Raw genomic sequence first — 55,611 nt, 5'->3', positions numbered from 1 at the left:
GCACCCTGGTCGGTGCCATGTCGTGGTTGTAACGGGGACTGTCGAGGACGTCGCTGCCGGCGTCGAGTTCGAACAAGCCGTCGCGCTCGGTCACTTGCGATCTGTTCTGTTGCATGGCCGCTCCACTGTTTCTTCTGATTATTTTTTGCTCATCAGGCGGCTGCACACGCAGGTGCGAGCCGAACGATGGCCGGAGGAACTGACAACCTTCATGCACCGGCCATGGTGTCAGCGGCGGCATCAATAAACGTGCCGGGTGCCCCGCTTTCGCATCGGGCCGTGCTTTCAACTCTTTGTAACCGACTGATGTTTATCGGTTTTTATTATTCACCTTGTGAGGCCGCGAAAACTTGACTGAACACTCAGGCCAAATGCCAGGCAAGTTATCCGAACTGTCAGGACTCAATCTGGTGCACTGCACTTTTTTTCATCGTGGGCGCTCAGCCGCAGCTCAACTTCAAGCGGCTGATTTCACATAGGAAATTTTGCTCATATTTCCAACCTGTCAAGTGCGTCAAAATGGTGAAATGGCTCACCATTTTGGTGATTTGATATTTTTATCGTTATTTTTCAGATAGTTAAAACAATTATAAGCTTATAAAAAATAATCTTGATCAATTTCAAAACTGCGACTAGCGTCTATTCCTGACAGCGCTGACAAGATTACGCATTTGTCGCTGCAAACAATAAAACACTAGAACCGGCACAAGTCGGTCATGCCTGCGAGGAACTCGGAATGTCTCTGTTGATCCGTGGCGCCACCGTTGTTACCCATGATGAAAGTTACCGCGCCGATGTCTATTGCGCTGACGGCGTGATCAAAGCCATTGGTGAAAACCTGAATGTTCCCGCCGGCGCCGAAGTGCTCGACGGCAGCGGCCAATACCTGATGCCCGGCGGTATCGATCCGCACACCCACATGCAACTTCCGTTCATGGGTACCGTAGCCAGCGAAGACTTCTACAGCGGCACCGCCGCAGGCCTGGCCGGCGGCACCACCTCGATCATCGATTTCGTGATTCCCAACCCGCAGCAATCGTTGCTCGAAGCGTTTCACCAGTGGCGTGGCTGGGCGCAGAAGTCGGCGTCGGACTACGGCTTCCACGTCGCGATCACCTGGTGGAGCGAGCAGGTGCGTGAGGAAATGGCCGAATTGGTCAGCCACCACGGGATCAACAGCTTCAAGCATTTCATGGCCTACAAGAACGCGATCATGGCCGCCGACGACACGCTGGTGGCGAGCTTCGAGCGCTGCCTGGAACTCGGTGCGGTGCCGACCGTGCACGCGGAAAACGGCGAGCTGGTCTATCACCTGCAACGCAAGTTGATGGCCCAGGGCATCACCGGGCCGGAAGCGCATCCGCTGTCGCGGCCATCCCAGGTCGAAGGCGAAGCCGCGAGCCGGGCGATTCGTATCGCTGAAACCATCGGCACTCCGTTGTACCTGGTGCACGTCTCGACCAAGGAAGCCCTCGACGAAATCACCTACGCCCGCAGCAAGGGCCAACCGGTCTACGGCGAAGTGCTGGCCGGGCATCTGCTGCTGGACGACAGCGTCTACCAGAACCCGGACTGGCAGACCGCCGCCGGTTACGTGATGAGCCCGCCGTTCCGCCCGCGCGGACATCAGCAAGCGCTGTGGCATGGCTTGCAGAGCGGCAATCTGCACACCACCGCCACCGACCACTGCTGCTTCTGCGCCGAGCAGAAAGCCGCCGGCCGCGACGACTTCAGCAAGATCCCCAACGGCACCGCCGGGATCGAAGACCGCATGGCGGTGTTGTGGGATGAAGGGGTGAACAGCGGGCGCTTGTCGATGCAGGAATTCGTTGCCCTCACCTCCACCCACACCGCAAAGATCTTCAACCTCTACCCGCGCAAAGGTGCGATCCGCGTCGGCGCCGATGCCGATCTGGTGCTGTGGGACCCGCAAGGCACCCGCACCATCTCCTCCAAGACCCACCATCAGCAGGTGGACTTCAACATCTTCGAAGGCAAGACCGTAACAGGCGTGCCGAGCCATACCGTCAGCCAGGGGAAAGTGGTCTGGGCCGATGGCGACCTGCGCGCCGAGCGCGGCGCGGGCCGGTATATCGAACGGCCAGCGTATCCGGCGGTGTTCGATTTGCTGAGCAAGCGGGCTGAGATGCACAAGCCCGTTGCAGTCAAACGCTGACCTGTGGCGAGGGAGCTTGCTTCCGTTGGGTGGCGAAGCCGCCCCAAATCCGACCGGCGCGAGTACCTGAGTCAGCGACCCGACGTTTTGGGCCCGCCGTGCGGGAGCAAGCTCCCTCGCCACAAAAGCTTTGCAAAAACCACTGCCCGACAGAGGCAGCAACCTCAATTAACCGTGAGGCAAAAAACCGTGATCGAGTCCCTGAACCACCTCCCGCATCCGCACGAAAGTGCGGCCGCCCTCGCCGGCCATTTCACCGATCTGGCGCCACCGCTCAACGACCGTCAGGCGCATCTGGAAGCCTCGCGCTGCCTGTACTGCTACGACGCGCCGTGCGTGAATGCCTGTCCGAGCGAGATCGATATCCCGTCGTTCATCCGCAATATCCATCAGGACAACGTGCCGGGTGCGGCGCAGAAAATCCTTTCGGCGAACATCCTCGGCGGCAGTTGTGCGCGGGTCTGTCCGACCGAGATCCTTTGCCAGCAAGCCTGCGTGCGCAATAACGCCCACGAATGCGCGCCGGTGCTGATCGGTCTGCTGCAACGCTACGCCGTGGACAACGCGCACTTCAGCGAGCACCCGTTCCAGCGCGCCGCCGCCACAGGCAAGCGCATTGCCGTGGTCGGTGCGGGCCCGGCGGGATTGTCCTGCGCCCATCGCAGTGCGATGCACGGCCATGACGTGGTGATTTTCGAGGCCCGGGAGAAGGCTGGCGGGCTCAACGAATACGGGATCGCCAAATACAAACTGGTGGATGACTACGCGCAGAAGGAGCTGGATTTCCTCCTGCAAATCGGCGGCATCGAAATCCGCCACGGGCAGAAGCTCGGCGAGAACCTGACCCTGAGCGAACTGCACCAGCAGTTCGACGCGGTGTTCCTCGGCCTCGGCCTCAATGCCAGCAAGCAACTCGGCCTGGCCCACGAAGACGCCCCCGGCCTGCTCGCCGCCACCGACTACATCCGTGAACTGCGCCAGGCCGATGACCTTACGCAATTGCCACTGGCCGAACGTTGCATCGTCCTCGGTGCTGGCAACACCGCCATCGACATGGCCGTGCAAATGGCCCGCCTCGGCGCCCGCGACGTCAATCTGGTCTATCGCCGTGGCGCGGCGGACATGGGCGCCACCGGCCATGAGCAGGACATCGCCAAGGCCAATCAGGTGCGGCTGCTGACCTGGGCACAACCGGACGAAGTGCTGCTCGACGCTCAGGGCAAAGTGCGCGGCATGCGCTTCGCCCGCACGCATCTGGTGGAAGGTCGCCTGCAAACCACGGGCGAGACGTTCGAGCTGGCCGCCGATGCGATCTTCAAAGCCATTGGCCAGGCCTTAGACGGCGGCGCCCTCACCGACCCACTGGCCCGTGAACTCAAGCGTCAGGGCGAACGGATTCTGGTCGATGAACACCTGCGCACCAGCATCCCCGGCGTGTATGCCGGCGGCGACTGCACCAGCCTCGATCAAGACCTCACCGTGCAAGCAGTGCAACACGGCAAACGCGCCGCCGAGGCGATCAACGCTCAACTGATGCTCAACGTGGAGGCTGCGTAAATGGCCGATCTTTCGATTGTCTTCGCCGGCATCAAAGCCCCCAATCCGTTCTGGCTGGCCTCCGCGCCGCCGACCGACAAGGCCTACAACGTAGTGCGTGCCTTCGAGGCGGGCTGGGGCGGCGTGGTCTGGAAAACCCTGGGTGAAGACCCGGCGGCGGTCAACGTCTCCTCTCGCTACTCGGCGCATTACGGCAACAACCGTGAAGTGCTCGGTATCAACAACATCGAACTGATCACCGACCGCTCGCTGGAAATCAACCTGCGGGAAATCACCCAGGTGAAGAAAGACTGGCCGGATCGCGCGCTGATCGTGTCGCTGATGGTGCCGTGTGTCGAGGAATCGTGGAAACACATCCTGCCACTGGTGGAAGCCACCGGCGCCGACGGCATCGAGCTGAATTTCGGCTGCCCCCACGGCATGCCCGAACGCGGCATGGGCGCAGCGGTCGGCCAGGTGCCGGAGTACGTCGAGCAGGTCACACGCTGGTGCAAGACCTATTGCTCGCTGCCGGTGATCGTCAAACTCACACCGAACATCACCGACATCCGCGTCGCCGCCCGCGCCGCACATCGTGGCGGCGCCGATGCGGTGTCGCTGATCAACACCATCAACTCGATCACCAGCGTGGATCTGGAACACATGGTCGCCCTGCCCACCGTCGGCAGTAAAAGCACCCACGGCGGTTATTGCGGCTCGGCGGTCAAACCGATCGCTTTGAACATGGTCGCGGAAATTGCCCGTGATCCGCAGACTCAAGGCCTGCCGATCTGCGGCATTGGCGGCATCGGCAGTTGGCGCGATGCGGCGGAGTTCATCGCCCTGGGCAGCGGCGCAGTGCAGGTATGCACGGCGGCGATGCTGCATGGCTTCCGGATTGTCGAGGAAATGAAGGACGGCTTGTCGCGCTGGATGGACAGTCAGGGCTATGCCGGCATCGCCGATTTTTCCGGGCGGGCAGTGGGTAACACCACGGACTGGAAGTATCTCGACATCAACTATCAGGTGATCGCAAAGATCGACCAGGAGGCATGCATCGGCTGCGGACGTTGCCACATCGCCTGCGAGGACACGTCACATCAGGCGATCGCCAGCCTGAAGCAGGACGATGGCACGCACAAATATGAAGTGATCGACGATGAGTGCGTAGGCTGCAATCTGTGCCAGATCACCTGCCCGGTGGCGGATTGCATCGAGATGGTGCCGATGGACACGGGCAAGCCGTTTCTGGACTGGAATCATGATCCGAGGAATCCGTATCACGTCAGCCCTTGAGTTCCATCGTTTCTGACCCGACGCTTTCGCGAGCAGGCTCGCTCCCACATTTGGAATGCAATTCCCTGTGGGAGCGAGCCTGCTCGCGAAGAGGCCAGCCCGGCCATCACAAGGCTCAGGGTTCCAGGCCGATCCCCCGCAAAATCACACTGGTCACCGTCTGCACCGCGCGCTCGAACTGCATGTCCGACAGCGGCTGGTGCTCATTCAGAATGTTCACCTGATGATCAAAGTCGGCATAGTGCTGGGTCGAAGCCCAGATCATGTACAGCAAACTCGACGGCTCCACCGGCAAAATCCGCTTGTCCTCCACCCACTGCCGGATCTTCGCTTCCTTCATCTTCGCCCAGTCGTACAGGCTGACATCCAGCGCCTCGCCCAGGGTCGGCGCGCCATGGATGATTTCGTTGGCCCAGACTTTCGAGCCGTAGGGCCGGCTGCGCGAGTGGTTCATCTTGGCGCGGATGTAGCTGCTGAGCACTACCCGCGGATCATCGAACATCTCGAAGCACAGCGCGTCCTGCTTCCACACCTCCAGCAGGTCGAACAGCACCGCGCTGTACAGCTCGCTCTTGGTCGAAAAGTAGTAATGCAGGTTGGAACGCGGTAGCTGCACTTCGGCGGCGATGTCGGCCATGGCGGTACCGCCGAAGCCTTTTTCGGCGAATACCTTTTCCGCCGCCAGCAGGATCTTGTCGACATTGGTACGGCGGATTTCGATCTTGTGATTGCCCATGAGGGCTCCCTGAAGACAACGTTGTTGAAGACTAGCATCCGCTCCGGGCAAGGGGCGACAGGCGAGAACGATTCTTCACACACCTGGGCTTTTTTCTGGTTTAGGATCGCCCCCCTTCTCCCTGTCAGACACTGAAGGATTCTGTCGATGACCATTCGCAAACGCATCACCGAGGATGACCCGCAACTCGCTGACCTGTGGGAACGCTCGGTCCGCGCCACCCACGATTTTCTCCCGGAAGAGGACATCCACCGGCTGTTTCCACTGGTGCGTGACGCCTACCTGCCCGCGCTGGATGTCTGGGTTTTCGAGAACCCCGACCGTTCCCCCGCAGGCTTCATCGCCACTGACGACGACACCATGCAGATGCTGTTCATCGACCCGTCACAGCGCGGCCAGGGCATCGGCCGCCGCTTGCTCGACCACGTCCGCCGCCCGCTGCTCAAAGTGGACGTCAACGAACAGAATCCCCAGGCTCACGGTTTCTATCTGCACTACGGTTTCGAAGACATCGGCCGCTCGGAACTCGACGGTGAAGGCCGGCCCTTTCCGGTCGTACACATGCGTCTGAAAACCCTGTGATCCTCGCTCTATACTCAGCCCGCCATTCCACCGAAAGGAACCTGTCCATGTCGATGAAAAAGCTGTTCACCGCTGGCGCCCTGCTCGCTTCGCTGGTCGTCACTTCCCAGGCGTTCGCTCATGCTCACCTGAAAAGTGAAACCCCGGCCGCCGACAGCACCGTCGCCGCGCCTGCGGATCTGCGCCTGGTGTTTTCCGAAGGCGTCGAAGCCAGCTTCACCAAAGTCACCGTGACCCACGACAGCGCGCCGGTGAAGATCAAGCCATTGACCACCGAAGGCGACAAAAAAACCCTGATCGTCACCCCTGAAGCACCGTTGACCGCAGGCGAATACAAAGTCGAATGGCATGCAGTTTCGGTTGATACGCACAAGAGCGAAGGCGCCTATCAGTTCAAGGTTGGCCAGTAATTCATGAGTGACGCGCTGGTGCTGTGCCGGTTCCTGCATTTCATCGTGGTATTGATGCTGTTCGGGGCTTGGCTGTTCCGGCCGCTGCTGCTCAAGGGTGAAGCGCCGGCGCTGGATCGGCAGCTGGCGCGGCTGGCGCGTTGGTTGGCGGCCGTTGCGCTGGCCAGCGGCGTTGCCTGGGCGTTGTTGATCACCGCGAGCATGGCGGGTTCGCCCGATGCGGCATTCGATCCGGACACCATTGAGCGGGTGCTGGGCCATACGTTTTTCGGTCAGGTGTGGCGCTGGCATCTGTTGATCAATGCCCTGTTGCTGGCGTTGCTGTTTACGCCGTGGCGTTCCAGCCAGCCATTGCGACTGGGCCTCAGCGCGTTGCTGCTGATCACCCTCGCGCCGGTCGGCCACGGGGCGATGCTCGATGGTTTCAACGGCCAGATGCTGATCCTCAATCAAGTCATTCACCTGACCTGCGTCGGCGCGTGGCTGGGCGGGTTGTTGATGCTGGTGATGATCCTGCGCCAGTCAGGCGAAACGGTACGCCAGGTCTTGCAGCGGTTCAGCGGGGTCGGCTACGGGTTGGTTGCCGGGCTGTTGATCACCGGGCTGATCAACGTGCGCGTCCTCACCGGCCAGTGGTGGCCGACGCCGTTGTTCTCGGGATTCGCCCTGATCCTGCTGATCAAGGCGTTACTGGTGATCGGCATGCTCGCACTGGCGTTGTTCAACCGCTTGCGCATCCGCGATTGCGAACAGCGCGTCGACACCCTCAAGCGCAGCGTGATGCTCGAGTGGCTGCTGGGGATCGGTGCCGTGGCGGCGGTTTCGGTGCTCGGCACCCTGCCGCCGATGATTGCGGCCTGACGTCAATGTTTCTGGGTATCGCCCCTCGCCGTATCGATGCTGACCACCACCGACATGCCCGGCCGCAAGCGTTCGATTTCCTGTTGGTCCGGATCGATGGTCACTCGCACTGGCACCCGCTGGGCGATCTTCACGAAGTTGCCGGTGGCGTTGTCGGCCTGCAACAACGCGAACTCCGAACCGGTACCGGGCGAGATGTGCTGAACGTGGCCGGTGAACTTGCGGTGGTTCAGCGCATCGACGGTGAAGCTCACCGGTTGCCCGACCCGCACGTTGTTCATCTGGGTTTCTTTCATGTTGGCGATCACCCACTTCTGATCCGGTACCAGCGCCATCAACTGCGCCCCGGAGTTGACGTAGGCCCCGAGGCGCACGCCGATCTGCCCGAGCTGACCGTCACGCGGGGCGATGATCCGGGTGTTGGACAGATCAATCCGCGCCAGCTGCACGGCCGCCTCGGCACTGGCCACTGCAGCCTCCAGCGAACCGCGATTGACGATCACCGTTTGCAGATCCTGCCGGGCGATTTCCAGATTGGCCTTGGCCTGCGCCACCGATGCAATGCTTTGCGCATTGGCGGCCAGCGCCACGTCCATTTCACGCTTGGACACTGAGCCGTCATTGACCAGCGCCGTGTTGCGGCGCAGGTCCGCCTCGCTTTTGCGCAACTGCGCCTCGCTGTCGGCCACCACCGCCTGACGCAACTTGATGGTCGCTTCGGCGCTGTTGCGTTGCTGCACGACGTTGGCCAGCGAAGCTTTCTGCACCGCCAGTTGTGCCAGCGACTGATCGAGACGCTGCTGATAGATGCGGTCATCGAGACGCACCAGCAGATCGCCGGCCTTCACGAACTGAAAATCCTGCACCGGCACTTCATAGACATAGCCGCTGAGCTGCGGGCCGATGATCGTCACCTGCCCGCGTACCAACGCATTCTCGGTGGTCTCGACCGCACTGCTGAACGGAGGCAACTGCCAGGCATACAGCACGATCAGCACACCGACGATGGCAATCGCGGCGAAGCCCAGTGACGAGATGATCCGCACCCGCAGCGAGCGCGGTTCGGTATTTGGCGATGACGGCGGCGCCTCGCCCTCGGGTGTGGCGGCGATGGCATTGGTGGTCGTGGTGGTCGGTTCGGTCATGAAGAAGTGGCACCGCTGGAGGGAACGGAAGGTGTCGGGGCGACGGCTTTGGTGGTGCTGATCAGCCACAGCGCACGGATGGAAATCCAGATCATGGTGAGGATCGCGATCACCGCGATCAGCATGAACACATCGTTATAGGCCAGTACATTGGCCTCGCGGGTGGCGGCGTTGGCCAGGCTGCGAATACCTTGCAGGTTGCGCAGGCTCGGGTCGGCAATCAGAGAGCCGACCGCCGAACCGCCGCTTTGCACCCGGGCGGCCACCAACGGGTCGGACAACACCAGTTGCTCGACGATATGGCTGGAATGAAATTTCTCGCGCACGATCTGGAACGTCCCCAACAACGCTGCACCGATCAGGCCGCCGAGGTTGTTGCAGATCCCGAACAACACCGAAAAACTCACCAGATTGCGCGGATTGGTCAGCACGTTGCGCGTGCCGAGGACCATGGTCGGCCCCAGAAAAAACGTGCTGCCGAAGGCCAGGAGGAACTGGCTGAAGTAGAGGTTTTGGGGACGGGTCAGGTTGTTCGAGGAACTGTCGATGATCGAACCGGTGGCCATCAACGCCAGCGAGACGATCAGCGGCATCAGCAGGTGTTTCGGGTCGATGGTCAGCGCACTGGTCAGCAGCCCGGCGATGCTGCCGATCAGCATGACGACGTAGAGGCTGTGCAACTGCTGACTGCTCATGTTCAGGTTCTGCATGAAACCCACGGCGCCGGTCGACTGTTCCGAGGTGACCATGCGAATCAGGATCACCGCCAGCGCCAGGCGGATCATCACCCCGCTGCCGAGCCAGCGGGTCATCAGCATCGGATTGCTGCGATTGTGTTCGATGGCCAGGCCCGCGAGGATCAGGGCAATCGATGCCGCCAGGGCGATGCCGATCCAGTCGGCTTCCAGCCACCAGTCGATCCGGCCCAGAGACAACACCGCGCACAACAGGGCCACGCCGCTGGCGAGGATGGCAAAGGTCAGGAAGTCGAGGGGTTCGAAGGTCTTGAAGCGATCACCCGGCGGCAGCTTGAGCATCAGCACGCAACCCAGCGAGAGCAGCGCCATGCCCAGCTCGAACAGGTACAAGCCGCGCCATTCGGCGATCTGCAGCAGGTCTTCGGAAAACAATCGCGCCAGCGGTAACGCCAGTTGCGAAGTGCCAAGCCCCAGCACCAGTGCCTTCATCCGCCATTTGGCCGGGAACGCCTGCACCATGTAATACAGGCCCAGCGAACTCAGCGCCGCGCCGACCATGCCGTGGGCTGCCCGCACGGCGATTGCCGAACTCAGGTCGTTGACGAACAGATGGCCGAAGGTCACCAGCGCATACAGCACCAGAAATACCTCGGTGAACGCCCGCAAGCCGAACTGCTGCCGGAACTTCACCAGCAGCAGGTTCATCGACACGTTGGTCATCACATAGGCCGCCGGCAGCCAGGCCATCTCCGCCGTGGTCGCCCCGAGCGCGCCTTGCAGATAAGGCAGGTTGGCAACCACCAGCGAGTTGCCCAGTCCACCGGTCAATGCCACCAGCAACCCGACCAGCGCATAGGCCAGGCGCTTGGGGTTGGAATGCAACGGCGTCGAGGGAGATCCGGGCAGGCTGGGCTTCTCGTGAGGCTGCCAGTTGCGCGGGGCGTATCGGTCCATGGAAATGCCTTGTGCCAGGAATGGCTTCAGTGTGCCGGGGTCGTCGGGATTCGTAAATTTTGTTTAAAGGTCATCTCGCCCGCAGCGGATTTTTCTCAAGCGTAGCCAATGCCAACCTTGCAGCACTTCTCAACTTGAAAGGTGCCCGTTATGACCGCTCCTCGCTGGCAACGCTCCCCGCGTCTGCTGAAAAACCTGCTGGCAGCCGCCCTGTTGCTGCCCACCCTCGCCTTTGCCCAAGAACGCCCGTGGCCGGACGGCTCGCAACTGGTGATTTCGGTGTCGATGCAATTCGAAACCGGTGGCCAGCCCGAGGGCGCGGAAAGTCCGTTCTCCGGCACCCCGCTGCCCAAAGGCTACCCGGATCTGCCAGCGCAGACCTGGTTCGATTACGGCTACAAGGAAGGCCTGTGGCGCATGCTCGATCTGTGGGATCGCACCGGTATCAAGGTCACTTCTCACGTGGTCGGTGAAGCAGCGCTCAAACACCCGGAACTGGCCAGGGCGATTGCCGAGCGCGGCCATGAGCTGGCGGCCCACGGCATGCGCTGGGCCGATTCGTACAACATGAATTACGCCCAGGAAAAACAGTTCATCGGCGACGGCGTTGCGGCGGTGGAGAAAATCACCGGTCAGCGTTCCGTGGGCTACAACGCCAACTGGCTGCGGCGCAGCCCCAACACCTTGAAGGTGCTGCAGGACCTGAACTTTACCTACCACATCGACGATGTCAGCCGCGACGAACCCTTCGTGACGATGGTTCGCGGACGCAAATTCGCCGTGGTGCCCTACACCCTGCGCAACAACGACATCGTATTGATCGAGGGCCGGCATTTCTCCGCCGAGCAGTTCTACCAGCAACTGGTGCTGGAATTCGATCGCCTCTACGCCGAAGGTGCGAGCAAGCGGCGGATGATGTCGGTGAGCCTGCACGACCGCATCGGCGGCACGCCGGCGATGGTCGAGGCAATGGAGCGCTTTATCCGCTATGCGCAGTCACATCCGAAGGTGACCTTCATGCGCAAGGATCAGATCGCCCAGGTGGTGCTGACCGAAAAAAACCCGCTGATCGACAACACCGAGGCGGCTTACAACCAGTGATAAAAAAATCGCAGCCAAGGCTGCGATTTTTTTCTGCTTGAGGATTCACGCCCGCAGCAGCATATAAGCCGCAACCACCAGGCACACACTGGCGAATCCCACCTGCAATGTTCTCGCCGGCACTCGCGCGCAAAGTTTGCGGCCGACGATCATGCCGACAATGCTGGCCACGATGAACGCGGCCCCGAGATGATCGATCCGCACCCCGGCATGAAACGCACCGATCACGCCGATGGCGGAAATCAGGCTGATCACCATCAGCGACGTGGCGACGATGCCGCGCATCTGCACATCGGTCAGTTGCTTGAACGCCGGGACGATCAGGAACCCGCCGCCGACGCCGAGCAACCCGGATACCACACCAGTGACCGCCCCCAGCGCCGCCAGGGTCGCGGTGCATTTGGCGGTCCAGTCGAAGCGACCGGTCTGTTCATTGAGCATGCAGTTCTTCTGGCCCCAACTGGCGTGGCCATGATCGCTCGGCCCCTCTTGCTGGCATTCGCGACGCAGCATGCGCCAGGCCACCATCACCATCAGCAGGCTGAAGAGGATCATCAGGACCCTCTCCGGCAACTGGTGCGCGAAGTAGATGCCCAGCGGCGAAAACACCGCGCCGAGCGCGGCGATCAACAGCGCCGCGCGGTAGCGCACCAGCCCATGACGCAAACCATCGATGGCCCCGACCGCCGCCGCACTGCCCACGGCGAACAACGCCACCGGCGCCGCTTGCGTCATCGTCCAGCCGAGACCAAGTACCAGCGCCGGCACCGCGAGAATCCCGCCACCGGCCCCGGTCAGCCCGAGGATCAATCCCATCACCACGCCAAACAGACTTGCCAGCAACATAAGGGTTCTCAGTCGACGTTGGACACACCGGTCAGCCATTCGCGGCCCTTGAGCATGCCGTTCCAGTAGAACCAAGGCAGCAGGGACGCCTTCAGCCACCACGCAGAGCGCCGCGGCACGGTCGGGTCGAGGGGAAAGGTCGGCAGCAGTTTGCCGCCGTAGCCGAACTCGGCGAGGATCACCTTGCCCTTCTCCACCGTCAGCGGGCAGGAACCATAACCGTCGTACTTCAGCGGCAACGCCAGCGACTTGCGCTGTGCCAGCAGGTTCTCGGCGAGCACCACGACCTGCTTGCGCACGGCAGCAGCGGTTTTCGCGTTGGTGGTGTTGCAGATATCGCCGAGTGCGAACACCTCGGGATAACGCGGATGTTGCAGGCTGTGCGGGTTGACCTCGCACCAGCCGGCGGCGTCTGCCAGCGGACTTTTTGCGATGAAGTCCGGAGAAACCTGTGGCGGCACGACGTGCAGCAGATCGAAGGTCTTGGCCACCTGAGTGACGTTGCCGTCGGCATCCTTGACCTCGAACCAGGCGGTTTTCGCCGGGCCGTCGACTTTTACCAGATTGGAATTGAACGCCAGCCGCGCGTTGTATTTTTCGATGTACTTCATCAGCGGCGGCACAAAGGTCGGGACGCCGAACAGCGCGGCGCCGGCAAGATTGAACTCGACGTCGACCTTGCTCAGCACATTGCGCTTGAGCCAGTGATCGCAAGACAGATACAGCGCTTTTTGCGGCGCACCCGCGCATTTGATCGGCATCGCCGGCTGGGTGAACAGCGCCTTGCCACCACGCAGTTTCTGCACCTGATCCCAAGTGTATTGCGCGTGCTGATAGCTGTAATTCGAGGTCACGCCATGCTGACCGAGACTTTCCTGCAAGCCTTCGATCTTCTCCCAGGCCAGACGCAGGCCGGGGCAGACGATCAGGTTCTGATAGCTGACGGTGCGTTGATCGTTGAGGGTGAGCTGGCGCTGGTCGGGATCGATGGCCGTCACGCCCGCTTGAATCCAGGTGGCCTGACGCGGCATCACCTTGTTCATCGGTCTGGCAGTGTCCCTGGCGTCGTAGGCACCACCGCCGACCAGCGTCCAGGCCGGTTGATAGTAGTGCTGGGCGCTCGGCTCGATCACTGTAATGTTCAGGTGGGGGTCACGCTTGAGCAGACTGGCGACAAAACCGATGCCGGAAGTACCGCCGCCGATGACCACGATGTCTGCACTGATGGATGGGCCCCAGTGTTGATCGTTCATTGTTTGTTCCTTATTGCTGCACGCAAGGATAGCCGGGTCTATTGCGCCCAGCTTTTGAGTACGGCTCCGCAGTAGAGTCCGGACAGGGTTTTCATCACCTGGATCACTTCGTGACTGGCGAGGCCGTAAAAAATGTACTTGCCTTCACGACGGGTCGCGACCAGCCCTTCATCGCGCAGGATGCCCAATTGCTGGGACAGGGTCGGCTGGCGCACGCCGGTCATTTTCTCCAGCTCGCCGACATTGCGCTCACCCTGGGTCAACTGACACAGGATCAGCAGTCGGTCCTCGTTGGCCAGGGCCTTGAGCAGCGAACAGGCCTTCGACGCCGATGCCCTGAGCTGGGCGACTTCACACTCGGTCAGACTGGATTGCATTTGCAGGATGCCTTCAACGTCACTTAAGCTGCGGACATTATGTGTTTACATAAAGTGTTGCAACCCTGACTTTCCACCTATTTGCACAGGACCCTGTCCATGCCCGCGCTGATTGAAGCTTTCCTCGACCCCGCCTCCTCGACCTACAGCTACGTGGTCTACGAGGCCGACGGCGGACAGTGTGCAATCGTCGATCCAGTGCTTGATTACGACGGCGCCGCCGGCCGCACCTGCACGGCCCAGGCAGACAAAATCATCGCGTTCGTTCGCGCCCACCATCTGCGAGTGCAATGGTTGCTGGAAACCCACGCCCACGCCGATCACCTCTCCGCCGCGCCTTACCTGCGCCGGGAGCTGGGCGGCAAGATCGCGATTGGCGAGTCGATCAGCAAAGTGCAGAACGTGTTCAAGGCGCTGTTCAACCTTGAGCCGGAATTTCGCGTGGACGGCTCGCAGTTCGATCACCTGTTCGCGCCCAACGAGTCGTTCGGTATCGGCAATCTCAAGGCCACCGCCCTGCACGTTCCCGGCCACACGCCAGCGGACATGGCCTACCTGATCGACGGTGAGCAGATTCTGGTCGGCGACACATTGTTCATGCCCGACGTCGGCACCGCCCGCTGCGACTTCCCGGGCGGCAACGCGCATCAGCTGTTCAATTCGATCCAGAAGCTGCTGGCGTTCCCCGCCAGCGTGAAGCTCTACGTCTGCCACGACTACCCGCCGCAAGGTCGCGCCTCGCAGTGCCAGACCACCGTGGGCGAACAACGCAAAAGCAATATCCATGTGCATGACGGCATCGACGAAGGCGCATTTGTCGAAATGCGCACCAAACGTGATGCCGGGCTGGGCATGCCGACCCTGTTGCTGCCGGCGATTCAGGTGAATGTGCGGGCGGGTAATCTGCCGCCGGCAGAAGACAACGGCGTGACCTATCTGAAGATTCCGATCAACGCCCTATAAGAAAAAGCGTCATGGCTCGTGATGGTGAAAGCTTTTCCCACATGACGCGTCGACACCCATGAACTGGTTTAATTTCGGCGGGCAGGCAGACTCCATGGGGCACTCAACCCATGGAGGTTTTGCAATATGGATATTCGCCGCAACCACCGGGATCTGACCCGGGATGAAAAATCCGCGTTCATCGACGCGGTCCTCAGACTGAAAAACAACGTCGACAGCGTGCTGCACCCCGGTCAGCAGAGCCGTTACGATGACTTCGTCCAGATCCACAGGAACTCGATGGGCCTGGGCAACCCGCTGGTCCCCAACCCGCATGGCAGTCCCCTGTTCTTTCCCTGGCACCGGATTCTGATTCGCCAGTTCGAGCTGGCCCTGCAGACCGCTGCCAATAATCCGGGCATTACCTTGCCTTACTGGAACTGGCAGCTCGGGGGTGCGGACAACCCCTTCACCTCCGACTTCATGGGGGGAAATGGTGACAATACGCTGGGGCAGCGCGTCACCACCGGCCCGTTTTCCCGGGAGCATTCGCGTTTCGAGATTGCCGTATGGGACGAGGAGCCGGGAAACACGGGCCTGCTGCGAAACCTCGGCGCAGAGGGCGCCTTGCCGTCAGCGGAGGCTGTCATTTCGGCGCTTAACAGGACGCCCTACTGGCTGGAACCCGAGGGCTGGGAAAACATTGCGGAAAGAGACCTGCACAACCCGGTTCATGCCTGGGTCGGTGGCAACATGCTACATGCCGCATCCCCCAACGATCCGGTCTTCTTTCTGCATCACTGCTACATGGATCTGTTGTGGGAGCGCTGGAAGCATCAACATCCGCGCCTCCCGGCATTTACGTCCAGGCAGGGCGATCCCGATGAACTGAATGAAACCATTCTGGTTTTCCATCCGGAGAATGAATTTGCCCCATGGGAACAAACGTTCACGGTCGGGCAGGCAATCCATACGACGGAGCTGGGTTACCGGTATGACTACCTGTAACCCGGCCAGCGATCAGTTGCCGAGGGTCAGACCATTTGCCGGCAACGGCAACGCCGTTTTATAGCGCACCTGCTTGAGTGCGAAACTTGACCTTATGTTGGCAACCCCCGGCACCTTGGTCAGAAAGTCCATCATGAAGCGCTCGAGCGACTGAATGGTCGGCACCAGCACCCGGATCAGATAGTCCGGGTCGCCGGCCATCAGGTAGCACTCCATGACCTCCGGGCGGTCGGAAATCGCCTCCTCGAAATGCTGCAAGGCTTCTTCGACCTGCTTCTCCAGGCTGACATGAATGAACACGTTCACGTGCAGCCCGAGCAGGTCGGCATCGAGCAGGGTCACCTGCTCGCGGATCAGTCCCAACTCCTCCATCGACTTCACCCGGTTGAAGCAAGGCGTCGGTGACAAATTGACCGAACGGGCCAGATCGGCGTTGGTGATACGCGCATTCTCCTGAAGGCTGTTGAGAATGCCGATGTCGGTACGGTCCAGTTTGCGCATGAGACAAAACCACCTGTTTTTTATGTTTATGCAGATTTTCTATCTGCAAATGATCTCCAGCGCAACGAAACAGAGAGAAATATTCTTCTTGCCCGGGCCTATGATTGTTGTAGGACAAGATTTCTTTTATCGAAGAATGACTGCCAGCTCACTACAAGAAATTCACAAGATCGAGCGTAGAAGCCATGACCCAAGCGTATGAACCGCTGCGTCTGCACGTCCCTGAACCTTCGGGCCGTCCGGGCTGCAAAACCGATTTCTCCTACCTGCATCTGACCGATGCCGGCATGGTGCGCAAACCTTCCATCGATGTAGAACCCGCCGACACCGCCGACCTGGCCCGTGGTCTCATCCGCGTACTCGATGACCAGGGCAACGCCCTTGGCCCATGGGCCGAAAACGTGCCCGTCGAGATCCTGCGCAAAGGCATGCGCGCCATGCTCAAGACCCGGATCTACGACAACCGCATGGTGGTCGCCCAGCGTCAGAAAAAAATGTCGTTCTACATGCAGAGCCTTGGCGAAGAAGCCATCGGCAGCGCCCAGGCCCTGGCCTTGAACACCGACGACATGTGCTTCCCGACCTATCGTCAGCAAAGCATCCTGATGGCCCGTGACGTACCGCTGGTCGACCTGATCTGTCAGTTGCTGTCCAACGAGCGCGATCCGCTCAAGGGACGTCAATTGCCAATCATGTACTCGGTCAAGGACGCCGGTTTCTTCACCATTTCCGGCAACCTCGCCACTCAATTCGTTCAGGGTGTGGGCTGGGGCATGGCTTCGGCGATCAAGGGCGACACCAAAATCGCCTCGGCCTGGATCGGTGACGGCGCCACCGCCGAATCGGACTTCCACACAGCCCTCACCTTCGCTCACGTCTACCGTGCGCCGGTGATCCTCAACGTGGTCAACAACCAGTGGGCGATCTCGACCTTCCAGGCCATCGCCGGCGGTGAAGCCACCACCTTCGCCGGACGCGGCGTCGGTTGCGGCATTGCCTCCCTGCGGGTAGACGGCAACGATTTCTACGCGGTCTACGCCGCCTCCGCCTGGGCTGCCGAACGCGCCCGCCGCGGCCTCGGCCCGACCATGATCGAATGGGTCACCTACCGCGCCGGCCCACACTCGACCTCAGACGATCCGTCCAAATACCGTCCTGCCGACGACTGGAGCCACTTCCCGCTGGGTGATCCGATTGCCCGCCTGAAACAGCACCTGATCAAGGTCGGCCACTGGTCCGAGGAAGAGCACGCAGCCGTCAGCGCCGAGCTCGAAGCCGAAGTGATCGCTGCGCAGAAGCAGGCCGAACAATACGGCACCCTTGCCGGCGGCCAGATTCCAAGCGCCGCGACCATGTTCGAAGACGTCTACAAAGAGATGCCGGAGCATTTGAAGCGCCAGCGTCAGCAGTTGGGGATCTGACATGAACGACCACAACAACAATATTCAGTTGGAAACCGCCATGACCACGACCACCATGACCATGATCCAGGCCCTGCGCTCGGCCATGGATGTGATGCTTGAGCGTGACGACAATGTGGTGGTATTCGGCCAGGACGTCGGCTACTTCGGCGGCGTATTCCGCTGCACCGAAGGTCTGCAGGCCAAGTACGGCACCTCGCGGGTGTTCGACGCACCGATCTCCGAGAGTGGCATCGTCGGGACCGCCGTGGGCATGGGCGCCTACGGTCTGCGTCCGGTGGTGGAAATCCAGTTTGCCGACTACGTCTACCCGGCCTATGACCAGATCATTTCCGAGGCGGCACGCCTGCGTTATCGCTCCGCCGGCGAGTTCACCGCCCCGCTGACCCTGCGCATGCCTTGCGGTGGCGGCATCTACGGCGGTCAGACGCACAGTCAGAGTATCGAAGCCCTGTTCACCCAGGTCTGCGGCCTGCGCACCGTCATGCCGTCCAACCCGTATGACGCCAAGGGCCTGTTGATCGCCTCCATCGAAAACGATGATCCGGTGATCTTCCTGGAGCCGAAGCGTCTGTACAACGGCCCGTTCGACGGCCACCACGAACGTCCGGTTACCCCGTGGTCGAAACACCCGGCCGCACAGGTGCCTGACGGCTACTACACCGTGCCGCTGGACGTTGCCGCCATCGCCCGTCCGGGCAAGGACGTGACCGTGCTGACCTACGGCACCACCGTGTACGTGTCGCAAGTCGCTGCCGAAGAAAGCGGTGTGGACGCTGAAGTCATCGACCTGCGCAGCCTGTGGCCGCTGGACTTGGACACCATCGTCAAATCCGTGAAGAAAACCGGCCGCTGCGTCGTGGTTCACGAAGCCACCCGCACCTGCGGTTTCGGCGCCGAACTGGTGTCGCTGGTGCAAGAGCATTGCTTCCATCACCTGGAAGCGCCGATCGAGCGCGTCACCGGTTGGGACACCCCCTACCCGCATGCGCAGGAGTGGGCGTATTTCCCTGGGCCGTCCCGCGTGGGCGCGGCGCTGAAACGGGTCATGGAGGTCTGAATGGGCACGCACGTTATCAAGATGCCGGACATCGGCGAAGGCATCGCAGAAGTAGAACTGTCGCAGTGGCACGTCAAGGTCGGCGATCTGGTCGTTGAAGACCAAGTGCTGGCGGATGTGATGACCGACAAGGCAATGGTCGACATCCCGTCGCCGGTGCACGGTAAAGTCATCGCGCTCGGCGGTCAGCCAGGCGAAGTGATGGCCGTCGGCAGTGTGCTGATCAGCATCGAAGTCGAAGGCGCAGGCAATCTGAAGGAGTCCGATAAACCGGCGCCTGTTGCGGCGAAAGAAACACCCGTCGCGCCCAAGGTGGAAGCCGTCGTTGAAAGCAAACCCGCCGCGCCGCGTGCAGCTGCGGTTTGCCAGGGGCCGATGGTCGCCCGCGAAGCCAACGAGCGTCCGCTGGCCTCCCCGGCCGTGCGCAAGCATGCGCTGGATCTGGGCATTCAATTGCGTCTGGTGCGCGGCTCCGGGCCGGCCGGTCGCGTATTGCATGAAGACCTCGAGGCTTATCTGGCACAAGGTCAATCCAACGCTTCGGCGCCGGTCGCCGCGTACGCCCAGCGTCACGATGAAGAACAGATCCAGGTCATCGGCATGCGTCGCAAGATCGCCCAGCGCATGCAGGAAGCCACCCAGCGTGCCGCGCACTTCAGTTATGTCGAGGAAATCGACGTCACCGCAATTGAAGAACTGCGTGCCCATCTGAACGAAAAACACGGCGCCAGCCGCGGCAAGCTGACCTTGCTGCCGTTCCTCATGCGTGCGCTGGTCGTCGCCCTGCGCGACTTCCCGCAGATGAACGCCCGCTACGACGACGAGGCCCAGGTCATCACCCGCCTGGGTGCCGTACATGTCGGCGTCGCCACCCAAAGCGACGTCGGCCTGATGGTGCCGGTGGTGCGCCACGCCGAAGCGCGCAGCCTGTGGGACAGCGCGGCGGAAATCTCCCGCCTCGCCACTGCCGCCCGCAATGGCAAGGCCAGTCGTGATGAACTGTCCGGCTCGACCATCACCCTGACCAGCCTCGGTGCTCTTGGAGGCATTGTCAGCACCCCGGTGTTAAACCTGCCGGAAGTGGCCATTGTCGGCGTGAACAAAATCGTCGAACGGCCGATGGTCATCAAAGGCCAGGTGGTGATCCGCAAGATGATGAACCTCTCCAGCTCCTTCGATCACCGCGTGGTCGACGGCATGGACGCGGCGCTCTTCATCCAGGCCATTCGTGGCCTGCTCGAACAACCCGCGACCCTGTTTGTGGAGTAATGGCATGCAAACTCTGAACACCACGCTGCTGATCATCGGCGGTGGCCCCGGTGGTTACGTGACCGCCATTCGTGCCGGCCAACTGGGCATTTCGACCATTCTGGTCGAGGGCGATTCACTGGGCGGCACTTGCCTGAACATCGGCTGCATTCCGTCGAAAGCGCTGATCCATGTGGCCGAGCAGTTTCACCAGACTCAACATCACAATCAGCATTCGGCACTGGGCATCAGCGTTTCGGCGCCGACCCTCGACATCACCAAGAGCGTCGAGTGGAAGGACGGCATCGTCGATCGCCTGACCACTGGCGTCGCCGCACTGCTGAAGAAGAACAAGGTTCAGGTCATCAACGGCTGGGCCAGGGTCATCGACGGCAAGACCGTGGAAGTCGGCGACACGCGCATCCAGTGTGAACACCTGGTGCTGGCCACCGGTTCGAAAAGCGTCAACCTGCCGATCCTGCCGATCGGTGGGCCGATCATTTCGTCCACCGAAGCACTGGCACCGAAGTCGGTTCCGAAGCGCCTGATCGTGGTCGGCGGCGGCTACATCGGCTTGGAACTGGGCATTACCTATCGCAAGCTCGGCGCCGAGGTCAGCGTGGTCGAAGCACAGGACCGGATCCTGCCGGCCTACGACGCCGAACTGACCCAACCGGTGCACGACGCGCTGAAGCAACTGGGCGTGAAGCTCTACCTGAAGCACAGCGTGCTGGGTTTCGACGGCAAGTTGCAGGTGCGCGATCCAAACGGCGACACCCTGAACCTGGAGACCGATCAGGTGCTGGTGGCCGTCGGTCGCAAACCCAATACCCAAGGCTGGAACCTCGAAGCGCTGAACCTCGAGATGAACGGCTCGGCGATCAAGATCGACAGTCGCTGCCAGACCAGCATGCGCAACGTTTACGCCATCGGTGACCTGAGCGGCGAGCCGATGCTGGCCCACCGTGCCATGGCCCAGGGCGAGATGGTCGCCGAGCTGATCAGCGGCAAGCACCGCGAGTTCAACCCGACCGCCATCGCCGCCGTGTGCTTCACCGACCCGGAACTGGTAGTAGTCGGTCAGACCCCGGACGAAGCCAGGGCGGTGGGGCTCGATTGCATCGTGTCGAACTTCCCGTTCGCCGCCAATGGTCGGGCGATGACCCTGGAATCGAAAAGCGGCTTCGTGCGGGTGGTCGCCCGTCGGGACAATCATGTGATCGTTGGCTGGCAAGCGGTCGGTGTCGGGGTCTCGGAGCTGTCGACCGCGTTCGCACAAAGCCTGGAAATGGGCGCGCGACTGGAAGACATCGGCGGCACCATCCATGCGCATCCGACCCTGGGTGAAGCGGTGCAGGAAGCGGCGCTGCGTGCCCTCGGGCATGCGCTGCACCTGTGATTCAGAGTTATTGAGGGTGGCTGTGATGGCCACTTCGCGAGCAGGCTCGCTCCCACAGGGGAATGCATTCCAACTGTGAGAGCGAGCCTGCTCGCGAATTCTTGAGGGTCAACACGAACTATCTGTCTGTCATCCGATAGTCCGGGCTGCGAAACCGCTCAAGAATGAAGTATTGTTGTGCCCATCCAAAAAAACGTCAGAAGCCTTGAACCGCTTCGGCGGTTGTTAAGTGATAGAGGGTGTCATGGGTAACGAAAGCATCAATTGGGACAAGCTGGGTTTTGATTACATCAAGACCGACAAACGCTATCTGTCGTACTTTCGCAACGGCGAGTGGGACAAAGGCACCCTGACCGAAGACAACGTGCTGCACATCAGCGAAGGCTCCACGGCCCTTCACTATGGCCAGCAATGCTTCGAAGGCCTGAAGGCCTATCGTTGCAAGGACGGCTCGATCAACCTGTTCCGTCCGGACCAGAACGCCGCCCGCATGCAACGCAGCTGCGCCCGCCTGCTGATGCCGCATGTGTCCACCGAGCAGTTCATCGAAGCGTGCAAGCAAGTGGTTCGCGCCAACGAGCGCTTCATCCCGCCTTACGGCACCGGTGGCGCGCTGTACCTGCGTCCGTTCGTGATCGGCGTGGGTGACAACATCGGCGTGCGCACCGCGCCGGAGTTCATCTTCTCGGTGTTCGCGATCCCGGTCGGCGCCTACTTCAAGGGCGGCCTGACCCCGCACAACTTCCAGATCTCCACCTTCGACCGCGCCGCGCCACAAGGCACCGGTGCCGCCAAGGTCGGTGGCAACTACGCCGCCAGCCTGATGCCGGGCTCCCAGGCCAAGAAAGCGCACTTCGCTGACGCCATCTACCTGGATCCGCTGACCCACAAGAAGATCGAGGAAGTCGGTTCGGCCAACTTCTTCGGGATCACCCACGATGACAAGTTCGTCACCCCGAACTCGCCATCGGTACTGCCTGGCATCACCCGTCTGTCGCTGATCGAACTGGCCAAATCCCGTCTGGGCCTGGAAGTGGTCGAAGGCGACGTGTTCATCGACAAACTGTCGGACTTCAAGGAAGCCGGCGCCTGCGGTACCGCTGCGGTGATCACCCCGATCGGTGGCATCAGCTACAACGGCAACCTGCACGTGTTCCACAGCGAAACCGAAGTCGGCCCTGTGACCCAGAAGCTCTACAAGGAGCTGACCGGCGTACAGACCGGCGACATCGAAGCGCCAGCCGGCTGGATCGTCAAGGTTTGATCTGACGGCCAGATGCACAAAAGCCCCCATCGATCACTCGATGGGGGCTTTTTCATGGGGTCTGTTTTTGCAGCCACGCCACAAATGTCTGAGCCGAGGCAGAGGCCTGCGGCGCAACACCGTAGTAATAACGTGGCAGCGGCATCCGCAGATCGGGTGACGGACAGACCAGCCGACCACTCGACAGATGTGTGCCCAGCAACGTGGTCGGACACAACGCGATACCCTCGCCCGCCACGGCAGCTTCCAGCACTCGATGCATGTAATCGAACTGGCGAATCGCCTGGCTTGCACTCTGAGGCTGACCAAAACGCAGCGCCCAGTGATGCCAGTCTTCGCGTCGCGCCCTGACAGTCAGCAGAGTGTGCCGGCCCAGATCGGCAAGGTCTGCCAGCGGTATCCGCTCAAGCAGCGCAGGCGCCGCCACCATCAACAATTCATCGTCAAACAACGGGTGTGACTCGATGGTTGGCGCCCAGTCGTCGCGGCCACGACGGATGACAATGTCGAAACTGTCCTGTGCTGGATCCGGCGACCGTGTCTGGGTGACCACCTGCGGTTCGATGTCCGGATGCTCTGCCTTGAAGGCATCCAGCCGGGGCATCAGCCATAACTGGGCAAACGACGGTCGGGTGTTGATGGTCACTGTCGGTCGCGCCGCCTGCTGACGCAACCCGGCAGCCGCGTCGGCGATCTGCGCAAGTCCGGCGCTGACTTGCTGATAAAAGCGTTGGCCGGCAGGCGTCAGCAGCGATTGCCGGATACGCCGCTCGAACAGCAACACACCCAGATGTTCCTCCAGCAATTTGATGTGCCGGCTGATGGCACTATGACTCACGTGCAGCTCTTCGGCTGCCAGCGTGAAACTCTGGTGACGGGCGGCGACCGCAAAGGCACGAACCGCATTGAGCGGCGGGAGTGATTTATTCATGGGTCTAATTTAGTCACACATACGCCGCATTTAAAGCGTTTGTCACAGGCTCGTCGTCACGCCAACCTGACTGCACGCCCGCCCCCGCGCCCCGATGGAACCAGACATGCACAGTTACGGACTCTTTGTTCTCTTCGCCACCCTGACCATTTTGAGCCCGGGCCCGGGTGTGGTACTGACCCTGTCCAACGCCGTGCGTCTGGGCTGGACCGGTGCAGTACCGGGGATTCTGGGGATTGCCTCGGGGGCGTTCGTGGTCGCTGCCCTTAGTGCAACCAGTGTCGGTCTGATCCTCAGCGCATCGGCAACGGCTTTTACCGTACTGAAATACGCCGGCGCCGCTTACTTGTTGTACCTGGGTTTCAAGAGCTGGCGTTCAGATCGTTTCCGTACCCTGCAACACGTTCGCCCTTCTCGCGCGAGTTACCGTTTTCTGGAAGCTGCGTCCCTGCAATTTCTCAACCCCAAAGCCATCTTCTTCTTTCTGGCGGTGTTCCCGCAGTTCATCGACACCGCACAGGCTTTCCTTCCGCAATTTTTCAAACTGGTGGCCTCTTACGCCGTGCTGGTGATGTTGGTGCACGGCAGTTATGCGCTGCTCGCCAATGCTGCCAAAGGCTGGCTGTCGAGCCCGAAAGGTTCCTGGCTGGCGGCAAAGGTCTCGGGGGTGACCTTCGCCGGTTTTGGTTTGCTCATGGCTTCGGCAACGCGCTGAACGGAGGGCGGAGGCTCCACCTGTTTCAACGCGATACGTTTGCCGCTGCGCCCGGTCATTCCACCGGCCTGCCCGTTCTGCTGCTTGCCCGTCCGCGCCTGGGTAATCAGACCAGGGATCAATTCCCCCTCAGGCAGATTCTTCCAGAAGCGCAGGGGCAAATGCCCCTGCATGACCTTTTCGTTCAGCCGCGCCGGGTTGAAGATATGGCTGTAGTAAGCCAGCCATAAATCACCGCGTGGATCGTCGACGTTCTGTGCCAGTTGTTGCCATTGCAGCGGGCACTGGCGCTGATGGATCAATTGTTCGCCATCGTAATAAACGCCATCACGCGGCGTAGCTATCAACCAGCGATGTCGCCCCATGCGCCCGATGAAGTGTTCGCTGGCGCTACGCAGGATGTCGTGGGCCGGTTCGTGCCACGCCACGTATTGCGGGCCCGGCAGGTCCGATGGGCGCTCGATGAAACGCACGAACGCATGCAGATGATGGGCTTCGCGTTGCACCTGCTTGATCCGCCGCTGCAACTCGCTGCCCAGTTGGTCGCCGGCCATCATTGCCGTGCGATCGCCGTGGCTGACTCGCCACAGCACCTCGTACAACAGGCTCCAGCGCTGATCACCACGGTAGCGTGACGCTTGTTCCAGCGTGTCGAGCAACGCACGGGGAATCCGCGCCTGAAACGGCCCCTGTCCTTCCGGCACCGACACGTCACTGGCAAACAGATCACTCACCCCCTCCGACGCCCAGCTCACCAGACTCGGATCGATTTCATGGCTGAGCAGCCAGCGGGCCTGTTGGCGCCAGACGTCGAACAGATCGTCACAGTCGAGATTGATCATCCCCACAACCCCATCTGCTGCGGCATCGGCCGGTCGCGCAACTGCTGATAGAGCATCTGGCTGGAGACCTCCGCCTGTTGCGGGTGGTAATCGCTGGTGATGATGAACGGCTTGGCCTTGGCCAGCACACAGCGCATTCGGGCCACGTCTTCATAGCGGATACGCCGCTGCCGACGCAGCTCCACCAGACGTTCGGTGGTACGCAGGCCGATGCCGGGAATACGCGAAATCAACGCCGGTTCGGCGCGGTTGAGATCCAGCGGAAACACTTCACGGTTCTGCAGCGCCCAGGCCAGTTTCGGGTCGATGTCCAGCGCCAGATTGCCCGGTCCCTTGAGCAATTCACCGGCGCTGTAGCCATAACTGCGCAACAGGAAGTCAGCCTGATACAAACGGTGCTCGCGCATCAGCGGCGGCGCGGCCAACGGTACGCTTTTCGGGCTGTCGGGAATCGGGCTGAAAGCGGAGTAGTACACACGGCGCAAACGGAAGTTGCCATACAACGCTTGAGCGCTATGCAGGATGGTGCTGTCGTCGGTGTCATCGGCACCGACAATCATCTGTGTGCTCTGCCCGGCTGGGGCGAATTTGGGTGCGCGAGGTTCGTTCAACACAGTCTGTAGGCCGGTGTGGATCGTGTTCATCGCCTGCCTGATCGAGCCGATGTGTTTCTCCGGCGCCAGGGTTTGCAGGCTGGTATCGGTGGGCAATTCAATGTTGACGCTCAAGCGGTCGGCATAACACCCGGCTTCTTCGATCAGCGCGGGATCCGCTTCGGGGATGGTCTTGAGATGGATGTAGCCTCGAAACTCATGCTCCTCACGCAGCAGCTTCGCGACACGCACCAACTGCTCCATCGTGTAGTCCGCCGAACGGATGATGCCAGAGCTGAGGAACAACCCGCTGACGCAATTGCGCCGGTAGAAATCCAGGGTCAGCGTCACCACTTCCTCCGGCGTGAAACGCGCACGTGGAACGTCGCTGGAACGCCGGTTGACGCAATACTGGCAATCGTAGAGACAGAAATTGGTCAGCAGAATCTTGAGCAACGACACGCAACGCCCGTCCGGCGTGTAGCTGTGACAGATGCCCATGCCGTTGGTGGAGCCCAGACCGTTCTTGCCTTCGGAGCTACGCTTGGGCGCGCCACTGCTGGCGCAGGAAGCGTCATATTTGGCGGCGTCGGCGAGGATGCTGAGTTTGTCGATGAGTTGCATGGCATGGACTCTATACTGTTCGCATATACAGTATAGAGTCCATCCACAGGCCACAAGCCGTGAAACGACCCTTCGTCAGTCAGTCTTGTTACAGTCGGCTGCCAGCTGCGATGGTCGAGGATTTACGCACCGGGACAGGCTGCGTCGCCTCGGGCCATTGCACCCCGAATCGCGCCGCCATTTCCTTGCGCCCCGCCACCGTCAACGCCAGCGCCCGGCTGTCCAGATCCTGTGTCACCCATTTGCGTTTCAACGCAACCTGCAATAACGCTGCCCCGAGCGATCCGCCCAAATGTGGCCGGCGCATGCTCCAGTCCAGGCACGCGCAGGCAAACCGTCGGCGTAGCGTCGAAAGATCCCTGACCTTGACTCCCAGCCCTTGGAACAGCGCCTCCCCGCTTTCGCTCAAGCGATACGTCTGTTCATCGGCTTCCACCAGCCATCCGCCTTCCAGCATCCGGTCATGCAGCAACACCGCCAACGTCCCGGCCATGTGGTCGTAACAAGTGCGGGCGAATTGCAGGCGATCCGGTGTGTGGGGTTTGAAGGTCGGCGCAGGGTTCTGGCCGATCACCATCAGCGCTTCCAGCGCCTGGGCCACACGCTTGTCGGCGAGGCTGTAATAACGGTGGCGGCCCTGCACATGCAGGCGCACCAGCGCCAGGTCCTTGAGTTTGGCCAGGTGTGCGCTGGCGGTCGAAGCGCTGACGTCGGCGAGGGTCGCCAGCTCCGTGGCGGTACGGGCGTGGCCGTCCATCAGCGCACACAGCATTTTGGTTCGCGCCGGCTCCGCGATGGCGGCCGCCACCTGCGAGACGCCGATGTCTGGATGTTCTGCGTGCATATTTCGCTCCCGGACGAATCATCGCCCTCAAGGACTGGAGATAGTAGCAACACTTTCCCCACCGACAAGGTTGCGATCCATGGACCCGATCATCGCTGCGACTCACGCCGATCCTTATTTTTACTACGCAAAACTGCGCTCTGAAGGCGGTCTCATCTTTCATCACGGACTGAAACTGTGGGTGGCCAGCAGTGCACGGGCAGTTTGCGCCGTCCTGGCGAATCCGGATTGCCGGGTGCGTCCGGCGCAGGAGCCGGTGCCCAAAGCCATCGCCGATGGCATGGCGGGCAAGGTGTTCGGCCAGTTGATGCGCATGAATGATGGCGAAGCTCAGCGGTGCCCGCGTTCGGCCATTGAGCCGACGCTGGGGATGATCAATGACGACGATGTCCAGGCGCTGGTCGCCGCTCGGCTGGTGACTGACGATGCCGACGGCTTATATAAGGCAATGTTTCGCGGCCCGGTGTGCGTGGTTGCAGCGTTGCTCGGATTCTCCCCGGCGCAAGCGCGGGCAATCAGTGAGCTGACCGCCGATTTTGCAGCGTGCCTGTCACCGCTGAGCAATGACCTGCAACTGGCCGCAGCCCATCGGGCGGCGGAGCAATTGCACGGTGACTTCATTGAATTACTGGCAAACCCGAACCCGTTTCTCGCCAACATTCAACAGCGCTTTTCAGGCAAAGAGGACGTGCTGATCGCCAACCTCATCGGTCTCTGTTCGCAGACATTCGAAGCCAGCGCCGGCTTGATCGGCAATGCGTTGGTGGCGTTGCAGCGTCAGCCGGAACTACGCAACGTGTCAGTCGATTCGCTGCTGGCCGAAGTCCAGCGCTTCGATCCGTCGGTGCAGAACACCCGCCGTTTTGTCGCGAACACCTGCGAAATCGACGGCGTCCGACTTGAAGCAGGTGAGGTGATTCTGGTGTTACTCGCCTCGGCCAATCGCGACCCGGCACTGAATGAAAACCCGGATCAATTTCTGCCGGATCGCCCGAACCGCCGCAGCTTCACGTTCGGCAGCGGTCGTCATCAATGCCCGGGGCAAAGGTTGGCGATGACGATTGCCAGCGCCACCGTCGGTGAAATCCTCGCCCATGACATCGACCTGAGCCGATTCACCTGGCATTACCGCCCTTCCCTCAATGGTCGGATTCCACTGTTCAGCGAAAAATGACTTAAGCGCTGCGCAACTCGATGGTCAGGTGCGACAGCTCATGCACCGGCGCCAGTCGCTCGCGAATCGCCTCTGCCGTGACGCCGGCAGCCGCCACCACACTGACAATCGCCGCCCGTGCCTGCGGGCCGACCTGCCAGACGTGCAGGTCGCTGATGCGCACGTCGTCGGAGGTTTCCAGCAATTCGCGAATCTCCTCGGCTACCGGTTCATCGGTGGCGTCGAGCAGCACGGCAGCGCTGTCGCGCATGAGGTTCCAGGCCCATTTGGCGATGACGATGGAGCCGACGATGCCCATCACCGGGTCCATCCACACCCAGCCCAGATAGCGGCCGGCAAGCAGCGCCGCAATTGCCAGCACCGACGTCAGCGCGTCAGCCAATACGTGAACGTAGGCTGAACGCAGGTTGTTGTCGTGATGGTGGTGATGACCATGATCGTGGCTATGGCCGTGTCCGTGGTCATGATGACCGTGGTGGCCGGCCAGCAGAAAGGCGCTGAGCAAGTTGACGCCCAGGCCGACCACGGCAATCAGGGTCGCTTCGCCGAACGCCACGCGGGTAGGTTCGAACAGACGGAAAACCGATTCCCCGGCAATGCCCAGCGACACCAGCCCCAACACCATGGCCGAGGCGAACCCCGCCAGATCGCCGACCTTGCCAGTGCCGAAACTGAACCGACGGTTGTTGGCGTTGCGCCGGGCAAAACTGTAGGCCGCCGCTGCGATGCCCAAGGCGCCGGCATGGGTCGCCATGTGGAAACCGTCAGCCAACAGCGCCATGGAGCCTGTGAGATAACCGGCGGCAATCTCGCCGATCATCATCACGAACGTGAGTACCACTACCCACAGGGTGCGGCGGGCGTTGTCGTCGTGGGACGCACCGAGAAACTGGTGGTCGTGGGAAAAATCATCAACCTTGAGTGTCATGATCTCGGTGCTCACTTGGAATATCGGCGAATGGCCTGCAGCAACTCTTCCACGCCCTGGGCGCGGGCTTCGTCGCTGAGATCGGGATGGGCAACGTGCTCGCGGGCGTGGGCCTCGATGAACTGCTCCATCAGCCCGTTGACCGCACCGCGAATCGCCGCCATCAAATGCAACGTCTTGGCACAATCGGCCTCGGACTCCAGGGCCCGTTCAACCGCCTGAACCTGCCCGGCAATGCGCCGGACCCGATTGAGCAACTCGCCTTTGTGTTCGTGTGTATGCGACATACCTATACCCCCTACCCCTATCTGGCGAGCATGGTCTCCGTTCCAATCGAAAGAGGCAAGGTCCGTTTTCGACCGCTCGTCGTGGCTTGAGATCCGGATGCGGGAAAATTGAGGTGACACCTGAGGTAGTGCCGCCTCCGAGAGGCTCTTCAGATACAGGGCCGTGGGCAGCCCTCGTCTGTCAGGCCCATTGCAGCGGTGGGGCCGCCGTGAAACAGAGGTCTACGTTCAGTTGTGCGGCAGCCGACAGATTGACCAGCGCGTCCAGAGAGAACTTGTCGATTTTGCCGTTGAGTACATCGTTCAGGCGCGGCTGAGTGATGCCGAGTCGCTTGGCCGCTTCCTTCTGCGGAAGCTCCCAGGTACGGATTGTTTCGCAAAGCGTGCGCATCACTTTGGCCCGCAGGCGCATGTTGGCCGCTTCCTGCGGCGTGTCTTCCAGTGCATCCCAGACGCTTGCGAAACGCTGGGAAGAGTTTTGATGATCCGTCATGGTTCAACCTGTTTCCTTTTGCTGTGTGCCTTGCAGGCTATATCAAAACCGATATAAATCAAGTTTGAATTGGCTTATCTGACATTTGGTATCACAAAGCAGAAATTCGCGAGCCGGCACAGCTGACAAGCCGACGCAGAACCCCCGTGGGAGCGAGCCTGCTCGCGAAGGCGGACTGAAAAATGACGCATCATTTGCCGCCATCCGCGAGGCTACATTGCCTTGCGCCTTTGCCTACAACTGCGCCAGAATCCGCCGGCTTGTGCGGTTTTGGGGGCGTCGGTAACTTGATTCGCATCACTGAATGGTCAGTGAACGGGTTTAGTCGCTCGATGATTTCTCAAAACTTTACATGTGCTCCAGACAGTCAGGTGACCTTCATCTGCACTTTATGGCGGCTGTGTGCAGGGCACCCTTGGGTGCGCCGGTTTTGGGAAGTCGCCGGTCGACTAACCTGCGTACAGCTGCCACCTATTCGTTTAGTCGCGAGGTGGTGTCGGCATCACTTTGAGGCTTTCCCGAATGTTCAAATACGTACCCGATCCACCCGAAAAAAGCACACCCGACGATTCCGACCCGACTTCGCCCTACTCTTCCAGCGATCCAAAAAAACTCCACGAAGACGCCGAGCGCGCCCTCGACCATTACCTGAAACCCACCGCCCCGAAAAAACACTGTCCCGACCGCATGTTCCTCGTTGCCCCCCACATCGATCAGCATGCCCTGTTGGCCCACGCCTGCGAATCAATGACCTCGGCCAGCGTGATGCTCAGCGACTTCGCCGCGCTGCTGGACCCGCCCTACCGCAGTACCGTCCTGGGCATCGCCCAAGTGGTGATGTTCGGCGAACTGGCCGTGACCCGGGCGCTGGACACACTCGATGCCACGACCTGAGGAACACCCATGGAAAGCAAATCCGATGCACACGTCGTCGCCGCCCTGATCTCCATCGGCCTCAACGAGCGAGACAGCCAATGGGCGCAAAAGGCCTGCCTGCTCCTGCTCGAGAGCGAAAGAAAATCCATCGTCACTGCCGCCCTCGAGGCCCTGGTCCAGCTCGCCCGCGATCATGGCAATCTGGACCGGGATCGAATCCTGCCGGCACTTCAAAGCGTACAGCGCAGATTTCCGAGCCTGACCAGCACGGTTGCCGCAACGCTGGATGAGATGGCGATGGCTGCGTAACGCCTCAGGTAAAAAGACAAGAAAAAACCCGCTGGCTCCGTGAAGGGAATCAGCGGGTTTTATGACCTCAGCAGTGAAACGGGCAATCAATCCTCCCGCGTCAACACTTCCAGCAACTCAATTTCAAACACCAGATTCGAATTCGACGGGATCTTGCCCATCGTCCGCTCGCCATAACCCAGATGCGCCGGCACCAGCAGTTTGCGTTTACCACCGACCTGCATGCCCATGATCCCCTGGTCCCACCCCTTGATCACCCGGCCCGTGCCGATCACGCACTGGAACGGTTTGCCCCGGCTCCAGGACGAATCGAACTCGGTGCCGTCTTCCAGCCAACCGGTGTATTGGGTGGTGATCAATGCGCCTTTGACGGCGGCTTTTCCGTCGCCGGGCTGAAGATCGATTATCTGCAGTTCATCATTCATGACTTTCACTCTATTGTTGCGCTGGCCGCCGTTTTCCCAGAAATGCCGGCCCTTGGCAACCGTTTGACCCCGTGTTGGCCGTGATGGATGATGGCCACCCGCCACCCATCCCGAATCGATACGCCATGTCAGCGATGTTTGAATGACTCAACTCTGGATCGGCTTTGCCGTTGTCGTTGTGCTGATGGTCGTGATCGCCGTGTTGATTCGTCGCGAGCGCGCCCTGCGCCGGCAGCTTGCCGAATACCGCGAACTGCTCACCCGCGCTGCCGAAGGTCAGAACATCCACCAGGATGGCGATGCCGAACGCTTCAAGCGCAGCCAGTATTTTGCCCGGATCGGTACCTGGGATTGGGAAGTCGACACGGATCGACTCTATTGGTCCGACGCAATCTTCGGCATGTTCGGGTTCAAGATCGGCGAAGTGACGCCCTCCTACGCCCTGTTCTGTTCCTGCGTCCACCCGGACGACCGGGCCAAGGTGCGCGCCGGGGAATTACGTTGCCTGGAAACCGGCGAAAACCACGATGAGGAATACCGCGTGGTCTGGCCCGACGGTACGATTCGCTGGCTGCGAGAAACCGGCAACGTGGTGAAGAACGATCATGACGCGATGATCAAGATGATGGGCGTGGTGCGCGATATCACCGAAGAAAAGGCCTCGGCCAGTTACCTTCAGCACCTGGCGCACTTTGACCCGCTGACCGGTTTGCCGAATCGGCTGGTACTCGAAGAACGCCTCTCGCAAGCGCTGGAAAATGCCCGCGCCACCGAGACGCGGGTGGCACTGGTATTTGTTGATCTCAATGGCTTCAAAAGTATCAACGACCGCTACGGCCACGCCGCCGGCGACCGCGTCCTGATCACCACCGCTACCCGGCTGAAACGCATCCTGCGGGTCAGCGACACCGTCGCCCGGATCGGCGGCGACGAATTCGTGGTCGTCCTCCAAGGCCTGGCCCCTGGCCTGAACCTTCAGGACGAAGCGCGCAGCATCTGCCAGAAAATCTTCATCGAACTGTCCCCGCCGATCACCATCGGCAGCGACCAACGCCACATCGGCACCAGCCTCGGCGTCGCCGTGTTCCCCGACCATGCGCCAACCATGGACCGGCTGCTGCACATTGCGGATCTGGCGATGTACGAGGCCAAGCGCAGCGGGAACAATCAGTATCGGTTGGGTGGCGAAAGCCCGGTGCGCGTGCCTGCTACGGGATTTGGAATGTGAGCGTTAACGCTCCACCGGCTTGATATCCACAATCGTCCCGTTGGTAATCTTCACCATCACGTACTTGTCATTCATCTGCACCCACTGCGCCTGAGGATCGGGTTGCTTGAGGCCTTTCTGTTTCCAGTTCTTGATGGCTTTTTCGCTGCGCTGATAGACGTCCGGGGCGCGGTCGTTGACCTTCAGTTCGCGGCCGTCGGTCGGCGAGCGCTCGACGGTGTCGGTCGAGGGTTGCGCCGCTTGAACGAGCGGGCTGATCCCGGCGAAGCCGGCGACAAGGGCCAGGCTGGCGATCAGGGTTTTGTTGTTCATCGGTGAACCTCCTTCAGATATGTGATACCTGAACTCCGACTGCGGGGTTCTGGAATCATTCCTTGTTTTTTGCGCGCACTGGCCGGGGAGATTGTAGTCGTCGATCAGGCCGCTATCGCTGGCAAGCCAGCTCTCACAAGCCGTCATTGATCCACCCCGCGCATCAATCCATGCCAACAATGCAATTAACAAATCGATCCCTGCGCGCCACTATCCGCCCCAATAAGAACCGTGCGCCGCCTCCCCGTCGCGCACGTCATAAAAGCGGTGGAGTATTTTTCTATGACAGCCTCAATCCCACACGGCGGCTCGCGGGCCGGCGCCATTTTCCGGGTCACCTCGGGCAACTTCCTCGAACAGTTCGATTTCTTTCTGTTCGGCTTCTACGCCACGCAGATCGCGGCGGTGTTCTTTCCGGCGAGCAGCGAGTTCGCTTCTCTGATGATGACGTTCGCGGTGTTCGGCGCAGGCTTTTTGATGCGTCCGTTGGGAGCCATTGTGCTCGGCGCGTACATCGACGACGTGGGTCGTCGCAAAGGTCTGATCGTGACCCTGTCGATCATGGCCAGCGGCACGATCCTGATCGTGCTGGTGCCCGGATACGAAACCATCGGCCTGTTTGCCCCGGCGCTGGTGTTGATCGGCCGTTTGCTGCAAGGCTTCTCTGCCGGTGCGGAACTGGGCGGGGTTTCGGTGTATCTCTCGGAGATCGCCACACCCGGTCGCAAAGGCTTTTTCACCGCCTGGCAGTCGGCCAGCCAGCAGGTGGCAATCGTCGTCGCCGCGGCGCTGGGTTATGGCTTGAACCAATGGATGGCGCCGCAAGCTGTCGCCGATTGGGGCTGGCGGATTCCGTTCTTCGTCGGCTGCATGATCGTGCCGTTCATCTTCATCCTGAGGCGCAAACTGGCAGAGACCGAAGAGTTCGCCGCCCGCAAACATCGCCCGAGCATGAAAGAAGTGTTCCGCACCCTCGGCCAGAACTGGGGCGTGGTGCTGGGCGGGATGTTGATGGTTGCCCTGACCACCACCGCGTTCTACCTGATCACGGTTTACGCGCCGACCTTCGGCAAGACCGTGCTGCACCTGAGTACATCCGATGCGTTGCTGGTGACTCTGCTGGTGGGCGTCTCCAACTTTTTCTGGCTGCCGATTGGCGGCGCGCTGTCCGATCGTGTCGGGCGGCGTCCGGTGCTGATCGCCATGTCGCTGCTGGCCCTGGCCACCACGTATCCGGCGCTGTCGTATCTGGTGCAGGCGCCGAGCTTCAGCCACATGCTGCTGTCGCTGTTGTGGCTGTCGTTTATCTACGGCCTGTACAACGGCGCAATGATTCCGGCGCTGACCGAGATCATGCCGGTTGAGGTTCGTGTGGCCGGTTTCTCGTTGGCCTACAGCCTTGCCACCGCGATCTTCGGCGGCTTCACCCCGGCAATGTCGACCTTCCTGATTCAGTACACCGGCGACAAGGCTGCGCCGGGTTACTGGATGAGCATCGGCGCGCTCTGCGCACTGGGTGCGACGCTTTATCTGTATCGCCGTGCGGGCGGTCGTCTGCAACCTGTTACTGCCTGAGAACATCACCATGAAAAAACTGTTTACTGTTACAGCCCTGCTCGCCGCTTTTGCATTCAACGTTACGGCCCAGGCCGAAGAACTGCGAGTGATGACCTCCGGCGGTTTCACCGCGGCCTACAAGATCCTGGGGCCGAAATTCGCCGCCGCCACCGGCAACACCCTGGACACCCAACTCGGCCCGTCGATGGGCAAGGCACCGGAAGCGATCCCCAATCGCCTGGCCCGTGGCGAAAAGGCTGACGTGGTGATCATGGTCGGCTACGCCCTCGATGATCTGATCAAGCAAGGCAAGGTCGACCCGGCGTCGCGGGTGGAACTGGCAGATTCGCGAATCGGCCTGGTGGTGCGCGAAGGTGCGCCGAAACCGGACATCAGTAACGTCGATGCCCTGAAGAAAACCCTGCTCGATGCAAAATCGGTGGCCTACTCCGACAGCGCCAGCGGCGTGTACATCGAGCAGCAGTTGTTCAAAAAACTGGGCATCGAAGATCAGTTGAAACCGAAGGCCAGGATGATCCCGAAAATCCCGGTGGGCTCGGTGGTCGCTACCGGCGACTATCAACTGGGCTTCCAGCAAGTCAGCGAACTGCTGCCGGTGCCGGGGGTGAGCTTTGTGGCGAAGATTCCGGAGTCGGTGCAGTCGGTAACGCGTTTTGCGGCGGGCATTCCGGTGGGTGCGCAGCATCCGCAGGAAGCCAAGGCGTTGCTTGCCTACCTCGCGGCACCTGCCGCCCAGGCCGACGTGCAGGCTACCGGGCTGGATTCGGTCAAGCGTTGACGTCAGGCGGCTGGATTTTCATTTCCACCACCAGCCGCTCCAGTTCCAGTGCCGCCGGGGTCAGGGTGCGACCCCGGCGCTTGATGATGCCGACGCTGCGCATCACTTGCGGATCGGTCAACGGCACCCGTGTCAGGATCGGATGATCCGCCGCCGGCATCGCCATCAATGGCACCGCCGCCACCCCCAGTCCCGCCTCCACCAGACCGATCATCGTCGTCACGTGCAGGGTTTCGCAGATGCTCGGCCGTTGCGGCACCACTTTCGCCAGCGCCTGATCGAGCAAAAAGCGGTTGCCGGAAGTCTTGTCCAGCGAGATGTAATCCTGTCGGTAGAACTCGTCCCAGGTCACGCTGCTGCGCCCGGCCAGCGGATGATCACGGCGACAGGCGACCACATAGCTTTCCTGCACCAGCGGCTCGAAATCCACGCCCGCATCCTGGGTGCCCATGAAACTCAAGCCGAAATCCGCTTCGCCGTTGACCACCGCCGTCAGCACGTCGTGGGCGCTGGAGTCGAGGACTTTGACCTTGATGCGCGGGAACTGCCGGTGATAGCGCGCCACCACTCGCGGCATGAAGTAGTACGCCGCCGACGGTACACAGGCGACGGTGACATGGCCCTGACGGTTCGAGGCGACTTCACTGATGCCGAGCAACGCCACGTCAAGATCGTCCAGCAGACGTTCGACACTGGGCATGAAGCCGCGTCCGGCCTGGGTCAGGCTGACCTTGCGTGTGGTGCGTTCAAACAGCTTCACGCCGAGGGCGTCTTCGAGCTTTTCGATGCGCCGGCTCAGGGCCGGTTGCGAGATGCGCACGGTATCGGCGGCCTTGCGGAAACTGCCCTGCTCGACCACGGCGCGAAAGGCTTGCAGGTCGTTGAGGTCGAAGTTGATGGCCATGGCAGACTCGCGGGAAATTGATTCGCTGAGGCTATCAATGTAACCAATTGATGCAAATTATTACAGGCCTCGCTTTTCCCTCGCTCCCGGCGGCTATCGGGCTTGCACCTGAAATTGCCGCTGAATCGTCGCCAGGGTCCGACGCCGGATCCAGCCGCTGGCCAGGCGGATCACCAGCCAATACGGTGTGAACAACCATCGGGTCCGAGGGTTGGGGCATGACACGAACGTTTCGGTGCGCAGCGTGCGCAAGCCGTCCGGCTGCTCGATGACTTGAAAGCGCAACACCAGTCTGGCGACGCGGGGATCGTCCAGCGCCATGAACGCCGCTGCATCGGCCACATGGCAGGGGTCCAGATCCGGGCGCCAGAAACGCCCCGCCAGCCCGAGGGACACTTCGTGGTCAGTGCGCCGCAGCAAGGTGAATGCGTCAAAACCGAACGGCGCAGGCGCAGGCGTTGGTCGATTGCTGATGATTCTGATGAGTTTCGCCGGCAGTTCGCGCAGGGTCAGCAAGGCATCGGCTACCCGGTCCGCTCGCATGTCCAGGGCGCACACGGCGGCGATGATGGCATCGGGTTGCGCCGCGATCGTGCCCGACTGATGCATTTCGTAGAAGTTGAATCGCGCAAGAAACGGCGACGGCGAGATCCCGTGCGCAACGCTCTTGTCGCCCAGAATCCCGAGTGTTTTGCAGAATTTCCCTGACATACCGTGGCTTTCCTTGTCATTCGATGGCGAGAGCCGAATGCCTTCGAGGATACCGGCAGGCATCCCCGAAAGCTTGGCAACGATCGCCTGTCAGGCCTCCAGACGCTCGCCGGCTTGTGCCGCTTGCGCAGCTTTTTCAGGCACGTAGCACGGCGGCACGGCCAGCGTACGCCGCAGGTCGAGCTTCAACGCGCCCCAGGACAGACCGGCGCCAAACCCGCACAGCACGACATGCTCTGCCTGCGCAGTACCGACGGCACTGTGGCGGGACAGGACAATCGGAATCGACGTGGAGCTGGTGTTGCCGACATCGTCGATGTCGACCGGCATCTTCTCCGGCGCCACGCCGATCATGCGGCGCAGGTAGTTGAGCATGAACCCGTTCGCCTGGTGCAGCACCAGCAGATCCAGCGACGCCGGAGTCAGCCCCGTGGCGTCGAGCAAGGCCTTGACGGTCTGCGGTACACGGTTCAGCGCAAAGTTCATCACCGCCGTCCCGTCCATGTGCAGACGCTGGATCGAGGCACGGGTGTGACTGTCGCCTTCACCGCTGTAGGCGATGTCGGACTCCAGCGCTTCGCGACCGCTGCCGTCGGCGCCGCACAGGAATTCGAACGTGCCCTCGCCCGCCTCCAGCAACGTGGCGGAAGCCGCATCGCCGAACAGCATCTTCACATGCCGGTCGCGCCCGTCCAGCAGCTTGGTGGTCACATCGCCGGTGCACAGCAATACCTTTTTGCAGGCACCGGCCGAGATCAGCGCGCCGGCCTGAACCAGCGCGCTGACATACCCCGAACACCCGGCGGAGACGTTCAGGATCAGGCAGTGCTGCGGCAGCCCGAGCGCCTGCTGAACCAGAAAACCGACACCCGGCACCCACGAGTCGGGCGTCTGGGTCACGACGATCAACCCGTCGATTTCCTGCGCCGCGCAGCCGTCCTGATCCAGCAGGTGGCGGCATGCGGCAATCACCAGATCGGAGGTGTTCAGCGATCCGGCTTCCCTGATCGATTCGATGCCGGTGCTTTTGGCGATGCGGGCCACTTCCTTGGCGCCGAACAGCTCGGCGAAGTCATCCAGCACCACACGCCGCTCGGGCATCGCGGACGTGACCGCACGGACAGCCACTCCGGAAAGACTGTGCAGGGTCATGCCGATTCCTTCATTTTCAGGGTGACCAGATCGAAGATGTCCTGCACCGTCACGATTCGGTCCATCTCCTCGCCCGACACGGTCACGCCGGTGGATTCGAACACCAGAGCGACGATGCCGATCCTGGCCATCGAATCCCAGTAGTCGCTGTTCTCCAGCCGGAAATCGCCCTTCAGCTCGTCCAGCGGCAGGGTCAGGATTTCAGCGATGCTTGCGCGCATTGTTTCGAGTACGGCCATGTTGTCATTTCCTTATAACGTGGTGAGCAGGTCTTACGACCCGCTGAGGACGCCGGGATGGCGCATTTTCTTGAAACGGCTGGTGAACAGCGGCGTGTCGCTGACGGAAATCAGCCGGGGCAACTGCTCCGCTGCCAGCACGTCACGGATCGCTGCATAGAGCCGGGGCTTGAACACCTCCAGTGTCTCCGGTTCGACCAAGGTGAAACGTGCGGCGACAATCTGGCCCAGCAGCGGGTTGGGCTGACCGTACACGACGACGTCGGACACGTTGTCGATGCCCATCAACACGCTTTCCACATGGGACGGGAAGACCTTTTTGCCACCGACGTTGATCACATCGACCGCCCGCCCGCTGACCCTGAAGTACCCGTCGCGTTCTTCCGCCAGATCCTGGGTGATCAGATAGCCGTCGTCGGACAGCTCACCCGGGCCGGTCAGATAGCCGAGCATGTTGGTCGCCCCGCGCACCTGCAGAATGCCGTCGACCACTCGCAGGCTGTAGGCCGGATCGTCGACGGTCATCCAGGCGCTGTCGCCGTCCAGCCCGCGACAGGGCAACACACCGATTTCCGACATGCCGTACAACTGGTTCAGGCGCACCTGCGGCAATGTGCGGGCGATGCGTTGAATGGCTTCGGACGAGCTTGGTTCCGAGCCGTAATAGATGCGTTGCAGGCTGCCGGTGTCCCAGGTCTGGAACACGCCGGTGATCGTCGCCAGGTTCAACAGCGTCGGCGACACGTGCAGGGTTTGTACCTTGAACGTTTCGATGCAGCGGCCGACCTCCTGAGGCGAGCGCTCGTTGGGCAGCACCAGTGTCCCGTGAGTGGCCAGCGCCTGCAGCACGGTCACCAGCCCGCCAATGTGATCGAACAGCAGGAACGCCAGAATCGCGCCGCACTGTTCAGCCTTCAGGTAGCGCTCGAAGAACGGGACGACTTCGTGCACCACGCCCTTGGCCGGCCCGGTCGAGCCGGACGAGAACACAATGAAACCGGCCTGCCGGCGCGACACGAGGCCCTCGACGGTCGACGGCAGCCCGGCGTTATCGTTCGCCAGCACCGAGAACCCCTGCGGCCCGTTGCCCGTCACGGTGAATCGCGCGCCAGCGGCGTTCGCCAGGTTGGCGAGCTGCTCCGCGCTCTTGGGCACCGACAATGCCACGACGTTGTTGCGCCGCCACAACGCGAACAGCAGGCAGACGCTGTTGAAGCTGTAGTTGTCCACCAGCAGCACACAGCAATCGCTGACCGATTGCGCCGCGAGCGTCTCGGCATAGACGTCGATCTGCCGACACAGTTCGGCATAGCTAAAGCGACCTTCGTCGCTGACGATCGCCGGCCTGTCCGCGCCGGCCTTCAGATGATCCAGAAACGTTTCGACTTGCATGTCCACCTCTCGAAAAAGATGCCGCCCGACGGCGGCGGCCGTTGAGTCAGATCGCCTGTGCTTCGGCCCCTGCCACCGCAGACGCCAGACGGTCCATGACGTAGGCACACAGGGTGCCGAGTGTCGCGAACGGCGTGGCGGTCGCAGGCAAGTGTGAGGTGTCGGCCAGATGCACTTCAGCGCCGAATCGGTGGCGGATCTTTTCCTCGGTGTCGACGATGATCGAGACCAGGGTCATGGAGTCGATGGTGCCTTCGACGCCATACAGGGGGCTGTCTTCGCCACGTGACAGGTCGATGGGTTCGCTCAGCAACAGATCCTGTTGCCGCACGGCGGATTCGACCAGGGTTTTGACTTCGTTGAGCATTCCAACATTCCTTTATTGGGGGTGCGTCCAGGGGTTCGTCAGGTTTGGGGCAGCGCGTCGCTCGTCTTCGGCTGACGGGTCAGCACGGTTCTCATGTCCACGAACACGCCGCTTTTCACCCCGTAGTCGGCGGGTGAGCCGATCACCTCGCGGATGTCTTCGGCACGCTGGGCAGCAGAGATCATGTAACCGGGAGCCAGGGCCCGCTGTTGCAGGGCCTGCAGATCCGGAAAGTCAGCGGTCCTCTGGCTGAAGCTCACTTGCCGCGACAGCCCGGTGTCGACATTGCACAGGCCCAGCACGGCAAAGAAGATGTCCGGGTTCTCTTCGGCATAAACACCGCCCAGTGCCGCCAGCGCCGCCTTCGACAGGCTGTAGGTCAGCGTGCCTGCCCGAAACCGCACGCCGGCCATCGAGGCCGACAACACGCAGGTGGCCGGACGATGGGGCGAGGTCAGGATCAGATCCAGAATGGCTTTGTTCGCCAGCACGTTGACGTTGAGTACATGCTGCACCTCCTCCAGCGAGAACTCCTCGCCCCGGGCCGGCACGTTGCCGCTTACCCCGGCATTGAGAAACAGCGCATCGACGCCCCGGCTCGTAATCTCGGCCAACGGTCCTTTGAACAGCTCGCCGATGTCTGCCGTTTTCGACAGATCGAATGGCCGGAACCGGAAGTTCGGATGCGTCATGAAGCGGTAAGGTTCCCGTCTGGACGTGCCGAACACGGTGTAGCCATGCCGCAGATGCAGTTCGGCCAGCGCTTCGCCGATGCCGCTGCTCACGCCGGTGATCAATACCCGTTTGCCCGACGCAGGAGGCAAGTTGCGTTCTGTGCTGCCCATCAGAATTTCCCGGCCGCGAAGCCGCCGTCCACCGGCATCACGGTGCCGGTGACGAACGACGAGGCGTCGCTGAGCAGCCACAGGATCGCCGCCGAGATTTCACTCGGGTCGGCGAACCGTTTCATCACCGTGACCGACAGCTTGTGCCTGGTGGACTCCGGGTTGGCGTCCAGACGCTCCTGCGAGTTCATGCCGCCCATGGTCGGACCCGGGCACACCGCGTTGACGCGAATCGGATGGCGCTCCGGCAAAGCCGCTTCTGCGCATTCGATGGCGCATACCTGGGTCAGCATGTTCAGCGCGGCCTTGCTGGTGGAATAGGCGCTCTGGCGGGCAACGCCCAGCAGGCCGGCGCAAGAGGACACGTTGACGATCGAGCCGCCCGGGTGTTTCGAGATCAGGTTCGTCTGGTGCTTGAGCAACAGCAGCGGCCCCAGCAGGTTGATCTCCAGTACGCGTTTCCAGTCGGCGAAATCCATGTCACGGATCGGTGCGTGTTTCGAAGTGACGCCGGCATTGTTTACCGCCAGGTCGAGTCGCCCGTGACGCGCTTCGATGGTCCTGAACAGCTCGGCCACCGACGCTTCGTCCGTGACGTCGCTCTTGATGAACGTGCAGCGTTCGCCAAGTCGGCTTTGCGCGGTCAGACCGTCGTCTTCGTTGCGACCGGTGATGTAGCAGATGCAGCCGGCTTCGATCAGCTTCTGGCTGACGTTGAAACCGATGCCGCGCGTGCCCCCGACGACCAGGGCGATTTTTCCGGTGAAGTTCATTTCAGGCTTTCCTCATAGTGCTGTTGCAGTTTGTCCGGCCGGCGGTAGTCAGGGTTGACGCAGCAGTACACCCGCTCGGCCATGGGATCCTTCTTGTCACGGAAACAGAACGCATCGCCCCGGCAACGGTTGACCCGCTCGGCCCGGCCCGCGAGTTCCTTGGCGATGAAATGGTTGTCGGCCAGCATCGCCCGGCCGAAACCGACGAAATCGGCGTCGCCGCAACCGATGATTTCATTGGCTTGCGCCACATCGCTGACCGAACCGGTGAAGCCCACCGGGATCCGTACGAAACCCTTGAGGTAGCGGCAGCCGGCACGGGACAGGGCCAGCGCCTGTTCCTTGTTGCTGAAAAAGAACGGGAAGGTTTCGCTGACGCCCGTGGAACAGGTGATGGCCGCGACCCCGGCGGCCTCCAGCGCGACCATGACTTCACCCAGCAGACTTGCACGCTGCCCCGCCTCGCCCAGCCCGTCGTCGATGCCCAGGCGCACCGTGACCGGCACCCGGTCGCCGGTGGCCTGGCGGATACCTTCGATGATGGACAGCAGCAATCGCGCCCGTTTGAGCGGACTGCCCCCCCATTCATCCTCGCGGTGGTTGGTGCGCGGGGACAGGAAGCTGCTGACCAGATAACCGTTCGATGCCTGGATCTGGATCAGCGCAGCGCCGGCCGCTTCCGCGAGCCGGGCGGCGCTGGAGAACTGATCGACGCAGCGCAGGATCTGCGCGTGCGACATCGCCACCGCCCGCGCCTGCGGATAGGCCTTGAGAACCGAGGCGGAGGCGATGCCGCTCGGGGTGAGGATGACGCCCTGCTCCGACGGCATCGACTGCGGGCCGTAGTGCTGCAGTTGCACGCCCAGCGGAAAGTCTCGCTGCCGGGCGGCCTCGAACAGCGGACGCAGCGCCTCGGCGTGAGCCGGCGACGTCAGTTTCAGGCCGCGACTGTTGTAGCGTGCGTCGGCGTCCACACTGGCGTTGCCCAGAAAGCCGAAACCGGCGCCGCCCTCCATCAGCGAGCGGTAGACCGCAAAGAACGCGGGCCCAGGGAAGCCCTGTTCGTCACACAGGTCCATGCCCAGCGACGAAAAGTACATCCGGTTTTTCGCCACGGCCTGCGGGCCCAGATGCAGCTTGCCGGTGGCCGGCATCGGCTTGTCGCCGCTCATGCCCGCAGCGCCCCCAGGGCCGCTTCATCCAGGTAGACGAAGCCACGCTTGATCATGTCGCTCAAGGTTTGCAGGTCGTCGAATCCCAACGTCGGAAATTCCCACGATGCGTGCCGGCCCTGCCCGCTGCGGCGGATCGCACCGGTGAATTCGAATTTGCCCTCATAGCCGAGGTGCAACGTGGCCGAGTCGACAACCGCAAGGTCCGGCCGCGTCGTCACGCAACCGCTCTTGCCCAGGCCCAACAGTTCCACCTCGGCCTTGCGACCCTGGCCGTCACTGATGCTGCACGCCAGCTTCGAGGCGTGGATCGGCGCGAACCAGTCGCTGGACTGAATGAAGATGTTCCGGGTTTTCTCGAACCGTCGGATGTCGATCACCGTGGCCTTGGTGTCGATGGTGGCGAACAGGGTCTGTCGCTGATAGAACGCCACCCGGAAGAAGATTTTCTTGGGCGATGTGCTGTCGGTCGGGGTCATGTTGTCGACCACCAGTTCGATCGGGTACATCAGCTCCGCATAGGCGAAGAAGCTTGCATTCAGTTCATTGACGCTGACGGTCACGTCGCCCCGCGCATGATCGGTGTGGTGATAGAGATGGTGATACACCGCTTGGCGCGCCGCTTCGATGAACATGGTGCCTGGCACATGCTCGTGGGACTTGCGGTAGAAAAAGTAGTTGTCGGCGTTGTTGATGAAGCGGAACGAACTGGCACGGCGGATGGCCGGAAGCGACTCACACGCTGCCGCCACGGTCTGCTCCGGGCTGGCCTCGGCGGTCGAATCCTGAAGCAGAATCGGGGTAACGATCTGAAAGGGCAGCGCCCTCACCCGGCCCCATTCGTCATCGGCTTCGATGCCACCGATGCGGCTCTTTTTCTGCACGTCGGGCGTCAGCTCAAAGGTTCGCCGGGAGCCGCTGCCGCCGCTGTACCGGCGCGCCAGCACGCGTTGGTCGGTGGCCTGCAGAGTCGCTTCGTCCATTTGCAGCGGCAGCGCAATGCGGGGGGCGCAGATCAGTACGTCGTCGGCCGAGCCTTTGTGCAAGAGATCCGGTGAAATGCTTTCGTTGGTCATGTCGGGTCCACTCATTCTGGTCGTTGTTGTCTTGAAGGCGGGTGAGTCGGCGTCGGCTACGAGGCCTGCTCGACGTCATGCGCTGCGTCTTTGCGAGCCTGCGGGGCAAGGGTCGGGTTCGGCTGCCAGGTCTCGACGACAGGTGCCGTCGTCAGGCTGTGGCTGCCCGTCACGATCTGCACGATCAGGTCCTTTTCGCGCTGCCGGGCTGCGGCGATCGACCGCTCCTTGACATGGCCGTAGCCGCGAATAGATTCCGGCAGATTCGCCCACTCCACGAACAACGGCAGGTTTTCCGCATTCAGGTTCGGCAGCAGGCGTTGCAGCGTCTGTTCGTAGTCGAGCAGCAGACGCCGCTCCTCACGCCGTTCGGCGGACCAGCCCAGTGGGTCGAAGCGGGTGTGACGCAACACACGCCCCTTGGCCAGCACCTTCAACAACGGCAACACCCAGCCGGAGACCGCGATTTTCTTCGGCTCGCCGTTGCTGCCCTTGCGGTTGCGCATCAAGGGCAACGCAAAGTGGAACTTGAACCGAACGCCACTTTCGAAGCGGGCCTTGAGCGTTGCCATAAAGCGACTGTCGGTGAGCAGCCGCGCGACTTCGTATTCATCCTTGTAGGCCATCAGCTTGAACAGGTTGCGCGCCACGGCCTCGGTGAGCGGGCTGTGATCGCCGACCGCCGGCATCGACCGCAACGTGTCGATCACATTGCGGTAGCGGGCTGCGTAAGCGGCATTCTGATAGTGGGTCAGGAACTCACTGCGGGTTTCCACCAGCCGTTCGATGCGTTCGCGCGGACCGCTGAAATCGATGATCGACACCGGCGACACGTCATTGCTGGCCGGGTCGAGATAGGGCATGACGAAGGCCGGCTCCTGCGCCCACAGCCGCCCCCAGGCGAACGCCAGGTGGTTGGCCGCGGCGCTGCCGGCCTGGTCGATAGCTTCTTTCAGCGCCTCAAGCGATACCGGCACGGTCCCGCGCTGCCAGGCGTAACCCAGCAACAGCATGTTGGCCTGCATCGGATCGACAAGGGTGTTCGCCAGTTGCGCCGCATCCAGCGCGTGGTAATGCTCGGCGCCTACCCGTTGCTTGAGGAACGCTTGAATCGCTGCGGTTTCAATGCGCAATTCGGGGTTGCGCAACATGGCCCCGGTCTGGGTCTGGGCGGTGTTGGCAATGACCACCGTTTTGTCTGCGCGCAGCGTCGACAGTGCATCGTCTTCGCTGGCAACCACCAGATCGGCCGCCAGCAACAGGTCGGCACCGCCCAGATCGATGCGGTGCTGGTGCAGCGCGTCGGCTGCATTGGCCAGCCGCACATGGCTGAGCACCGATCCGCCCTTCTGGGCAAACCCGGTGAAATCGAGCACGCTGACCGCCCGGCCGTCCAGATGGGCAGCCAAAGCGACCGTGCGCGCCACCGTCACGATACCGGTGCCGCCGATACCCGCCAGCAGCATTTCATACGGGCTGTCGAGCGAACGCGAAGACGGCAGTGCGAGCGCCTCGGCACGCGCCAGCACCTGGCGGCTGTCGGCCTGCCGACGGCGTTGTGCGCGAGGTTTTCCGGTCACCGTGACGAAGCTCGGGCAGAAGCCCTTGATGCAGGACAGATCGGTGTTGCAGCCGTGAGGGTCGATTCGGCGCTTGGTGCCGAACGGCGTCGCCACCGGCGTCACGGACAGACAATTGGACTTGACCTGACAGTCCCCACAGCCTTCACACACCGCTTCGTTGATCACCACTTCGGTTTTCACGGCAGGCACCGGCAACTGCTTCTTGCGACGACGTCCCTCGATGGCGCAGACCTGATCGAACACCAGGACGCTGACACCACGGGTCTCGCGCAACTGCAGCTGAACCTCTTCCAGACGTTCACGGTGGAACAGCTCGACGCCCTGCGGCAGGCTGCCGGGCGCTTCGAAACGTTGCGGATCATCCGCCACCACCACGACCCGATGGGCACCTTCGGCTTTCATCAGTTCAACGGCTTTCTTCACCGTCAGCTTGCCGTCGATGGGCTGCCCGCCGGTCATGGCCACCGCATCGTTGTGCAGCAACTTGTAGGTGATGGTCGCGCCGGCCGCAATGGCCTGACGGATCGCCAGGTAACCGGAATGGAAAAATGTACCGTCGCCGATGTTCTGGAAAATGTGCGGGGTTTCGACGAAAGGCGCCTGCCCCAGCCAGTCGACCCCTTCGCCGCCCATCTGGACGCTGCCGCTGGTGGAGCGTTCAGGCATGCGCGCAGCCATCGCGTGGCAACCGATACCCAGCCGCGCCTCGCTGCCTTCCGGCACACGGGTGGAGGTGTTGTGCGGGCACCCCGAACACAGATAAGGCGTGCGGCGGACCCAGTCGTGAGCCCGAGCCGCAACAGGCAGATACCAGTACTCGGGCACGCTCAGCGTAATACCCAGGCCTTGCAGTCGTGCCTGAAGCAATGGCGCCAGGCGCGACGGTCGCAATTCTTCGTGATCCGAAATCAACGGCGCACCACGCTCGTCACGTTTGCCGAGGATGACCGCACGCTGCCCGGCCTCGGCGTTATAAAGCGCTTGCTTGAGCTGCTCTTCGACGATGGCCTGCTTCTCTTCGACGATCAGCACCTGGTCGGTCCGTTTCGCCCAGGCTTCCAGCACCGGTGACAGCGGGTAGACCAGATTGATCTTCAGCAGCGCCACGCCGGCTTTTTCCAGTTGTTCGAGCGAAACCCCGCCCTGCTGCAACGCCTGGCGCACGTCGCCATAAGCCTTGCCGACTGCACCGATCACCAGCCTCGGTTGCGCCGGTGCCGTCACGGCGACGTCGATCGGATTGGCCACCGCGAATGCGCGGGCAGCGTCGAACTTGTAGGGCACCCGCCGCTCGATCTGCATGCCGGGCAGGTCGGGCCAGCGCCAATGCAGGCCGTCCGGCCCCGGATCAATCTCGGGGGTGACGAACCGGGGCAACGCAAGCGACTCGACGGAAGTGGTGGCCTCGACCGTCTCGGTGATGGCCTTGAAACCGACCCACAGCCCGGACACCCGTGACAGCGCCCAGCCCCACAGGCCACAGCGCTCGTAGTCGGCGAGACCCGCGGGGTGAATCACCGGCAATCCCCAGGCCATCAGGGTGCGGTCGGACTGATGGGACATCGACGACGATACGCAACCATGGTCGTCGCCGGTGACCACCAGAACACCCCCTGTGGGCGACGATCCGTAGAAGTTGCCGTGCTTGATCGCGTCCCCCGAACGGTCGACGCCCGGACCCTTGCCGTACCACAGGCCGAAAACACCGTCGTAGCGTTTATTCGGATCGGTCTCGACGCGCTGGGTCCCGATCAGTGCCGTGGCTGCAAGATCTTCGTTGATGGCGGGCAGGAAGCGAATGTCCGCGTTTTCCAGCACGTCCCTGGCTTTCATCAACTCCCGATCCACGCCTCCCAACGGCGAACCGCGGTAGCCGCTGACAAACCCGGCGGTATGCAGGCCGTTGGCTCGATCCAGCGCCGACTGGGACAGAAGCAGCCTCACGAGCGCCTGCTGACCACTCAGGAAAACCCGCCCGTTCGATGTCGTGGATTCGCGAGAGTAGATCGGGTGAGGGTCAGACTTGCGGGCAGGCTGCGAAGCTGTATTGGCCCCCTTCCCGGTCGTTGCCGTGGACGTGTCCTGTGCGTGTTTTTCGGTCTGAAGCCGCAGGCGTTCCGGATCAATGGCATTTGAGTACACAGTTTCAAATCCTTATGAAAACTTCACGTTAAATGTGCTTGCTTATCCACTACAGCGAATGCGAATTCAGAACTTCCAACGATCTTTCATCAGAATCCGAGAACTACACCTTCGCCACCAGGCCCCTCTTGCCGGGCCTGAAATGAGCGATTCCAAACGCTCAAATACTTATCCGTCGACTTCACAAACTTGTCGAAGATCCTTGACGTCATTATTCCGCCGCACCAAAAACCACAGGCCCGATCTGTATCTGGCTCACGGGTAAAAAACCTTTTGGCCCGACATGAAAATCAATAATTCCCGACTAATGCCGTAGGTTTAAGGAGGTCAAAAAACCTCAACGCAAAGTCTGAAATGGCTGCGTACGCTTCAAATCAAATGCAGTACCGGTCCGCCGCGAAGTGCGTGGTTTTAAAAAAGCAAGACCGAACCTTGAATAGCGAAAGTGCCTGTCACCCCGGCCGCACAAGCGAGCCGAAAGTCAACGAGCCCCCGGCCATCTGCCGGAAAACGGGCACGGTGCACGCGACCGGCACCGGGCAATCCCGGGCAGACATCGCGCTGTTGGAATGTTTGAAGAAGGGCAACGGAAATGTTGCCGATTGCCCGCGCAAGTGCTCGCCAGCCGCGCTGTGGGGCTTGCTGCAAGCGGACTGTATGGATATTGGGCGCAGGACGACCTGCCCCTCGAGATACAAGTACAAGGTTTCAAATCCTTATGAAAACTTAACTTCAAGCGGGCTTTCCTGCCCACCCTGTCTTATGAGACCCGACATTTGCAGCGGCACCTTGACAGGCTTTCAGCGCAATCGGGGTACGTGGTCGCAACCACCTCGTCGCAGACTTCTTGTTTGCGACCAAGGAGATTCAATAATCGTTATATGCAACTTCCCTGCAACGATCATTAACGACCTGCTTTGGCGGGAAAAATAGTAATTTCGGAAGAAATGCGTTGTCAATAATTGTTAAGAAAGTTTCACAAATAAAATGTCCCGTATGAACTACCTAGTCCACGCACTCACCTCGAACTGCTTTACGAATCGTGAAAAAGCTCACACTTTATCGAATCAGCCCGCGAGTTTATTGAGTGATAACCGTGACTTGAGTCAACTTCCTCACAACATGGCACCCGTCATACAAGTTACATATTCAGGTGAGGCGCTCTCGCAACTCTCTGAATTCGAGCAGTCACTCTATAAAAAATTTTCGCAATCGTCTAAGACCAAAGTAGAACTTTACTTGACCGGAACATATCCGAGCGGTTCGAAGTGGAACGCAAGCTTGAACAACATCGCCAGAATGTCTGGAGACAACAGCAGGCTTCCCCCGAAACGGATCGCCCGGCACCGGCAGGTGGTGTGCCATGGAACGAGCCTTTATCCTTGCCCTCCCGCCGTACCGTGTTCTGGAGTTGTGTCATGCCCCATGAAGGCAACCTGTTACAAGCCGCTGTCGTCTTTCTGTTCGCAGCCGTACTCACCGTGCCGTTGGCCAAACGCCTGCAATTGGGCGCGGTGCTCGGCTATCTGTTTGCCGGCGTGATCATCGGCCCGTCGGTGCTGGGCCTGATCGGCAATCCGCAAAGCGTCAGCCACATCTCGGAGCTGGGCGTGGTGTTGTTGCTGTTCATCATTGGTCTGGAGCTGTCGCCGCGACGCTTGTGGGTGATGCGCAAATCGGTGTTCGGCGTCGGTCTGGCGCAGGTGTTGCTGACCGGATCGGTGATTGGCGTTCTGGCGCTGTCGGTGTTCGGCCAGCCGCTGAACAGCGCGATAGTGCTCGGCCTCGGGCTCGCACTGTCGTCTACCGCGTTCGGCCTGCAAAGCCTGGCGGAACGCAAGGAGCTGACTAGCCCACACGGTCGCCTGGCCTTCGCCATTCTGCTGTTTCAGGACATCGCCGCAATCCCGTTGATTGCTCTGGTACCGATGCTGGCGGGGGTCGAGCACCACACCAGCACGGCCGACGACGTGCGCCACAGTTTGCAAGTCCTGGGCAGCATCGCCGTGGTGGTGATCGGCGGACGTTATCTGTTGCGTCCGGTGTTTCGCATCGTCGCGAAAACCGGTCTGCCGGAGGTCTCCACCGCCACCGCATTGCTGGTGGTGATCGGCACCGCCTGGATGATGGACATGGTCGGCGTGTCGATGGCACTGGGGGCATTTCTCGCCGGGCTGCTGCTGGCGGACTCGGAATATCGTCATGAACTGGAAGCGCAGATCGAACCGTTCAAGGGTCTGCTGCTGGGACTGTTTTTCATCAGCGTCGGCATGGGCGCCAACCTCGGACTGCTGCTCAGCGCGCCCGTCACGGTGCTGGCCCTGACGCTGCTGCTGATTGCCTTGAAGCTGCCGTTGCTGTTTGTGGTCGGGCGTCTGGCCGGCGGGTTGAACAAGGTCAGCGCGATTCGCCTCGGCATTGTGCTGGCGGCGGGCGGTGAATTTGCCTTCGTGGTGTTCAAGATCGGTCGTGATCAAGGGCTTTTCGAACCACGCCTGTATGACTTGCTGGTGTTGACCATCACCCTGTCGATGGCGGTGACGCCGTTGCTGCTGTTGATCTGCGCACGACTGGTCAGCCCGAAGGTGCAGCCGGTGGAAGTGCCGGAGAAGTTCCGCCAGATCGACACCGAAACCCCACGCGTGGTGATCGCCGGCATGGGGCGGATGGGCCAGATCGTGGCGCGGATCCTGCGGGCTCAGAACATCAAGTTCGTGGCGCTGGACACCTCGGTGGAAACCATCGAACTGTCGCGCAGCTTTGGCGGCGTGCCGGTGTTCTACGGCGACCCGATGCGACCGGAAATCCTCAGCGCGGCCAAGGTCGGCGAAGCGGAATATTTCGTGATTGCCACGGACGATCCGGAGACCAACATCAAGACCGCCGAGATCGTGCGCAAGCTCTACCCGCACATGAAAATCATCGCCCGGGCGCGTAACCGACAGCACGTTCATCGCCTGGTGGATGTCGGCGCCGATCCCATCCGGGAGACCTATTACTCCAGTCTGGAAATGAGTCGTCGCACCCTGGTCGGCCTCGGCCTGACCCAGGCCCAGGCCGATGCGCGGATCAAGCGCTTCAAGCACCACGACGAACAGGTGCTCGAAGCTCAACACGCGGTGTACGACGACGCCGCCAAAGTCCTGCAGACCGCTCAGGAAGCGCGGGCGGAACTGGCCAGATTGTTCGAGTCGGATCAACTGGAAGAACAATCGGGCAAGTCCTGAGCCCGGCCATCAATCCTTCCCGCGCACTGCGCGGGAAGGTTCTGATCAGGCCATCTCCAGCGCCCGCTCATCCTTCGCGGGCGCCACCGCAAACCGGTCCGCCAGAAACGGCGTGATGTCCAGCGGCAGCGGTTCATCGTTGACCAGTTTGTCCAGCAACACCCCGGTGATCGCCGACGTCAGCACCCCGGTGCGGAAGTGTCCGCAGGCGTTGAGGTAACCTTCCACCCCGGCCATCGGCCCGAGAATCGGCAACTCATCCGGCGAACCCGGCCGCAGCCCTGCCCAGGTGCGCTTGAGGTTGATGTCCGCCAGCTCCGGCAGGCAACGCACCGCGCCCTGCACCAGCCCGGCGATTTCCGGCCAGGTGGTGGTGACGTCGAAACCTTTGTCCTCGGTGGTGCTGCCGATCAGGATCTCGCCGTTGTCCTTTTGCGCCATGTAGCAATCGCTGGTGGTCAGGCACCCGTTGAGGATTTTCGGCAGGCGCTCGGTGAGCAGGATCTGGCCTTTCACCGGTTTCACCGGAATGCGCACGCCGGTGGCCCACTCACTCAAGTCCGCCGCCCATGCCCCGGCGGCGTTGATCAGGGTCTTGCAGTGGAACACCCCGGCCTCGGTGGTCTGGACACCGGTCACTCGCGAGCCGTGGTGCAGCACGCCAGTGATGTTGGTGTTGACGTACATGTCCACGCCATTTTGCCGGGCGCCCTCGGCGTAGGCGTCGGCGAGACGGAACGGGCTGACCTGGTGATCGCAGAGGAACTCCAGCGCGCCGCGTGCCTCATGGCTGACGCTTGGCTCCGACTCGCGCAACGCCGCCTGATCGAGCCAGCGCACCTGATCGGCCAGGTGCGGAATGCAGCCGACGATGTGTTCGGCGTACAACCGGTCTTCGTCGTCATAAATGACGAATTTGAGCCCGGTCTTTTCGAACTTGAAATCCATCCCGTGGTTGTCTTTCAGTTCACGGTGCAGCGCCGGGTACAACGCGTTGGACTGCAAGGCGAAGTCGAAGAACGACGGCGGCAGAATGTGCGGCGTGCTGGAGTCCACCGCCACTGCCGCGCCCTGGGTTTGACGCTTGCGGTTGGCCGACATCATGCGGAAGAAAATCACCCCGCAGCCCAGGCCGACGGACTCGCCGATCGCCCACAGGCCACCGGCCGAGGCACGGGTGGCGTTGCCCGGACGTTTGGCATCGATCATCGCGACCTTGAGGTGTTTGCGCTTGGACAACTGATAGGCGATGGACGCGCCAATCACACCGCCGCCGGCGATGACCACGTCATAGAACTTACTCATGGGAAACGGCCTCCGTGCCGAGGGACTGGAACGCGGAAAAGGGAATCGGATCGATCGGGAAACGCGGCCGCAACCAGCCGACATCCTTGCGCCCGGTGGCCTGACGCAAGCGGTCACTGCAATAGCCGACGCACATCCGCCCCTGACAGTCGCCCATGCTCACGCGGGTGCGCATTTTCAGGCTGGCGATGTCCTGCACGCCCTGTTCCAGCGCGCGGTCAATGTCGGCGCGGGTCGCGTGCTCACAGCGACAGATCACCGTGTCGGCCGCCGGCAATGCAATCTGCCCCACGCCGCGTTCGGTGTAGCGATCCACCGCCGCACGGAAACGCACGATGGCTTTGAGCTTGCTCAGGTAACGGTCGCGACGGACTCGCGCCAGTTCTTCTTCCAGCACACCGCGTTGCAGCAAGATCGAGGTGGCAGCGATCTTGCCGGCCAGCATCGCTGCTTCACCGCCGCGAATCCCGCCCATGTCGCCGGCCAGATGCACATGAGGTTCGCTGCTCTGCTGCCAGATGTTGGCGTTGGCGCGCAGATAGCCGTCGTCGCTGAAGCCGTGATCCAGGCCCATTTGCTGGCTCAACTGGGTTCGCGGAATAAAGCCGTAGCCCACCGCCAGTGTCTTCGCCTCGAAGCGCTCGACGCGGCTCATGTCCGGCTCCCATGTCGCCGAGTACGGCGCCACGCTGACGCTTTTCAGTTCGTCTTCGCCGTGTGCCTCGACCACGCCCCAGCCGTAATGCATCGGGATGCCGTGAAGTTTCAGGTAAGCCAGCATGCTCAAACCGTCGAGGAACAGTTGCGGCTTGTTCAACAACGCGAGGCTTTCCTTGGCAATCTTGCCGAATGCGCAGGCCTCGTAGACACCCACCACGCTCACGCCCGATGCGTGCAGTTGGGTCGCCACCAGCGGCAGCAGCGGGCCGGTGCCGGCAATGACCACCGGTCCCTGCGGTTTGACCACCCCGCTTTTGATCTGCAATTGCAGGCCTCCGAGCATGATCACGCCGGGCAATGTCCAGCCTGGAAACGGCACACTGCGCTCGTGGCAACCGGCGGCCAGCACCAGTTGCGGATAACTGATTTCATGCAGGCGCTCATCGCCATCGAGCACCACCAGCGAACGGGTGCCTTCGGCGCCCACCACCCGGTGATGCAAACGCACGTCGATCAACCCGGCTTGCTCTTGAAAGTCGCCGTGCAGTTTGCTCAGTGCTTCCGAGTAACGCGGCCCCAGATAATCCAGCTGCACGCCGTCACGCAGCGGCCCGCGATAAACCACGCCGCCAAGGCGCGACGCCTCTTCAAGCAATGTGCTGCGCACACCATGGCGTGCCAGTTCAATGGCCGCCGCCATGGCTGCCGGCCCACCGCCGACAATGACCGGATGCTGGCTCATGGTGCCTCCTGTCCGTGAATGCGGTTGACCCGGGTTTCGACCTGCATGCCTTCGCGCACGACGGTCTGGCAGGCGCGACGTTTGTGCCGGCCGTTGATTTTCACCAGACAGCACTGGCACACGCCCATGCCGCAATAGGCACCGCTGACCTGGTTGTGATCGTTGCGTGCGACCTGGCGCACACCGAGAGATTGAATGACGCTGAGCACGGTTTCGCCGATGGCGGCGGTGACCGGCTGGCCGTTGATGTGGACAGTCATATCCGCCTGCGTCAAAGGCTGGATATCGAAGGTTCTTTCTAGGCAGTGCATTGCGATGATCATCCGTGAAAAGGTTCAGGTGAGGTTGAAACAGCTCCTTGCTGCACTACACCTCGCCGGCGCGTGGAAGTTATCTCTCTATCGGGCCGGCAGGTCTGCTCTGATCGCGCAGCAAAGTGCGCGCAAGCAATGTAGTCGATCCAGCGGCAAGGGCCGGGAAATTTCACGGTAGGGGATATTGCGCCGACGAATATTGATCCAGGCCATGGAAATGACTGTACGGTTCTGTATCGGTCTATCGGACGGAAAGCAAAAAGCCGCTTGCACCCGAAGGTGAAAGCGGCCGAGGCAGCAGCCTCAGAGGGATCAGTGCACGAACAGGGCGATCAGAATGATGATCGGGATTGGCACGCCGAGGAAAAACAGCAGTAATGAGCGCATGGTGATGCTCCTTGATTAACGGACTGGAGGGACAGTGGTCGTGGTGTAGGTCTCGACTTCGACGTACTCGACGGCATCCCGGCGGCGACCGCCGAAGGTGGCCGACAGGCTGGCGAAGAACGCGCCGGCCAGCAGCGCGATGAACATCCACAACGAGGTCCACGCAGCGACTTTGGCGGCGGTGTCGGCGGCTTGTTGCGCTTTCACTTTGGCGTCGGCAAGGGCCTTTTGCGTACGGGCGTAAATTTCATCGACGCGACGCTCGGCATCGGCCTGGGTCAGGTTGGTCCGTTGCGCCACCAGTTGCGCCAGGTAGCTGCGATCCTCAGGGCTGAGCTGACCGTTGGCCAGGCTCTGGGCGAAGATCCGGGTCACGGTGCCGCGAGCGGCGTCATCGCTGACAGCGGCAGGCCGGTCATCACGAAACAGGCTGTCGACGAAGTAGCCGTACTGATCGCTGTCGGTGTTGGCGGCAGCGGTGCCGGCGGCCTGGGTCATGGCGCTGGCGGCGCCCCCGGCCACACTTGCACCGGCCTGCACACCACCGCTGACGAGGCTGCTGACCGAGCCGACCACCAGCGTTGCAGTCACCAGCGTGGCCACGCACCAGGCGAGGAAGCCATGGGCCGTGTCGCGGAAATACACTTCGTCACCGTGCATGTTCGCCCACTTCACCCGCAGGCGGCCGGCGATGTAGCCGCCGAGTCCGGAAGCGATGATCTGCGTGGCGGCCAGCCAGACGATCGTTGAAATGCCCAGGCCCTTGGCACTGATACCCTCCCCGGCCCACGGTGAAACAGCGGAGAAACCCAGCCCGAAACCGAGCAGCACCAGAATCATCGACAGCGCCGCAGCGGCTGCGGCGCTGT

General features: G+C 61.5%; 53 protein-coding genes and 1 pseudogene (1 of these 54 only partly in view). 22 read left to right on the top strand and 32 right to left on the bottom strand.

From position 1 onward, the window contains the following. Positions 1-115, bottom strand: partial view of an NCS1 family nucleobase:cation symporter-1 gene (locus ACK6BI_RS24230; RefSeq protein WP_409319055.1) — the start only. The gene continues 1,370 nt to the left of window position 1, outside the view; the window shows 115 of its 1,485 coding nt (coding positions 1-115); the start codon lies at positions 113-115; the stop codon falls past the left edge of the window. A gap of 621 nt (positions 116-736) precedes the next feature. On the opposite strand from ACK6BI_RS24230, the gene hydA reads away from it, so the two are divergent. The 3 genes from hydA to preA all read left to right on the top strand — a co-directional run bounded on the left by hydA (position 737) and on the right by preA (position 5,008). Beyond that, positions 737-2,176 (top strand): dihydropyrimidinase, encoded by a 1,440-nt coding sequence (gene hydA / locus ACK6BI_RS24225; RefSeq protein ID WP_409319054.1) that lies wholly within the window; start codon positions 737-739, stop codon positions 2,174-2,176. 189 nt (positions 2,177-2,365) lie between these two features. Further along, a complete protein-coding gene (locus ACK6BI_RS24220; RefSeq protein ID WP_409319053.1) occupies positions 2,366-3,733 on the top strand; it encodes an NAD(P)-dependent oxidoreductase in 1,368 nt (455 codons plus the stop codon). After that, positions 3,734-5,008: an NAD-dependent dihydropyrimidine dehydrogenase subunit PreA gene (preA, locus tag ACK6BI_RS24215; RefSeq protein ID WP_409319052.1), complete on the top strand. Its 1,275-nt coding sequence runs from the start codon at positions 3,734-3,736 to the stop codon at positions 5,006-5,008. Positions 5,009-5,123: 115 nt separating this feature from the next. Here preA and ACK6BI_RS24210 read toward each other — a convergent pair whose 3' ends face one another. After that, the gene (locus tag ACK6BI_RS24210) at positions 5,124-5,744 is read right to left on the bottom strand and encodes a TetR/AcrR family transcriptional regulator (RefSeq protein WP_007952885.1); all 621 of its coding nucleotides are present in this window, start codon (positions 5,742-5,744) and stop codon (positions 5,124-5,126) included. Positions 5,745-5,891: 147 nt separating this feature from the next. On the opposite strand from ACK6BI_RS24210, the gene ACK6BI_RS24205 reads away from it, so the two are divergent. From ACK6BI_RS24205 to copD, 3 genes are read left to right on the top strand one after another with little or no spacing between them, the layout of a single operon-like run. Beyond that, positions 5,892-6,326 carry an acetyltransferase gene (locus tag ACK6BI_RS24205; protein WP_409319051.1) on the top strand — a complete coding sequence of 145 codons (435 nt, stop codon included), beginning with the start codon at positions 5,892-5,894 and terminating at the stop codon, positions 6,324-6,326. A gap of 47 nt (positions 6,327-6,373) precedes the next feature. Continuing rightward, positions 6,374-6,736 (top strand): copper homeostasis periplasmic binding protein CopC, encoded by a 363-nt coding sequence (gene copC / locus ACK6BI_RS24200; RefSeq protein WP_409319050.1) that lies wholly within the window; start codon positions 6,374-6,376, stop codon positions 6,734-6,736. A 3-nt stretch (positions 6,737-6,739) separates the two neighbouring features. Beyond that, entirely contained in the window at positions 6,740-7,597 is an 858-nt protein-coding gene (gene copD, locus ACK6BI_RS24195) for a copper homeostasis membrane protein CopD (RefSeq protein ID WP_409319049.1), read from the top strand. Positions 7,598-7,599: 2 nt separating this feature from the next. On the opposite strand, the gene ACK6BI_RS24190 is transcribed toward copD, so the two are convergent. Together ACK6BI_RS24190 and ACK6BI_RS24185 are read right to left on the bottom strand one after the other, a co-directional pair. Next, entirely contained in the window at positions 7,600-8,742 is a 1,143-nt protein-coding gene (locus ACK6BI_RS24190) for an HlyD family secretion protein (protein WP_409319048.1), read from the bottom strand. Beyond that, entirely contained in the window at positions 8,739-10,394 is a 1,656-nt protein-coding gene (locus ACK6BI_RS24185; protein ID WP_065258958.1) for an MFS transporter, read from the bottom strand. The genes ACK6BI_RS24190 and ACK6BI_RS24185 overlap by 4 nt, the downstream gene beginning before the upstream one ends. Before the next feature lie 150 nt (positions 10,395-10,544). Here ACK6BI_RS24185 and ACK6BI_RS24180 point away from each other — a divergent pair, with 150 nt between their 5' ends. Beyond that, positions 10,545-11,495 (top strand): polysaccharide deacetylase family protein, encoded by a 951-nt coding sequence (locus tag ACK6BI_RS24180; protein WP_409319047.1) that lies wholly within the window; start codon positions 10,545-10,547, stop codon positions 11,493-11,495. Positions 11,496-11,540: 45 nt separating this feature from the next. Here ACK6BI_RS24180 and ACK6BI_RS24175 read toward each other — a convergent pair whose 3' ends face one another. From ACK6BI_RS24175 to ACK6BI_RS24165, 3 genes are read right to left on the bottom strand one after another with little or no spacing between them, the layout of a single operon-like run. After that, a complete protein-coding gene (locus tag ACK6BI_RS24175) occupies positions 11,541-12,341 on the bottom strand; it encodes a sulfite exporter TauE/SafE family protein (protein WP_409319046.1) in 801 nt (266 codons plus the stop codon). A gap of 8 nt (positions 12,342-12,349) precedes the next feature. Further along, positions 12,350-13,594 carry an FAD/NAD(P)-binding oxidoreductase gene (locus tag ACK6BI_RS24170; RefSeq protein WP_409319045.1) on the bottom strand — a complete coding sequence of 415 codons (1,245 nt, stop codon included), beginning with the start codon at positions 13,592-13,594 and terminating at the stop codon, positions 12,350-12,352. A gap of 38 nt (positions 13,595-13,632) precedes the next feature. Then, on the bottom strand, positions 13,633-13,971 hold the full coding sequence (locus tag ACK6BI_RS24165; RefSeq protein WP_007952897.1) for a helix-turn-helix transcriptional regulator: 339 nt from the start codon (positions 13,969-13,971) through the stop codon (positions 13,633-13,635). Positions 13,972-14,070: 99 nt separating this feature from the next. Here ACK6BI_RS24165 and ACK6BI_RS24160 point away from each other — a divergent pair, with 99 nt between their 5' ends. Then, entirely contained in the window at positions 14,071-14,934 is an 864-nt protein-coding gene (locus ACK6BI_RS24160; RefSeq protein ID WP_409319044.1) for an MBL fold metallo-hydrolase, read from the top strand. 126 nt (positions 14,935-15,060) lie between these two features. Further along, positions 15,061-15,921, top strand: a complete 861-nt coding sequence (locus ACK6BI_RS24155; protein ID WP_409319043.1) for a tyrosinase family protein — start codon at positions 15,061-15,063, stop codon at positions 15,919-15,921. Between the two features lie 12 nt (positions 15,922-15,933). Here the strand turns inward: ACK6BI_RS24155 and bkdR are convergent, their stop codons facing one another. Further along, the gene (gene bkdR / locus ACK6BI_RS24150) at positions 15,934-16,422 is read right to left on the bottom strand and encodes a Bkd operon transcriptional regulator BkdR (protein WP_409319042.1); all 489 of its coding nucleotides are present in this window, start codon (positions 16,420-16,422) and stop codon (positions 15,934-15,936) included. Positions 16,423-16,607: 185 nt separating this feature from the next. Here bkdR and ACK6BI_RS24145 point away from each other — a divergent pair, with 185 nt between their 5' ends. From ACK6BI_RS24145 to ACK6BI_RS24125, 5 genes are all read left to right on the top strand, one after another. After that, positions 16,608-17,843: a 3-methyl-2-oxobutanoate dehydrogenase (2-methylpropanoyl-transferring) subunit alpha gene (locus ACK6BI_RS24145; RefSeq protein WP_409319041.1), complete on the top strand. Its 1,236-nt coding sequence runs from the start codon at positions 16,608-16,610 to the stop codon at positions 17,841-17,843. Position 17,844: 1 nt separating this feature from the next. After that, positions 17,845-18,903 carry an alpha-ketoacid dehydrogenase subunit beta gene (locus ACK6BI_RS24140; protein WP_065258951.1) on the top strand — a complete coding sequence of 353 codons (1,059 nt, stop codon included), beginning with the start codon at positions 17,845-17,847 and terminating at the stop codon, positions 18,901-18,903. Continuing rightward, a complete protein-coding gene (locus ACK6BI_RS24135) occupies positions 18,904-20,172 on the top strand; it encodes a dihydrolipoamide acetyltransferase family protein (protein ID WP_409319040.1) in 1,269 nt (422 codons plus the stop codon). Positions 20,173-20,176: 4 nt separating this feature from the next. After that, complete coding sequence (gene lpdA / locus ACK6BI_RS24130; RefSeq protein WP_409319039.1) at positions 20,177-21,550, top strand: dihydrolipoyl dehydrogenase; 1,374 nt, start codon at positions 20,177-20,179, stop codon at positions 21,548-21,550. Between the two features lie 244 nt (positions 21,551-21,794). Then, a complete protein-coding gene (locus ACK6BI_RS24125; RefSeq protein WP_260519979.1) occupies positions 21,795-22,814 on the top strand; it encodes a branched-chain amino acid aminotransferase in 1,020 nt (339 codons plus the stop codon). Between the two features lie 52 nt (positions 22,815-22,866). Here ACK6BI_RS24125 and ACK6BI_RS24120 read toward each other — a convergent pair whose 3' ends face one another. Continuing rightward, positions 22,867-23,745 (bottom strand): LysR substrate-binding domain-containing protein, encoded by an 879-nt coding sequence (locus ACK6BI_RS24120; RefSeq protein WP_409319038.1) that lies wholly within the window; start codon positions 23,743-23,745, stop codon positions 22,867-22,869. Between the two features lie 106 nt (positions 23,746-23,851). Between ACK6BI_RS24120 and ACK6BI_RS24115 the strand changes: the two genes are divergently transcribed. Then, complete coding sequence (locus tag ACK6BI_RS24115; protein ID WP_409319037.1) at positions 23,852-24,460, top strand: LysE family translocator; 609 nt, start codon at positions 23,852-23,854, stop codon at positions 24,458-24,460. 23 nt (positions 24,461-24,483) lie between these two features. Here the strand turns inward: ACK6BI_RS24115 and ACK6BI_RS24110 are convergent. From ACK6BI_RS24110 to ACK6BI_RS24100, 3 genes and pseudogenes are all read right to left on the bottom strand, one after another. Beyond that, positions 24,484-25,302, bottom strand: a pseudogene (locus tag ACK6BI_RS24110) (TIGR03915 family putative DNA repair protein); the annotation flags it as partial. Continuing rightward, positions 25,299-26,519, bottom strand: a complete 1,221-nt coding sequence (locus tag ACK6BI_RS24105; protein ID WP_409319036.1) for a putative DNA modification/repair radical SAM protein — start codon at positions 26,517-26,519, stop codon at positions 25,299-25,301. The gene ACK6BI_RS24105 and the pseudogene ACK6BI_RS24110, both read right to left, overlap by 4 nt. 88 nt (positions 26,520-26,607) lie before the next feature. Continuing rightward, positions 26,608-27,363, bottom strand: a complete 756-nt coding sequence (locus tag ACK6BI_RS24100; RefSeq protein ID WP_409319035.1) for an ArsR/SmtB family transcription factor — start codon at positions 27,361-27,363, stop codon at positions 26,608-26,610. A gap of 79 nt (positions 27,364-27,442) precedes the next feature. On the opposite strand from ACK6BI_RS24100, the gene ACK6BI_RS24095 reads away from it, so the two are divergent. Then, positions 27,443-28,537, top strand: a complete 1,095-nt coding sequence (locus ACK6BI_RS24095; protein WP_409319034.1) for a cytochrome P450 — start codon at positions 27,443-27,445, stop codon at positions 28,535-28,537. Position 28,538: 1 nt separating this feature from the next. Here ACK6BI_RS24095 and dmeF read toward each other — a convergent pair whose 3' ends face one another. The 3 genes from dmeF to ACK6BI_RS24080 form a co-directional block, all read right to left on the bottom strand. Beyond that, the gene (gene dmeF / locus ACK6BI_RS24090) at positions 28,539-29,465 is read right to left on the bottom strand and encodes a CDF family Co(II)/Ni(II) efflux transporter DmeF (RefSeq protein WP_409319033.1); all 927 of its coding nucleotides are present in this window, start codon (positions 29,463-29,465) and stop codon (positions 28,539-28,541) included. 11 nt (positions 29,466-29,476) lie between these two features. Next, entirely contained in the window at positions 29,477-29,752 is a 276-nt protein-coding gene (locus tag ACK6BI_RS24085) for a metal/formaldehyde-sensitive transcriptional repressor (RefSeq protein ID WP_065258432.1), read from the bottom strand. Between the two features lie 181 nt (positions 29,753-29,933). Further along, complete coding sequence (locus tag ACK6BI_RS24080) at positions 29,934-30,245, bottom strand: helix-turn-helix domain-containing protein (RefSeq protein ID WP_409319032.1); 312 nt, start codon at positions 30,243-30,245, stop codon at positions 29,934-29,936. Between the two features lie 522 nt (positions 30,246-30,767). On the opposite strand from ACK6BI_RS24080, the gene ACK6BI_RS24075 reads away from it, so the two are divergent. Together ACK6BI_RS24075 and ACK6BI_RS24070 are read left to right on the top strand one after the other, a co-directional pair. Then, positions 30,768-31,139: a DUF6124 family protein gene (locus ACK6BI_RS24075; protein WP_409319031.1), complete on the top strand. Its 372-nt coding sequence runs from the start codon at positions 30,768-30,770 to the stop codon at positions 31,137-31,139. Between the two features lie 9 nt (positions 31,140-31,148). After that, entirely contained in the window at positions 31,149-31,430 is a 282-nt protein-coding gene (locus tag ACK6BI_RS24070) for a hypothetical protein (RefSeq protein ID WP_409319030.1), read from the top strand. 86 nt (positions 31,431-31,516) lie between these two features. On the opposite strand, the gene ACK6BI_RS24065 is transcribed toward ACK6BI_RS24070, so the two are convergent. Further along, entirely contained in the window at positions 31,517-31,855 is a 339-nt protein-coding gene (locus ACK6BI_RS24065; protein WP_409319029.1) for an FKBP-type peptidyl-prolyl cis-trans isomerase, read from the bottom strand. A 142-nt stretch (positions 31,856-31,997) separates the two neighbouring features. Here ACK6BI_RS24065 and ACK6BI_RS24060 point away from each other — a divergent pair, with 142 nt between their 5' ends. Next, positions 31,998-33,083 carry a diguanylate cyclase domain-containing protein gene (locus ACK6BI_RS24060; protein ID WP_409319028.1) on the top strand — a complete coding sequence of 362 codons (1,086 nt, stop codon included), beginning with the start codon at positions 31,998-32,000 and terminating at the stop codon, positions 33,081-33,083. Between the two features lie 3 nt (positions 33,084-33,086). Here ACK6BI_RS24060 and ACK6BI_RS24055 read toward each other — a convergent pair whose 3' ends face one another. Continuing rightward, complete coding sequence (locus tag ACK6BI_RS24055) at positions 33,087-33,395, bottom strand: RcnB family protein (RefSeq protein WP_409319027.1); 309 nt, start codon at positions 33,393-33,395, stop codon at positions 33,087-33,089. A gap of 282 nt (positions 33,396-33,677) precedes the next feature. On the opposite strand from ACK6BI_RS24055, the gene ACK6BI_RS24050 reads away from it, so the two are divergent. Further along, the gene (locus ACK6BI_RS24050; RefSeq protein ID WP_260519995.1) at positions 33,678-34,970 is read left to right on the top strand and encodes an MFS transporter; all 1,293 of its coding nucleotides are present in this window, start codon (positions 33,678-33,680) and stop codon (positions 34,968-34,970) included. Between the two features lie 10 nt (positions 34,971-34,980). After that, on the top strand, positions 34,981-35,751 hold the full coding sequence (locus tag ACK6BI_RS24045; RefSeq protein WP_409319026.1) for a substrate-binding domain-containing protein: 771 nt from the start codon (positions 34,981-34,983) through the stop codon (positions 35,749-35,751). On the opposite strand, the gene ACK6BI_RS24040 is transcribed toward ACK6BI_RS24045, so the two are convergent. The 11 genes from ACK6BI_RS24040 to ACK6BI_RS23990 all read right to left on the bottom strand — a co-directional run bounded on the left by ACK6BI_RS24040 (position 35,741) and on the right by ACK6BI_RS23990 (position 48,107). Beyond that, complete coding sequence (locus ACK6BI_RS24040; protein WP_409319025.1) at positions 35,741-36,655, bottom strand: LysR family transcriptional regulator; 915 nt, start codon at positions 36,653-36,655, stop codon at positions 35,741-35,743. The two genes, ACK6BI_RS24045 and ACK6BI_RS24040, sit on opposite strands and share 11 nt — an antisense overlap. Before the next feature lie 93 nt (positions 36,656-36,748). Further along, complete coding sequence (locus ACK6BI_RS24035; RefSeq protein ID WP_409319024.1) at positions 36,749-37,366, bottom strand: hypothetical protein; 618 nt, start codon at positions 37,364-37,366, stop codon at positions 36,749-36,751. Positions 37,367-37,456: 90 nt separating this feature from the next. Beyond that, positions 37,457-38,518, bottom strand: a complete 1,062-nt coding sequence (locus tag ACK6BI_RS24030) for a 3-oxoacyl-ACP synthase III family protein (protein WP_409319023.1) — start codon at positions 38,516-38,518, stop codon at positions 37,457-37,459. After that, the gene (locus ACK6BI_RS24025) at positions 38,515-38,757 is read right to left on the bottom strand and encodes an acyl carrier protein (RefSeq protein WP_065258420.1); all 243 of its coding nucleotides are present in this window, start codon (positions 38,755-38,757) and stop codon (positions 38,515-38,517) included. The genes ACK6BI_RS24030 and ACK6BI_RS24025 overlap by 4 nt, the downstream gene beginning before the upstream one ends. 33 nt (positions 38,758-38,790) lie before the next feature. Further along, the gene (locus ACK6BI_RS24020; RefSeq protein WP_409319022.1) at positions 38,791-40,149 is read right to left on the bottom strand and encodes a long-chain fatty acid--CoA ligase; all 1,359 of its coding nucleotides are present in this window, start codon (positions 40,147-40,149) and stop codon (positions 38,791-38,793) included. A gap of 46 nt (positions 40,150-40,195) precedes the next feature. Continuing rightward, entirely contained in the window at positions 40,196-40,516 is a 321-nt protein-coding gene (locus ACK6BI_RS24015) for a hypothetical protein (protein WP_409319021.1), read from the bottom strand. A 38-nt stretch (positions 40,517-40,554) separates the two neighbouring features. Continuing rightward, the gene (locus ACK6BI_RS24010; protein WP_409319020.1) at positions 40,555-41,361 is read right to left on the bottom strand and encodes an SDR family oxidoreductase; all 807 of its coding nucleotides are present in this window, start codon (positions 41,359-41,361) and stop codon (positions 40,555-40,557) included. Further along, a complete protein-coding gene (locus ACK6BI_RS24005; protein ID WP_409319019.1) occupies positions 41,361-42,134 on the bottom strand; it encodes an SDR family NAD(P)-dependent oxidoreductase in 774 nt (257 codons plus the stop codon). Before ACK6BI_RS24005 ends, ACK6BI_RS24010 begins: the two co-directional genes overlap by 1 nt. Further along, complete coding sequence (locus ACK6BI_RS24000; protein WP_409319018.1) at positions 42,131-43,306, bottom strand: NADH:flavin oxidoreductase; 1,176 nt, start codon at positions 43,304-43,306, stop codon at positions 42,131-42,133. The genes ACK6BI_RS24005 and ACK6BI_RS24000 overlap by 4 nt, the downstream gene beginning before the upstream one ends. Then, complete coding sequence (locus ACK6BI_RS23995) at positions 43,303-44,382, bottom strand: AfsA-related hotdog domain-containing protein (RefSeq protein ID WP_409319017.1); 1,080 nt, start codon at positions 44,380-44,382, stop codon at positions 43,303-43,305. The genes ACK6BI_RS24000 and ACK6BI_RS23995 overlap by 4 nt, the downstream gene beginning before the upstream one ends. A gap of 56 nt (positions 44,383-44,438) precedes the next feature. Further along, complete coding sequence (locus ACK6BI_RS23990; protein WP_409319016.1) at positions 44,439-48,107, bottom strand: indolepyruvate ferredoxin oxidoreductase family protein; 3,669 nt, start codon at positions 48,105-48,107, stop codon at positions 44,439-44,441. A 1,418-nt stretch (positions 48,108-49,525) separates the two neighbouring features. On the opposite strand from ACK6BI_RS23990, the gene ACK6BI_RS23985 reads away from it, so the two are divergent. Continuing rightward, complete coding sequence (locus ACK6BI_RS23985; protein ID WP_409319015.1) at positions 49,526-51,334, top strand: monovalent cation:proton antiporter-2 (CPA2) family protein; 1,809 nt, start codon at positions 49,526-49,528, stop codon at positions 51,332-51,334. A 45-nt stretch (positions 51,335-51,379) separates the two neighbouring features. Here the strand turns inward: ACK6BI_RS23985 and hcnC are convergent, their stop codons facing one another. From hcnC to ACK6BI_RS23965, 4 genes are all read right to left on the bottom strand, one after another. Then, positions 51,380-52,639: a cyanide-forming glycine dehydrogenase subunit HcnC gene (hcnC, locus tag ACK6BI_RS23980; protein ID WP_409319014.1), complete on the bottom strand. Its 1,260-nt coding sequence runs from the start codon at positions 52,637-52,639 to the stop codon at positions 51,380-51,382. Next, positions 52,632-54,041 carry a cyanide-forming glycine dehydrogenase subunit HcnB gene (gene hcnB / locus ACK6BI_RS23975; RefSeq protein ID WP_260520009.1) on the bottom strand — a complete coding sequence of 470 codons (1,410 nt, stop codon included), beginning with the start codon at positions 54,039-54,041 and terminating at the stop codon, positions 52,632-52,634. Before hcnB ends, hcnC begins: the two co-directional genes overlap by 8 nt. Beyond that, positions 54,038-54,352 carry a cyanide-forming glycine dehydrogenase subunit HcnA gene (gene hcnA, locus ACK6BI_RS23970; protein ID WP_409319013.1) on the bottom strand — a complete coding sequence of 105 codons (315 nt, stop codon included), beginning with the start codon at positions 54,350-54,352 and terminating at the stop codon, positions 54,038-54,040. Before hcnA ends, hcnB begins: the two co-directional genes overlap by 4 nt. Positions 54,353-54,757: 405 nt before the next feature. After that, on the bottom strand, positions 54,758-55,611 hold an 854-nt coding region (locus tag ACK6BI_RS23965), incomplete at its 5' end, for a hypothetical protein (protein ID WP_409319012.1).

The sequence above is a fragment of the Pseudomonas sp. KCJK9016 genome, assembly GCF_046231795.1.
In the GTDB taxonomy this organism is placed as follows: Bacteria; Pseudomonadota; Gammaproteobacteria; order Pseudomonadales; family Pseudomonadaceae; genus Aquipseudomonas; species Aquipseudomonas bananamidigenes.
This window is presented reverse-complemented; position numbering and strand designations above follow the sequence as displayed.

What these genes read in the sequence shown, in the direction of transcription:
- hydA (WP_409319054.1), top strand. Translation starts at nt 737, where the DNA reads ATGTCTCTGTTGATCCGTGGCGCCACCGTTGTTACCCATGATGAAAGT.
- preA (WP_409319052.1), top strand. Translation starts at nt 3,734, where the DNA reads ATGGCCGATCTTTCGATTGTCTTCGCCGGCATCAAAGCCCCCAATCCG.
- ACK6BI_RS24210 (WP_007952885.1), bottom strand. Translation starts at nt 5,744, where the DNA reads ATGGGCAATCACAAGATCGAAATCCGCCGTACCAATGTCGACAAGATC.
- ACK6BI_RS24205 (WP_409319051.1), top strand. Translation starts at nt 5,892, where the DNA reads ATGACCATTCGCAAACGCATCACCGAGGATGACCCGCAACTCGCTGAC.
- copC (WP_409319050.1), top strand. Translation starts at nt 6,374, where the DNA reads ATGTCGATGAAAAAGCTGTTCACCGCTGGCGCCCTGCTCGCTTCGCTG.
- copD (WP_409319049.1), top strand. Translation starts at nt 6,740, where the DNA reads ATGAGTGACGCGCTGGTGCTGTGCCGGTTCCTGCATTTCATCGTGGTA.
- ACK6BI_RS24190 (WP_409319048.1), bottom strand. Translation starts at nt 8,742, where the DNA reads ATGACCGAACCGACCACCACGACCACCAATGCCATCGCCGCCACACCC.
- ACK6BI_RS24185 (WP_065258958.1), bottom strand. Translation starts at nt 10,394, where the DNA reads ATGGACCGATACGCCCCGCGCAACTGGCAGCCTCACGAGAAGCCCAGC.
- ACK6BI_RS24180 (WP_409319047.1), top strand. Translation starts at nt 10,545, where the DNA reads ATGACCGCTCCTCGCTGGCAACGCTCCCCGCGTCTGCTGAAAAACCTG.
- ACK6BI_RS24175 (WP_409319046.1), bottom strand. Translation starts at nt 12,341, where the DNA reads ATGTTGCTGGCAAGTCTGTTTGGCGTGGTGATGGGATTGATCCTCGGG.
- ACK6BI_RS24170 (WP_409319045.1), bottom strand. Translation starts at nt 13,594, where the DNA reads ATGAACGATCAACACTGGGGCCCATCCATCAGTGCAGACATCGTGGTC.
- ACK6BI_RS24165 (WP_007952897.1), bottom strand. Translation starts at nt 13,971, where the DNA reads ATGCAATCCAGTCTGACCGAGTGTGAAGTCGCCCAGCTCAGGGCATCG.
- ACK6BI_RS24160 (WP_409319044.1), top strand. Translation starts at nt 14,071, where the DNA reads ATGCCCGCGCTGATTGAAGCTTTCCTCGACCCCGCCTCCTCGACCTAC.
- ACK6BI_RS24155 (WP_409319043.1), top strand. Translation starts at nt 15,061, where the DNA reads ATGGATATTCGCCGCAACCACCGGGATCTGACCCGGGATGAAAAATCC.
- bkdR (WP_409319042.1), bottom strand. Translation starts at nt 16,422, where the DNA reads ATGCGCAAACTGGACCGTACCGACATCGGCATTCTCAACAGCCTTCAG.
- ACK6BI_RS24145 (WP_409319041.1), top strand. Translation starts at nt 16,608, where the DNA reads ATGACCCAAGCGTATGAACCGCTGCGTCTGCACGTCCCTGAACCTTCG.
- ACK6BI_RS24140 (WP_065258951.1), top strand. Translation starts at nt 17,845, where the DNA reads ATGAACGACCACAACAACAATATTCAGTTGGAAACCGCCATGACCACG.
- ACK6BI_RS24135 (WP_409319040.1), top strand. Translation starts at nt 18,904, where the DNA reads ATGGGCACGCACGTTATCAAGATGCCGGACATCGGCGAAGGCATCGCA.
- lpdA (WP_409319039.1), top strand. Translation starts at nt 20,177, where the DNA reads ATGCAAACTCTGAACACCACGCTGCTGATCATCGGCGGTGGCCCCGGT.
- ACK6BI_RS24125 (WP_260519979.1), top strand. Translation starts at nt 21,795, where the DNA reads ATGGGTAACGAAAGCATCAATTGGGACAAGCTGGGTTTTGATTACATC.
- ACK6BI_RS24120 (WP_409319038.1), bottom strand. Translation starts at nt 23,745, where the DNA reads ATGAATAAATCACTCCCGCCGCTCAATGCGGTTCGTGCCTTTGCGGTC.
- ACK6BI_RS24115 (WP_409319037.1), top strand. Translation starts at nt 23,852, where the DNA reads ATGCACAGTTACGGACTCTTTGTTCTCTTCGCCACCCTGACCATTTTG.
- ACK6BI_RS24105 (WP_409319036.1), bottom strand. Translation starts at nt 26,519, where the DNA reads ATGCAACTCATCGACAAACTCAGCATCCTCGCCGACGCCGCCAAATAT.
- ACK6BI_RS24100 (WP_409319035.1), bottom strand. Translation starts at nt 27,363, where the DNA reads ATGCACGCAGAACATCCAGACATCGGCGTCTCGCAGGTGGCGGCCGCC.
- ACK6BI_RS24095 (WP_409319034.1), top strand. Translation starts at nt 27,443, where the DNA reads ATGGACCCGATCATCGCTGCGACTCACGCCGATCCTTATTTTTACTAC.
- dmeF (WP_409319033.1), bottom strand. Translation starts at nt 29,465, where the DNA reads ATGACACTCAAGGTTGATGATTTTTCCCACGACCACCAGTTTCTCGGT.
- ACK6BI_RS24085 (WP_065258432.1), bottom strand. Translation starts at nt 29,752, where the DNA reads ATGTCGCATACACACGAACACAAAGGCGAGTTGCTCAATCGGGTCCGG.
- ACK6BI_RS24080 (WP_409319032.1), bottom strand. Translation starts at nt 30,245, where the DNA reads ATGACGGATCATCAAAACTCTTCCCAGCGTTTCGCAAGCGTCTGGGAT.
- ACK6BI_RS24075 (WP_409319031.1), top strand. Translation starts at nt 30,768, where the DNA reads ATGTTCAAATACGTACCCGATCCACCCGAAAAAAGCACACCCGACGAT.
- ACK6BI_RS24070 (WP_409319030.1), top strand. Translation starts at nt 31,149, where the DNA reads ATGGAAAGCAAATCCGATGCACACGTCGTCGCCGCCCTGATCTCCATC.
- ACK6BI_RS24065 (WP_409319029.1), bottom strand. Translation starts at nt 31,855, where the DNA reads ATGAATGATGAACTGCAGATAATCGATCTTCAGCCCGGCGACGGAAAA.
- ACK6BI_RS24060 (WP_409319028.1), top strand. Translation starts at nt 31,998, where the DNA reads ATGACTCAACTCTGGATCGGCTTTGCCGTTGTCGTTGTGCTGATGGTC.
- ACK6BI_RS24055 (WP_409319027.1), bottom strand. Translation starts at nt 33,395, where the DNA reads ATGAACAACAAAACCCTGATCGCCAGCCTGGCCCTTGTCGCCGGCTTC.
- ACK6BI_RS24050 (WP_260519995.1), top strand. Translation starts at nt 33,678, where the DNA reads ATGACAGCCTCAATCCCACACGGCGGCTCGCGGGCCGGCGCCATTTTC.
- ACK6BI_RS24045 (WP_409319026.1), top strand. Translation starts at nt 34,981, where the DNA reads ATGAAAAAACTGTTTACTGTTACAGCCCTGCTCGCCGCTTTTGCATTC.
- ACK6BI_RS24040 (WP_409319025.1), bottom strand. Translation starts at nt 36,655, where the DNA reads ATGGCCATCAACTTCGACCTCAACGACCTGCAAGCCTTTCGCGCCGTG.
- ACK6BI_RS24035 (WP_409319024.1), bottom strand. Translation starts at nt 37,366, where the DNA reads ATGTCAGGGAAATTCTGCAAAACACTCGGGATTCTGGGCGACAAGAGC.
- ACK6BI_RS24030 (WP_409319023.1), bottom strand. Translation starts at nt 38,518, where the DNA reads ATGACCCTGCACAGTCTTTCCGGAGTGGCTGTCCGTGCGGTCACGTCC.
- ACK6BI_RS24025 (WP_065258420.1), bottom strand. Translation starts at nt 38,757, where the DNA reads ATGGCCGTACTCGAAACAATGCGCGCAAGCATCGCTGAAATCCTGACC.
- ACK6BI_RS24020 (WP_409319022.1), bottom strand. Translation starts at nt 40,149, where the DNA reads ATGCAAGTCGAAACGTTTCTGGATCATCTGAAGGCCGGCGCGGACAGG.
- ACK6BI_RS24015 (WP_409319021.1), bottom strand. Translation starts at nt 40,516, where the DNA reads ATGCTCAACGAAGTCAAAACCCTGGTCGAATCCGCCGTGCGGCAACAG.
- ACK6BI_RS24010 (WP_409319020.1), bottom strand. Translation starts at nt 41,361, where the DNA reads ATGGGCAGCACAGAACGCAACTTGCCTCCTGCGTCGGGCAAACGGGTA.
- ACK6BI_RS24005 (WP_409319019.1), bottom strand. Translation starts at nt 42,134, where the DNA reads ATGAACTTCACCGGAAAAATCGCCCTGGTCGTCGGGGGCACGCGCGGC.
- ACK6BI_RS24000 (WP_409319018.1), bottom strand. Translation starts at nt 43,306, where the DNA reads ATGAGCGGCGACAAGCCGATGCCGGCCACCGGCAAGCTGCATCTGGGC.
- ACK6BI_RS23995 (WP_409319017.1), bottom strand. Translation starts at nt 44,382, where the DNA reads ATGACCAACGAAAGCATTTCACCGGATCTCTTGCACAAAGGCTCGGCC.
- ACK6BI_RS23985 (WP_409319015.1), top strand. Translation starts at nt 49,526, where the DNA reads ATGCCCCATGAAGGCAACCTGTTACAAGCCGCTGTCGTCTTTCTGTTC.
- hcnC (WP_409319014.1), bottom strand. Translation starts at nt 52,639, where the DNA reads ATGAGTAAGTTCTATGACGTGGTCATCGCCGGCGGCGGTGTGATTGGC.
- hcnB (WP_260520009.1), bottom strand. Translation starts at nt 54,041, where the DNA reads ATGAGCCAGCATCCGGTCATTGTCGGCGGTGGGCCGGCAGCCATGGCG.
- hcnA (WP_409319013.1), bottom strand. Translation starts at nt 54,352, where the DNA reads ATGCACTGCCTAGAAAGAACCTTCGATATCCAGCCTTTGACGCAGGCG.